The organism is Type-A symbiont of Plautia stali, from assembly GCF_059731155.1.
Genome location: NZ_AP035891.1, coordinates 1,543,623 through 1,601,293, shown reverse-complemented (window position 1 = coordinate 1,601,293; position 57,671 = coordinate 1,543,623). Strand labels below are relative to the sequence as shown.

The 57,671-nt window shown below is 57.3% G+C and carries 39 protein-coding genes, 1 tRNA gene, 1 other RNA gene, 17 pseudogenes and 1 other annotated feature (2 of these 59 cut by a window edge); of the genes and pseudogenes, 41 read left to right on the top strand and 17 right to left on the bottom strand.

Translation table 11 applies throughout. The annotated features are described in order from the left end of the window. The 10 genes and pseudogenes from flhC to AC6I8M_RS08595 all read left to right on the top strand — a co-directional run. A protein-coding gene (flhC, locus tag AC6I8M_RS08640; protein WP_010618591.1) for a flagellar transcriptional regulator FlhC crosses the window boundary here: on the top strand, nt 1-20 show its 3' end. 559 nt of this gene lie to the left of the window's left edge; only the last 20 of its 579 coding nucleotides appear in the window; its start codon lies beyond the left edge, outside the window; the stop codon is at nt 18-20. Between the two features lie 233 nt (nt 21-253). Beyond that, a pseudogene (locus AC6I8M_RS08635) lies at nt 254-685 on the top strand (MotA/TolQ/ExbB proton channel family protein); the annotation flags it as partial. Then, nucleotides 682-1,671, top strand: a complete 990-nt coding sequence (gene motB, locus AC6I8M_RS08630) for a flagellar motor protein MotB (RefSeq protein WP_058948813.1) — start codon at nt 682-684, stop codon at nt 1,669-1,671. The pseudogene AC6I8M_RS08635 and the gene motB, both read left to right, overlap by 4 nt. 10 nt (nt 1,672-1,681) lie before the next feature. Beyond that, a pseudogene (gene cheA, locus AC6I8M_RS08625) lies at nt 1,682-3,477 on the top strand (chemotaxis protein CheA). 22 nt (nt 3,478-3,499) lie between these two features. Beyond that, a pseudogene (gene cheW / locus AC6I8M_RS08620) lies at nt 3,500-3,997 on the top strand (chemotaxis protein CheW). A gap of 172 nt (nt 3,998-4,169) precedes the next feature. Beyond that, nucleotides 4,170-5,843, top strand: coding sequence for a methyl-accepting chemotaxis protein (locus AC6I8M_RS08615; protein ID WP_010618594.1), 1,674 nt, complete (start codon nt 4,170-4,172; stop codon nt 5,841-5,843). Then, nucleotides 5,737-6,630, top strand: a pseudogene (locus tag AC6I8M_RS08610) (protein-glutamate methylesterase/protein-glutamine glutaminase); the annotation flags it as partial. The gene AC6I8M_RS08615 and the pseudogene AC6I8M_RS08610, both read left to right, overlap by 107 nt. 39 nt (nt 6,631-6,669) lie before the next feature. Continuing rightward, nucleotides 6,670-7,059, top strand: coding sequence for a chemotaxis response regulator CheY (cheY, locus tag AC6I8M_RS08605; RefSeq protein ID WP_010618596.1), 390 nt, complete (start codon nt 6,670-6,672; stop codon nt 7,057-7,059). 9 nt (nt 7,060-7,068) lie between these two features. After that, nucleotides 7,069-7,710, top strand: a complete 642-nt coding sequence (gene cheZ / locus AC6I8M_RS08600; RefSeq protein WP_010618597.1) for a protein phosphatase CheZ — start codon at nt 7,069-7,071, stop codon at nt 7,708-7,710. A gap of 208 nt (nt 7,711-7,918) precedes the next feature. Next, nucleotides 7,919-9,359: pseudogene (locus tag AC6I8M_RS08595) on the top strand (YchO/YchP family invasin). 91 nt (nt 9,360-9,450) lie between these two features. Here the strand turns inward: AC6I8M_RS08595 and AC6I8M_RS08590 are convergent. After that, a pseudogene (locus AC6I8M_RS08590) lies at nt 9,451-10,546 on the bottom strand (porin). An 872-nt stretch (nt 10,547-11,418) separates the two neighbouring features. Here AC6I8M_RS08590 and AC6I8M_RS08585 point away from each other — a divergent pair. The 6 genes and pseudogenes from AC6I8M_RS08585 (at nt 11,419) to spy (ending at nt 18,332) form a co-directional block, all read left to right on the top strand. Further along, on the top strand, nt 11,419-12,639 hold the full coding sequence (locus AC6I8M_RS08585; protein WP_010616224.1) for an aspartate aminotransferase family protein: 1,221 nt from the start codon (nt 11,419-11,421) through the stop codon (nt 12,637-12,639). Then, entirely contained in the window at nt 12,636-13,667 is a 1,032-nt protein-coding gene (astA, locus tag AC6I8M_RS08580; RefSeq protein ID WP_010616225.1) for an arginine N-succinyltransferase, read from the top strand. The genes AC6I8M_RS08585 and astA overlap by 4 nt, the downstream gene beginning before the upstream one ends. Further along, nucleotides 13,664-15,133 (top strand): succinylglutamate-semialdehyde dehydrogenase, encoded by a 1,470-nt coding sequence (astD, locus tag AC6I8M_RS08575; RefSeq protein WP_058948811.1) that lies wholly within the window; start codon nt 13,664-13,666, stop codon nt 15,131-15,133. Before astA ends, astD begins: the two co-directional genes overlap by 4 nt. Then, nucleotides 15,130-16,458 carry an N-succinylarginine dihydrolase gene (astB, locus tag AC6I8M_RS08570; protein WP_058948810.1) on the top strand — a complete coding sequence of 443 codons (1,329 nt, stop codon included), beginning with the start codon at nt 15,130-15,132 and terminating at the stop codon, nt 16,456-16,458. The genes astD and astB overlap by 4 nt, the downstream gene beginning before the upstream one ends. 45 nt (nt 16,459-16,503) lie before the next feature. Then, nucleotides 16,504-17,499 (top strand): succinylglutamate desuccinylase, encoded by a 996-nt coding sequence (gene astE / locus AC6I8M_RS08565; protein WP_010616228.1) that lies wholly within the window; start codon nt 16,504-16,506, stop codon nt 17,497-17,499. A gap of 336 nt (nt 17,500-17,835) precedes the next feature. After that, a pseudogene (spy, locus tag AC6I8M_RS08560) lies at nt 17,836-18,332 on the top strand (ATP-independent periplasmic protein-refolding chaperone Spy). A gap of 24 nt (nt 18,333-18,356) precedes the next feature. Here spy and cho read toward each other — a convergent pair. From cho to AC6I8M_RS08545, 3 genes and pseudogenes are all read right to left on the bottom strand, one after another. Next, the gene (gene cho, locus AC6I8M_RS08555) at nt 18,357-19,217 is read right to left on the bottom strand and encodes an excinuclease Cho (RefSeq protein WP_010616229.1); all 861 of its coding nucleotides are present in this window, start codon (nt 19,215-19,217) and stop codon (nt 18,357-18,359) included. 112 nt (nt 19,218-19,329) lie between these two features. Continuing rightward, nucleotides 19,330-20,157 carry an NAD(+) synthase gene (nadE, locus tag AC6I8M_RS08550; RefSeq protein ID WP_010616230.1) on the bottom strand — a complete coding sequence of 276 codons (828 nt, stop codon included), beginning with the start codon at nt 20,155-20,157 and terminating at the stop codon, nt 19,330-19,332. A 117-nt stretch (nt 20,158-20,274) separates the two neighbouring features. After that, a pseudogene (locus AC6I8M_RS08545) lies at nt 20,275-21,394 on the bottom strand (multidrug effflux MFS transporter). 192 nt (nt 21,395-21,586) lie between these two features. On the opposite strand from AC6I8M_RS08545, the gene osmE reads away from it, so the two are divergent. Further along, the gene (gene osmE, locus AC6I8M_RS08540) at nt 21,587-21,922 is read left to right on the top strand and encodes an osmotically-inducible lipoprotein OsmE (RefSeq protein WP_010616231.1); all 336 of its coding nucleotides are present in this window, start codon (nt 21,587-21,589) and stop codon (nt 21,920-21,922) included. Nucleotides 21,923-21,976: 54 nt separating this feature from the next. Here the strand turns inward: osmE and AC6I8M_RS08535 are convergent, their stop codons facing one another. The 4 genes and pseudogenes from AC6I8M_RS08535 to hxpB all read right to left on the bottom strand — a co-directional run bounded on the left by AC6I8M_RS08535 (nt 21,977) and on the right by hxpB (nt 25,522). Next, nucleotides 21,977-22,336, bottom strand: coding sequence for a DUF6515 family protein (locus AC6I8M_RS08535; protein ID WP_010616232.1), 360 nt, complete (start codon nt 22,334-22,336; stop codon nt 21,977-21,979). 197 nt (nt 22,337-22,533) lie between these two features. Then, nucleotides 22,534-23,927: pseudogene (locus AC6I8M_RS08530) on the bottom strand (L-cystine transporter). A gap of 186 nt (nt 23,928-24,113) precedes the next feature. Beyond that, nucleotides 24,114-24,652, bottom strand: a pseudogene (locus AC6I8M_RS08525) (metal-dependent hydrolase). A 201-nt stretch (nt 24,653-24,853) separates the two neighbouring features. Then, entirely contained in the window at nt 24,854-25,522 is a 669-nt protein-coding gene (hxpB, locus tag AC6I8M_RS08520) for a hexitol phosphatase HxpB (RefSeq protein ID WP_010616236.1), read from the bottom strand. Nucleotides 25,523-25,666: 144 nt separating this feature from the next. Here hxpB and AC6I8M_RS08515 point away from each other — a divergent pair, with 144 nt between their 5' ends. Next, entirely contained in the window at nt 25,667-26,203 is a 537-nt protein-coding gene (locus AC6I8M_RS08515) for a YniB family protein (protein ID WP_010616237.1), read from the top strand. 4 nt (nt 26,204-26,207) lie between these two features. On the opposite strand, the pseudogene AC6I8M_RS08510 reads toward AC6I8M_RS08515, so the two are convergent. Further along, a pseudogene (locus AC6I8M_RS08510) lies at nt 26,208-27,100 on the bottom strand (fructosamine kinase family protein). Nucleotides 27,101-27,230: 130 nt separating this feature from the next. After that, entirely contained in the window at nt 27,231-27,482 is a 252-nt protein-coding gene (gene ghoS, locus AC6I8M_RS08505) for a type V toxin-antitoxin system endoribonuclease antitoxin GhoS (RefSeq protein WP_010616238.1), read from the bottom strand. A 332-nt stretch (nt 27,483-27,814) separates the two neighbouring features. Between ghoS and AC6I8M_RS08500 the strand changes: the two are divergent. The 15 genes and pseudogenes from AC6I8M_RS08500 to ppsA form a co-directional block, all read left to right on the top strand. Beyond that, nucleotides 27,815-28,553, top strand: a pseudogene (locus tag AC6I8M_RS08500) (DUF481 domain-containing protein). 251 nt (nt 28,554-28,804) lie between these two features. Beyond that, nucleotides 28,805-30,733, top strand: coding sequence for a threonine--tRNA ligase (gene thrS, locus AC6I8M_RS08495; protein ID WP_010616239.1), 1,929 nt, complete (start codon nt 28,805-28,807; stop codon nt 30,731-30,733). Between the two features lie 4 nt (nt 30,734-30,737). After that, complete coding sequence (gene infC / locus AC6I8M_RS08490; RefSeq protein WP_041387101.1) at nt 30,738-31,280, top strand: translation initiation factor IF-3; 543 nt, start codon at nt 30,738-30,740, stop codon at nt 31,278-31,280. 97 nt (nt 31,281-31,377) lie between these two features. Continuing rightward, nucleotides 31,378-31,575, top strand: coding sequence for a 50S ribosomal protein L35 (rpmI, locus tag AC6I8M_RS08485; protein WP_006118955.1), 198 nt, complete (start codon nt 31,378-31,380; stop codon nt 31,573-31,575). Between the two features lie 83 nt (nt 31,576-31,658). Further along, nucleotides 31,659-32,015, top strand: a complete 357-nt coding sequence (gene rplT, locus AC6I8M_RS08480; protein WP_010616241.1) for a 50S ribosomal protein L20 — start codon at nt 31,659-31,661, stop codon at nt 32,013-32,015. Between the two features lie 114 nt (nt 32,016-32,129). After that, nucleotides 32,130-32,255, top strand: a sequence feature (Phe leader region). Beyond that, on the top strand, nt 32,135-32,179 hold the full coding sequence (pheM, locus tag AC6I8M_RS08475; RefSeq protein ID WP_121626058.1) for a pheST operon leader peptide PheM: 45 nt from the start codon (nt 32,135-32,137) through the stop codon (nt 32,177-32,179). Its footprint overlaps the feature before it by 45 nt. A gap of 72 nt (nt 32,256-32,327) precedes the next feature. Continuing rightward, a complete protein-coding gene (gene pheS / locus AC6I8M_RS08470; RefSeq protein ID WP_010616242.1) occupies nt 32,328-33,311 on the top strand; it encodes a phenylalanine--tRNA ligase subunit alpha in 984 nt (327 codons plus the stop codon). A gap of 14 nt (nt 33,312-33,325) precedes the next feature. Then, on the top strand, nt 33,326-35,713 hold the full coding sequence (gene pheT, locus AC6I8M_RS08465; RefSeq protein ID WP_010616243.1) for a phenylalanine--tRNA ligase subunit beta: 2,388 nt from the start codon (nt 33,326-33,328) through the stop codon (nt 35,711-35,713). A gap of 4 nt (nt 35,714-35,717) precedes the next feature. Continuing rightward, nucleotides 35,718-36,020, top strand: coding sequence for an integration host factor subunit alpha (ihfA, locus tag AC6I8M_RS08460; protein ID WP_058948809.1), 303 nt, complete (start codon nt 35,718-35,720; stop codon nt 36,018-36,020). Nucleotides 36,021-36,152: 132 nt separating this feature from the next. Then, nucleotides 36,153-37,085, top strand: a pseudogene (locus tag AC6I8M_RS08455) (vitamin B12 ABC transporter permease BtuC). 39 nt (nt 37,086-37,124) lie between these two features. Beyond that, nucleotides 37,125-37,671: pseudogene (locus tag AC6I8M_RS08450) on the top strand (glutathione peroxidase). A gap of 78 nt (nt 37,672-37,749) precedes the next feature. After that, nucleotides 37,750-38,420, top strand: a pseudogene (gene btuD, locus AC6I8M_RS08445) (vitamin B12 ABC transporter ATP-binding protein BtuD). 64 nt (nt 38,421-38,484) lie between these two features. Further along, a complete protein-coding gene (locus AC6I8M_RS08440) occupies nt 38,485-38,943 on the top strand; it encodes an NlpC/P60 family protein (protein WP_010616246.1) in 459 nt (152 codons plus the stop codon). A 376-nt stretch (nt 38,944-39,319) separates the two neighbouring features. After that, entirely contained in the window at nt 39,320-40,003 is a 684-nt protein-coding gene (locus AC6I8M_RS08435; RefSeq protein WP_318285131.1) for an EAL domain-containing protein, read from the top strand. Between the two features lie 199 nt (nt 40,004-40,202). Then, nucleotides 40,203-42,341: pseudogene (gene ppsA, locus AC6I8M_RS08430) on the top strand (phosphoenolpyruvate synthase); the annotation flags it as partial. Nucleotides 42,342-42,453: 112 nt separating this feature from the next. Here the strand turns inward: ppsA and rprA are convergent. Together rprA and ydiK are read right to left on the bottom strand one after the other, a co-directional pair. Beyond that, an RNA gene (gene rprA / locus AC6I8M_RS08425) (antisense sRNA RprA) lies at nt 42,454-42,560 on the bottom strand. 330 nt (nt 42,561-42,890) lie between these two features. Next, nucleotides 42,891-44,003 carry an AI-2E family transporter YdiK gene (ydiK, locus tag AC6I8M_RS08420; RefSeq protein ID WP_010616248.1) on the bottom strand — a complete coding sequence of 371 codons (1,113 nt, stop codon included), beginning with the start codon at nt 44,001-44,003 and terminating at the stop codon, nt 42,891-42,893. Between the two features lie 205 nt (nt 44,004-44,208). Here ydiK and ydiJ point away from each other — a divergent pair, with 205 nt between their 5' ends. Continuing rightward, nucleotides 44,209-47,262: a D-2-hydroxyglutarate dehydrogenase YdiJ gene (gene ydiJ, locus AC6I8M_RS08415; RefSeq protein WP_010616250.1), complete on the top strand. Its 3,054-nt coding sequence runs from the start codon at nt 44,209-44,211 to the stop codon at nt 47,260-47,262. 30 nt (nt 47,263-47,292) lie between these two features. Here the strand turns inward: ydiJ and AC6I8M_RS08410 are convergent, their stop codons facing one another. After that, nucleotides 47,293-47,697 carry a hypothetical protein gene (locus AC6I8M_RS08410; protein ID WP_010616251.1) on the bottom strand — a complete coding sequence of 135 codons (405 nt, stop codon included), beginning with the start codon at nt 47,695-47,697 and terminating at the stop codon, nt 47,293-47,295. A 389-nt stretch (nt 47,698-48,086) separates the two neighbouring features. On the opposite strand from AC6I8M_RS08410, the gene sufA reads away from it, so the two are divergent. The 7 genes and pseudogenes from sufA to AC6I8M_RS08375 all read left to right on the top strand — a co-directional run bounded on the left by sufA (nt 48,087) and on the right by AC6I8M_RS08375 (nt 54,734). Then, nucleotides 48,087-48,461: a Fe-S cluster assembly scaffold SufA gene (gene sufA / locus AC6I8M_RS08405; protein WP_010616252.1), complete on the top strand. Its 375-nt coding sequence runs from the start codon at nt 48,087-48,089 to the stop codon at nt 48,459-48,461. 7 nt (nt 48,462-48,468) lie between these two features. Next, nucleotides 48,469-49,962 carry a Fe-S cluster assembly protein SufB gene (gene sufB / locus AC6I8M_RS08400; RefSeq protein WP_010616253.1) on the top strand — a complete coding sequence of 498 codons (1,494 nt, stop codon included), beginning with the start codon at nt 48,469-48,471 and terminating at the stop codon, nt 49,960-49,962. Nucleotides 49,963-50,001: 39 nt separating this feature from the next. Continuing rightward, nucleotides 50,002-50,748 (top strand): Fe-S cluster assembly ATPase SufC, encoded by a 747-nt coding sequence (gene sufC, locus AC6I8M_RS08395; RefSeq protein ID WP_010616254.1) that lies wholly within the window; start codon nt 50,002-50,004, stop codon nt 50,746-50,748. Beyond that, a complete protein-coding gene (sufD, locus tag AC6I8M_RS08390; protein WP_010616255.1) occupies nt 50,723-52,000 on the top strand; it encodes a Fe-S cluster assembly protein SufD in 1,278 nt (425 codons plus the stop codon). The genes sufC and sufD overlap by 26 nt, the downstream gene beginning before the upstream one ends. Next, nucleotides 51,997-53,220 carry a cysteine desulfurase SufS gene (gene sufS, locus AC6I8M_RS08385; RefSeq protein WP_010616256.1) on the top strand — a complete coding sequence of 408 codons (1,224 nt, stop codon included), beginning with the start codon at nt 51,997-51,999 and terminating at the stop codon, nt 53,218-53,220. Before sufD ends, sufS begins: the two co-directional genes overlap by 4 nt. A gap of 20 nt (nt 53,221-53,240) precedes the next feature. Then, entirely contained in the window at nt 53,241-53,657 is a 417-nt protein-coding gene (gene sufE, locus AC6I8M_RS08380; RefSeq protein ID WP_498013761.1) for a cysteine desulfuration protein SufE, read from the top strand. Nucleotides 53,658-53,719: 62 nt separating this feature from the next. After that, nucleotides 53,720-54,734 (top strand): annotated as a pseudogene (locus AC6I8M_RS08375) (L,D-transpeptidase family protein). A 99-nt stretch (nt 54,735-54,833) separates the two neighbouring features. Here AC6I8M_RS08375 and AC6I8M_RS08370 read toward each other — a convergent pair. From AC6I8M_RS08370 to AC6I8M_RS08355, 4 genes are all read right to left on the bottom strand, one after another. Continuing rightward, nucleotides 54,834-55,070, bottom strand: coding sequence for a major outer membrane lipoprotein (locus tag AC6I8M_RS08370; protein WP_007374746.1), 237 nt, complete (start codon nt 55,068-55,070; stop codon nt 54,834-54,836). 305 nt (nt 55,071-55,375) lie between these two features. Then, entirely contained in the window at nt 55,376-56,788 is a 1,413-nt protein-coding gene (gene pykF / locus AC6I8M_RS08365) for a pyruvate kinase PykF (protein ID WP_010618398.1), read from the bottom strand. A gap of 344 nt (nt 56,789-57,132) precedes the next feature. Continuing rightward, a tRNA-Val gene (locus tag AC6I8M_RS08360) sits at nt 57,133-57,209 on the bottom strand. Between the two features lie 153 nt (nt 57,210-57,362). Next, on the bottom strand, nt 57,363-57,671 hold the 3' portion of the coding sequence (locus tag AC6I8M_RS08355) for an MATE family efflux transporter (RefSeq protein WP_058948808.1). 1,065 nt of this gene lie beyond the right edge of the window; the window shows 309 of its 1,374 coding nt (coding positions 1,066-1,374); the start codon falls outside the window, past its right edge — the gene reads right to left on this strand; the stop codon is at nt 57,363-57,365.

The following is a 57,671-nucleotide window of genomic DNA, read 5'->3' as shown; positions in this document are numbered from 1 at the left end:
AGGTTAAACGCGCCGTTTAAGTTTGTTCGCATCGTGGAAAACATCCAGCAGCGGTTAATACCGCTGCTTTTTTTTTGCCCACACCCTGCGAATAACACCTACGGCTCTCTGGCTTAACTTCCACCAAACGTTACGGACGTAAGATGTTTTTGTGCTGATTATTGTGGGTTATATCGTAGTCCTCGGTTCCGTGCTGGGCGGTTAAATGATGGTAGGCGGCCATCTGGGCGCGCTTTACCAGCCGTCGGAGTTGCCCTATGAACACGAGTGCGAAGTACCAGCACAAAGCTTAGCGGCAGTTGGTGATGGCCTGCCGGCGTTTGGTATCGTCGCCGCGGTAATGGGCGTGGTGCACGCGCTGGCCTCCGCGGACCGCCCGGCGGCAGAACTGGGCGCGCTGATTGCGCACGCCATGGTGGGAACGTTCCTCGGTATTCTGCTGGCTTACGGCTTCATTTCGCCGCTGGCATCCGTGCTGCGCCAGAAGTGCGCGGAAACTACTAAGATGATGCAGTGCGTCAAAGTCACGCTGCTCTCCAGCCTGAACGGTTATGCGCCGCAGATCGCCGTCGAGTTTGGTCGTAAAACCCTGTATTCCACCGAGCGTCCGTCCTTTACCGAGCTGGAAGAGCACGTGCGTAACGCGAAAAACCCGGCTAAGCAGACTTCGGATACGCCTTCATGAAGCACGGTAATCGCCCGATTGTGCTGGTCAAACGGCGCAAACATAAAAAGCATGAAGGCAGCCATGGCTCATGGAAGATTGCCTATGCCGACTTTATGACGGCGATGGTGGCGTTCTTCATGGTGATGTGGCTGATCTCGATTGCCAATCCGCAGGAGCTGGTGCAGATTGCCGAATATTTTAAAACGCCGCTCAAGGTCGCCCTTACCGGCGGTCAGCGTAGCAGCGACAGCGAAAGTCCGATTCCCGGCGGCGGCGATGATCCGACGCAGAAGAAAGGCGAAGTGCAAAAACAGGTCGATATGGATGCGCAAAAGCGCCAGCTGGATGACATTCGCCTGAACCGGCTGCGTGAAAAGCTCGACCAGCTGATTGAGGCCGATCCGCGCCTGAAAGCGCTGCGTCCGCATCTGATCATCAACATGGTGGAAGAGGGGCTGCGCATTCAGATTATCGATAGCCAGAACCGCCCGATGTTTAAAACCGGCAGCGCTGAAGTGGAGCCGTACATGCGCGATATCCTGCGCGTCATTGCGCCGCTGCTGAATGATATTCCTAACAAAATCAGTTTGTCCGGCCATACCGATGACTTCCAGTACGCCAGCGGCGATCGCGGCTACAGCAACTGGGAACTGTCGGCGGATCGTGCCAATGCCTCACGCCGTGAGCTGGTGGCGGGCGGTCTGGACGGCGGCAAAATGCTGCGCGTGGTCGGCATGGCTGACACCATGAAACTGAAAAACCGCGGCGCCAACGACGCGGTGAACCGTCGTATCAGCCTGCTGGTGTTGAACCATGACACCGAAGCGGCGATTGAAAAAGAGAATGCCGAGAGCGATGCCGTTCAGGTGAGCGACCCGGCGCAGATTTTACCTAGCATTACCGCACCGGCTGGTCCGGCGGCGCCAACTGCCCCCACGGGTTCTACCGCAGCACCGCCCGCCGCCAGCGCGGTGACACCAGACCAACCCTCACAGCCGAGGTGATCCCGTGAGCATGGACATCAGCGATTTTTACCAGACATTTTTTGATGAAGCCGATGAGCTGTTAGCGGATATGGAGCAACACCTGTTGGGACTGGATCCCCAGGAGCCCGATTCCGAGCAGTTGAATGCCATCTTCCGCGCCGCCCACTCCATTAAGGGCGGAGCCGGTACGTTTGGCTTTACGGTTTTACAGGAAACCACCCACATCCTGGAAAACATTCTGGATGGTGCGCGCCGTGGCGAAATGCAGCTCAGCACCGACATCATCAACCTGTTTTTGGAAACCAAAGATATTATGCAAGAACAGCTCGATGCCTATAAAACCGCGCAGGAGCCAAACGCAGAAAGCTTTAACTACATCTGTGAAGCCCTGCGCCAGCTGGCGCTGGAAGCTACCATCGACGGTGTCGGCAAAGACGATATCGTGGCGGTACTGTGTTTCGTGATTGATGAAGCGCAGATTCAGTTCCCGCAGGACGACGCACCCGCCGCCGTTGCCGCCGCGCCAGTTGCTGAGGTCGAAGCCGAAGCGCCGGTGCAGCAAACGGCGACCGTCACCGACATTACCCCGGCGGTGAAGTGTGAGAGCAAGCGTGCCGCCGCGCCCGCCAAAAGCAGCGAATCCAGCAGTATTCGCGTGGCGGTGGAAAAAGTTGACCAGCTGATCAACCTGGTCGGCGAGCTGGTGATTACCCAGTCGATGCTGGCGCAGTGCTCCGGTGCGCTGGATCCGGTGGCACATGGTGACCTGCTCAACAGCATGGGGCAGCTGGAGCGTAACGCCCGCGACCTGCAGGAATCGGTGATGTCGATTCGTATGATGCCGATGGAGTACGTATTCAGCCGCTTCCCGCGTCTGGTGCGCGATCTGGCCAGCAAGCTGGGAAAGAGGTTGAACTGACGCTGCTCGGTAGCTCAACCGAACTGGATAAGAGCCTGATTGAACGCATTATCGATCCGTTAACGCACCTGGTGCGTAACAGCCTCGATCACGGCATCGAAACGCCGGAAAAACGGCTGGCCGCCAACAAAACGGCGGTCGGCAATCTGACGCTGTCAGCGGAACACCAGGGCGGCAACATCTGCATTGAAGTGATCGATGACGGTGCCGGCCTCAACCGCGAACGTATCCTGGCGAAAGCGCTCTCGTCCGGCCTGCCGGTCAGCGACAGCATGAGCGATGAAGAAGTTGGCATGCTGATCTTCGCGCCAGGCTTCTCGACCGCCGAACAGGTGACCGACGTATCAGGCCGCGGCGTCGGCATGGACGTGGTGAAACGTAATATCCAGGAGATGGGCGGTCACGTCGAAATCTCCTCGAAGCAGGGCAAAGGCACCACCATTCGCATTCTGTTGCCGCTGACGCTGGCGATCCTCGACGGGATGTCGGTGCGCGTGGCGGACGAAGTGTTCATTCTGCCGCTGAACGCGGTGATGGAGTCACTGCAGCCCACGGCTGAAGAGCTGAAACCGCTGGCCGGTGGCGAGCGCGTACTGGAAGTGCGCGGCGAGTACCTGTCGCTGGTTGAGCTGTGGAACGTGTTTGACGTGCAGAACGCCAAAACCGACGCCACGCAGGGCATCGTGGTGATCCTGCAGAGCGCAGGTCGTCGCTATGCGCTGCTGGTCGATCAGCTGATTGGTCAGCATCAGGTGGTGGTGAAGAACCTGGAAAGCAACTACCGCAAAGTGCCGGGCATTTCCGCCGCCACCATCCTCGGCGATGGCAGCGTTGCGCTGATTGTCGACGTATCGGCACTGCAATCATTGAACCGTGAGAAGCGTGTGGCCGGTGCCGCAGCGTAACAGATAACGAAAGGATAAAAAAATGACTGACATGGCAACCGTGACGAAAATCGCTGGCGAAACCGTCGGCCAGGAGTTCCTGGTTTTCACCCTCGGTGACGAAGAGTACGGCATCGATATCCTTAAAGTGCAGGAGATTCGTGGTTACGATCAGGTAACGCGTATCGCTAACACGCCGGAGTTCATCAAGGGCGTGACTAACCTGCGAGGTGTGATTGTGCCGATTATCGATCTGCGCGTGAAGTTCTCGCAGCCGGACGTGGAGTAGAATGAAAACACCGTGGTGATCGTGCTGAATCTTGAGCATCGCGTGGTCGGCATCGTGGTGGATGGCGTGTCTGACGTGCTGTCGCTGACGCAGGATCAGATCCGTCCGGCACCGGAATTTGCCGTCACCATGTCGACCGAGTATCTCACCGGTCTCGGTGCGCTGGGCGAGCGTATGCTGATTCTGGTCGACATCGAAAAACTGCTGAGCAGTGAAGAGATGGCGCTGGTGGATACGCTGCGTAGCGCATAATCGTTCGCAGAGAGTCACGGGTCGCTGATGCGGCCCGTGACTATTACATCCTTTATTAAACCTTTATAAATAAATAGCAAAGCCCACAAATATTTCCTGCCCTCGCTCAATATTCCCGCCGCTAGGTCGATAACTGTATTGCACGATTTTTCTTTATTTCCCAAGGCAAACTATGTTTACGAAAATCCGCGTTGTGACCAGCCTGTTGCTGGTGTTGTTGGTGTTTGGCGTACTGCAGCTGGCTTCCGGCTCGCTGTTTTTTAAAGCGCTGAGTGACGACAAAAAAAGTTTCAATACCTCTCAGCTGGCGAGCAAAAACATTGCCGCCATCAATGATGCTTACATGAGCCTTAACCAAAGCCGCGTGATCCTGACGCGCATCCAGCTGCGTATTGCCACCAGTAAACTGACCGGCACCGAAGCTGACATCGGTACGCTGTTCGAGCAGAGCAGGAATTTACAGCAGACGGCGCAGGACAACTTCACGCTGTTTAAAAAGACGCCGGACACGCCGGGCCAGAACCTGCAGCTGAACCAGCTGCTGGAGCAGACCTATAAAGCTTACGCCAGCGCGCTGGCTGAGATGCAACAGGTGCTGCAGCACAACGATACCGCCGCAGCCGGCAAAGTACCGGTGGCACCGACGCAAAGTGCCTTTCTGGAAAACTACACCCAATGGCGCGCCGATCAGGATCGTCTGACGGCGGCCGGCGTGGCGGCGAACAGCGCCGCTTACGAGCACATGATGTGGCTGCTGGGGCTGGTACTGGCGCTGGTGGTGGGCGTGATCGTGCTGTGCTGGTTCGGCCTGCGTAAGGTGTTGATTAAGCCGCTCAACGACAGCATCCAGCACATTGAATACATTGCGCAGGGCGATTTAACCCAGACCATCACCGTCGAAGGACGTAACGAAATGAGCCAGCTGGCGAGCAAGCTGCAGGAGATGCAGCAGGCGCTGGTGCGCACCGTCAGCAACGTGCGCGACGGCTCGGATGCCATTTTTACCGGAGCCAGCGAAATCTCCGCCGGCAATAACGATCTCTCGGCGCGTACCGAACAGCAGGCGGCGTCGCTGGAACAGACTGCGGCCAGCATGGAGCAGCTCACCGCCACGGTGAAGCAGAACGCCGAGAACGCGCGGCAGGCCTCGCAGCTGGCGCTCAGCGCATCGGAAACCGCACAGAAAGGCGGAGAAGTGGTCGAAGGCGTGGTGCGCACCATGCACGATATCACCGGCAGTTCGAAGAAGATTGCCGACATTACCAGCGTGATCGACGGTATCGCTTTCCAGACCAACATCCTCGCGCTCAACGCCGCAGTCGAAGCGGCGCGCGCCGGGGAGCAGGGCCGCGGCTTCGCGGTGGTGGCCGGTGAAGTGTGCAACCTTGCCCTGCGCAGCGCGCAGGCAGCGAAGGAGATCAAAGGGCTGATTGAAGACTCGGTGCGTCGCGTTGACAGCGGTTCACCGCTGGTCGGCACGGCGGGCAATACCATGGGCGAAATCGTCAATGCGGTGACGCGCGTAACCGACATCATGGGCGAGATCGCCTCGGCGTCGGACGAGCAGAGTCGCGGTATCGATCAGCTGGGCCAGGCGGTGACCGAGATGGACCGCGTCACGCAGCAGAACGCCTCGCTGGTGGAAGAGTCGGCGGCGGCCTCGCTGGAGGAGCAGGCCAGCCGTCTCAGCCAGTCGGTGGCGGTGTTTCGCATTCCACGTGGCGCTCAGCCTGCCAGCGCTGACGCTGGATGTCGAAATGCCGCGTATGGATGGCCTCGACTTCCTCGAAAAACTGATGCGCCTGCGGCCGATGCCGGTGGTGATGGTTTCGTCGCTGACCGGTAAAGGATCTGAGGTGACGCAGCGTGCGCTGGAGTTAGGCGCGGTGGATTTCGTCACCAAGCCGCAGCTCGGCATCCGTGAAGGCATGCTGGCCTACAGCCAGATGATCGCCGACAAGATTCGCGCCGCCGCGCGCGCCAAACTGCATGCGCGTGCCGCCACGCCGCAGCCGGTGATGCTGAAAGCGGGGCCGCTGCTGAGCAGTGAAAAGCTGATCGCCATCGGCTCCTCAACCGGCGGCACCGAGGCGATTCGCCATGTGCTGCAGCCGCTGCCGGCCACCAGCCCGGCGCTGCTGATTACGCAGCACATGCCGCCCGGTTTTACCCGCTCGTTTGCCGAGCGGCTGAACAAGTTGTGCCAGATCACCGTAAAAGAGGCGGAAGACGGCGAGCGTATTTTGCCCGGTCACGCCTATATCGCGCCGGGCGCGATGCACATGGAGCTGGCGCGCAGCGGTGCCAACTACGTGGTGAAACTGAACGACGGACCGCCGGTGAACCGCCATAAACCGTCGATGGACGTCCTGTTCCGCTCGGTTGCGGTCAACGCCGGGCGAAATGCAGTGGGGGTCATTCTGACCGGCATGGGCAACGACGGCGCGGCCGGGATGCTGGAAATGCACCGCGCCGGCGCGTGGACCATCGCCCAGGATGAAGCCAGCTGTGTGGGATTTGGTATGCCGCGCGAAGCGATAGCGATGGGCGGCACCAGTGAAGTGGTCGATCTGGGCCACATCAGCCAGCATATGCTGGCCAAAATTAGCGCCGGACAGGCATTGCGAATTTAACGAGCCGGTCCTGCCGGACAAGACAACACAGGAGTAGATATGGCTGATAAAAACATGCGCTTTTTGGTAGTGGACGACTTTAACACGATGCGTCGTATCGTCCATAACCTGCTGAAAGAGCTGGGATTCAATAATGTGGAAGAGGCCGAGGATGGCGTCGACGCCCTGACTAAACTGCGTGCAGGCGGCTTCGATTTCGTTATCTCTGACTGGAACATGCCGAACATGGACGGTCTGGAACTGCTGCAGACCATTCGCGCGGACGCCACGCTGGGCAAACTGCCGGTGCTGATGGTAACTGCCGAAGCCAAGAAAGAGAACATCATCGCCGCCGCGCAGGCCGGTGCCAGCGGTTACGTGGTGAAGCCTTTCACCGCCGCCACGCTGGAAGAGAAGTTGGGCAAAATCTTCGAAAAACTGGGTATGTAAGGAGATGTGATGAGCGACCTTCCGAAACCAACTGAAGAAGCTTCGGCACACGAGATTATTGCCCGGATTGGCTCTCTGACACGTATGCTGCTTGACAGCCTGCGCGAACTGGTGCTGGATCAGGCGATTGCCGAAGCGGCAGAAGCGATTCCGGATGCGCGTGACCGTCTGGATTATGTGGTGCAGATGACCGCACAGGCAGCGGAACGTGCGCTGAACTGTGTGGAAGCGGCGCAGCCACATCAGGACCAGATGGAAGCCAGCGCCAGCCAGCTGAAAGGCCGCTGGGATGCCTGGTTTGAAAACCCGATCGAGCTGGCGGATGCACGCGAGTTGGTTTCGGATACGCGCCAGTTCCTTGACGACGTTCCGTCTCACACGGCGTACACCAACAAGCAGCTGCTGGAAATCATGATGGCGCAGGATTTCAAGGACCTGACCGGTCAGGTGATCAAGCGCATGATGGATGTGATCCAGGAGATCGAACGCCTGCTGCTGATGGTACTGCTGGATAACATGCCGGAAGCCAATGCGGCGGCACGTAAAGAGGGCAACAGCCTGCTGAACGGTCCGCAGATCCATGCTAACGCGCTAGGTCTGGTATCCAGCCAGGACCAGGTTGACGACCTGCTGGACAGTTTAGGTTTTTAATTCTGATCGGGTGTTGAACCCTCTCCCGCCCGGGAGAGGGGACCGCACGACGCGGTTTCCCGTTTGATCGCCTTTCATGCCCGTAGATGGCGTAAAATCTGAAACATAGCAAGACAAGTCCTACGTTGGCGCGAGGATATGTTAAGGTAACGTCGTACATTTTTGTGAGCTACTTCAAGTTTTAAACTGAAACGACTACTCTTTTGCTATGCTGCCATTGGTTCTGACCCGCAAAATTTTCGCTGCTGTAACCTTAGGGGCCCCTGTACTGGTGGCCGTTGCGCCTGCGCAGGCCTTTACCGACAACAGCGACGTCTCCGCAACACCGTTTGCCGATCCGGCACGTTTCCAGAAAATGGCTGATGAATTACCGGCGCTGGGCTATCAGGACGATACTTCGGCGTTCAGTAAAAAGCTGGCGGGCATTGCCAAAAGCATCGGCGAGGCCAGCCAGAACAGCGACAGCGATACCACGCTGGGTCAGCAGGCCGGTATCTGGGCGTTTAACCATTTTCGTGATGAGGTTGCCACCCGGGTGGCGGATGAAGGGCAATCGCTGCTGTCGCCTTATGGCCAAAGACAGATCGATCTCAACGTCGATATGGAGGGCAACTTCAGCGGCAGCGGGGCTTCGCTGCTGACGCCGTGGGCCGATCGCTACAATTACCTCACGTTCAGCCAGCTGGGCGTGCACCAGACCGATGACGGGCTTGGTGGGCAATGCCGGGCTGGGACAGCGCTGGGTGGCCGGCAGCTGGCTGCTGGGCTATAACGGCTTCGTTGATCGGCTGTTTGACCGCGGCTTGCAGCGCGCTTCGCTGGGCACCGAGGCCTGGAGCGACTTCCTGCGCTTATCCGCCAACTACTACACGCCGCTGTCCGGCTGGCGCAACCGTAATCCGTTCCAGCAGCAGCGGCTGGCGCGCGGGTATGATGTCACCACTCAGGGCTATCTGCCGTTTTACCGCCAGCTGGGCGTGTCGGTCAGCTGGCAGCAGTATCTCGGCAACAATGTTGATCTGTTTAATTCCGGCAACAGCTATCACAATCCTTCAGCGCTAACGCTGGGCGTCTCCTATACGCCGGTGCCGCTGGTCACCGTATCGGCCAGCCACAAAACCAGTAATGAAGGTGAGAGCCAGGATCCGCTCGGCTTACGTCTCAATTACCGCTTTGGCGTGGCGCTCAGTCAGCAGCTCAATCCGGATAACGTCGCCGCCGCGCGTTCGCTGCGCGGTAGCCGCTATGATTTGGTCACGCGCAGCAATACGCCGGTGATGGAGTTCCGCCAGCATAAAACCCTGTCGGTATTCCTCGCCACGCCGCCGTGGCAGCTCAATGCGGGCGAGAGTTTGCCGCTGAAACTGCAGATCCGCAGTGCTCATCCGATCAGTAAAGTAAGCTGGCAGGGCGATACACAGGCGCTGAGCCTGACGCCGGGTGCCGATCCCAACGACCCACAGGGCTGGAGTATTATTATGCCGGCCTGGGATGCGTCGCCTGAGGCGAACAACAGTTATCGCCTGTCAGTGACGCTGGAGGAGAGCAAGCAAAATCGCGTGACTTTCAACTGGATTACGCTGCAGGTGCAGCCGCCGGTGATGCTGGAGCAGGGACGCGAAAACCGCTTCGACCTGCTGGCGCCGTGAGCAGCGCGAGGTAACAAAAAGGGCAGCCGGAGCTGCCCTTTGCTGCATCCTCAGCCGACACTTGCCGGGATGCCATGAGGGTAAATCACCATCAGAACTGGTACACCAGACCTACCGCGGTAATATCGTCGGTTTTCAGGCGCAGTGCGTTGTCATCTTTCAGCAAGTTGATGCGGTATTCGCTGTAGACCGACATGTTCTTGTTGAAGTAGTAGGTGGCACCCACGGACGCATATTTGAACAGCCAGGCGTCGCCCACGTTTTCAATATTCTTGCCCTTTGAGCTCACGTACCCCAGCGACGGACGGAAACCGTTCAGGAACTGATACTGCGCCACGGCGGCTTCAAAGTTCACCGCTTTGTTGGCGAAACCGATGTTACCGATTGGCGTGGCGTTATGGGATTCACCATAGATGGTCGCCAGATAGAGCTGGTTAGCATCATATTTAACCCCGGTTTCCCAGTGTTCGGCTTTCTCACCTCTGCCGTAGGTGGCAAGGTTTTGCGCGCTGACGCGATTGAGGCTGGCATAGGCAGGCGGCAACCGCGCTCAGGCCAAAGTCAGTGTCATACGAGGTGGAAAGGGCGAAACCGTCACCATTGGAGCGGCGTACCGCTAGGTTTGGCGTTGCCGCGCTGTCGCTGCGCTCGTTTTTCCCTTCGTACTGCGCTGCGACGTTCCAGCCTTTGACCAGACCGAAGAAATCTTTGTTACGCCACGTCAGCACGCCGGTGGAGCGACCAGATAGGAAAGCATCGACATAACCGGAATCACCGCCGAAGAAAGGCAGCATATCAGTATAGCCCAGCACGTCATAAATCAGACCATAATTACGGCCATAGTCGATCGAACCAAACTGTGCAAACTTCAGCCCCGCATAGCCGAGGCGGGTTTTGTTACCGGCCTGCGCATCGGCGCCTTCCGTGTTACGCAGACTGAACTGCGATTGCCAGAAACCGTAGCCGGTCAGCTGATCGGTAATTTTGGTTTCGCCCTTAAAACCGATACGGACATACGATGAGGTATCACCATCATTGGTGGTGTCATCGGAGAACAGGTGCGACACGTTAATTTTGCCGACCAGATCCAGCTTGTTACCATCCTTATTATAGATTTCAGCGGCCTGAGCCGTAGAAAGTCCCAGCAGTAATGGCATGACTACTGCCAGTAAAGTGCGCTTCATCATTTATATTTTTACCCTGTGTTATTTTTTAATTTTTTAAGCCCCTAGTGGGATGTCAATAAAATGACACAAAAAGATAAATAACAGTAATGCAATAGTTGTAACAAAAAAATTCTTGTTGGCTATTTGTGCGATTTTTATGCGCCAATTCCATTATTCGGGGATGTGAATCGCTTTTACTTATCATGATAAAGTGAGCGATTAATCGACGATTAATATCTATATTATTTGATAAATAATGATTAAAATAAGAGGTGTATTACTTGATAAAAATAGCGTTTTATTGCCTTAAATCGCACAAGCCTATGCCTTAAAGTTCAATGCTTATGAATCAAAGCAGGCTGATAGTCACCCCATAAATTATCCGGATTGACGCACTGTGTCGGTTTATTTCAGGCTGGATAATATCCAGGTCATCAACACGTTTAATTACCGGCCAGCCTGGCGAATAGTACCGAAAATAAGTTAATCAGTTGTTACTAATAAGCGACTGACATGCACCACACCGATGCCTGACCCCCGGCTGTCACTTGCACCCGCAGAGCGCAGTACGCCCCAAAATGGCGCAGCAGACGCCTCATTTTGGCAAAATATCTGCTGTGCGATCACAAAAGCAATATTTCATTTTGCGAATGCATAAATCCGCTAAACAAATTACTGCGGTGCCGCTGTCATCGGATGGTTATTCACTTTTTATGCATTAACTGTGCATGGCGAAAGGGTGTAAATTATTGATATTTCGTTGCTGGACCTGATTTATGCATTTTTTTTTCTGGCTGGCACGTTAACTGCACTCTACAGTCGAGCTGCAACTCAGCAACTTTTAACAATTTTAAAACAAAAGCTTCACCCGAAGTGAGGCAGGAGAAATGGCTATGTCACTGCAGGTTTCACGTCACGATTTCGATCAATGGATGATGCCGGTTTATGCCCCTGCGGCTTTTGTGCCAGTGCGTGCCGAAGGTTCTACGCTGTGGGATCAGCAGGGCAAAGAGTACATCGATTTTGCCGGTGGCATCGCGGTGAACGCGCTTGGCCATGCTCATCCCGCGCTGCAGCAGGCACTGACCGAGCAGGCCGGTAAACTGTGGCACACCGGCAACGGCTACACCAACGAACCGATTCTGCGCCTAGCGAAGCAGCTGATTGATGCCACGTTTGCCGACCGCGTGTTCTTCTGTAACTCCGGGGCGGAAGCTAACGAGGCCGCGCTGAAGCTGGCGCGTAAAGTAGCGCACGACCGTTTCGGTGCCGAAAAAAACGGTATCGTCGCCTTCACCAATGCCTTCCACGGCCGCACCTTGTTCACCGTTTCAGCCGGTGGACAGCCCGCCTATTCGCGCGATTTCGCCCCGTTACCGCCAGCCATTCAGCATGCCACCTTTAACGATCTGGCCTCGGCGGCGGCCTTAATTAATGACTATAACTGCGCGGTAATCGTCGAGCCGATTCAGGGCGAGGGCGGTGTATTACCGGCCGATCCGGCGTTCCTGCGCGGACTGCGCGAACTGTGCGACCGCCACCAGGCGCTGCTGATTTTTGATGAGGTGCAGAGCGGCGTCGGCCGTACCGGCTCGCTGTATGCCTATATGTATTACGGCGTTACGCCTGATGTGCTGAGCACCGCCAAGGCGCTGGGCGGCGGCTTCCCCATCGGTGCGATGCTGACGCGTGAAGATCTAGCGCAGGTGATGGGCGTCGGCACGCACGGCACCACCTACGGCGGCAACCCGCTGGCCGGTGCGGTGGCCGGTAAAGTGATGGAATTGATCAATCAGCCTGAGTTTATGGCTGGCGTCGCCGAGCGGCATCAGTGGTTTGTCACGGCGCTGCAGGAGATAAACCAGCGGCTGCCGGTGTTTAAAGAGATTCGCGGCCTGGGACTGCTGATTGGCGCGGTGCTGAATGACGATTTTGCCGGTAAAGCCAAACAGTTCAACCTGACGGCGGCGGAAGAGGGCGTGATGGTACTGATCGCCGGTGCCAGCGTGGTGCGCTTTGCGCCGGCGCTGAACATCAGTGAGCGTGAAGTAAAAGAAGGGCTGGCGCGCTTCGAACGCGCCTGCGCACGCGTGCTCAAAGGAGCCACATCATGATGGTGATCCGCCCCGTCGAACGTGACGATCTGCCTCAGCTGCTGGCGCTGGCGGGGAAAACCGGCGGCGGTCTGACCTCGCTGCCCGCCGACAGCGAGACGCTGAAGGCGCGCATTGAGCGCTCGCTGCAGACATGGCAGGACGCGCTGCCGCGCGCTGAACAGGGCTACGTGTTTGTGCTGGCGGATAGTAATGACAATCGCGCCGTCGGCATCTGCGCCATTGAAGTGGCAGTAGGTTTGCAGGATCCCTGGTACAACTTCCGCGTCGGTACCCAAGTGCACGCCTCGAAAGAGCTGAACGTCTACGCCAGTTTGCCTACCCTGTCGCTGAGTAACGATCACACCGGCAGCAGCGAACTGTGCACGCTGTTCCTCGATCCTGACTACCGCGACGGTAAAAATGGCCATCTTTTGTCCAAGTCGCGCTTTCTGTTTATGGCGAATTTCCGCGAGCACTTCATGAAGCACGTGGTTGCGGAGATGCGCGGCGTCAGCGACGAGCAGGGACATTCGCCGTTCTGGGACAGCGTGGGCAGCCGTTTCTTCTCCATGGAGTTTCGCCAGGCCGATTTTCTCAGCGGCACCGGGCAAAAAGCCTTTATAGCAGAACTGATGCCCAAGCACTCGCTGTATATCCACTATCTGTCGGAAGCGGCACAACAGGTGATTGGTGAAGTCCACCCGAAAACCGCGCCGGCGCGCGCGGTGCTGGAAGCCGAGGGTTTCCGCTATCTCAACTATATCGACATCTTTGACGGCGGCCCGACGCTGGAGTGTGAGATCGACCGCATCCGCGCCATCCGCAAGAGCAAAGTGCTGACCGCCAGCGAAGGCGAAGCCGAGGCGCACTGGCCGCTGTGTCTGGTAGCGAACTGCGACTATCACCAGTTCCGCGTGGCGCTGCTGCCGGTCGATGTCGCATCCGGTCAGGTTCTGATTAATCAGCAGCAGCGCACCGCGCTGCGCTGCGACTATGGCGATTCGCTGCGGGTGGTTACCCTGGGTCGCGAGGAGAATAACGCATGACGCATTTTATCAACGGTGAATGGCAGCCGGGCAGCGCGGAGATGCTGAGTAAACACAATCCGGTGAGCGGCGAGATCTTATGGCAGGGCAACGCCGCTTCTGCCGCGCAGGTGGCGGCGGCCTGTGAGGCGGCTCGCGCGGCGTTCCCGGCATGGGCACGTCTGCCGTTTGCTGCCCGCCAGGCGCGGGTAGAGGATTTTGCCCGTCTGCTGGAGCGGGATAAAACCGAGCTGGCGGCGATCATCGCACGTGAGACCGGCAAACCGCGCTGGGAAACGCTGACCGAAGTGCAGGCGATGATCAATAAAGTGGCCATTTCGATTAAGGCTTATCACACCCGCACCGGCGAGCAGGCCGAGGGTGAGAGTTCACTGCGCCATCGGCCGCACGGCGTGCTGGCGGTGTTTGGGCCGTATAACTTTCCCGGTCATCTGCCGAACGGACATATCGTGCCGGCGCTGCTGGCGGGCAACTGCGTGTTGTTTAAACCGAGCGAACTGACCCCCGCCACCGCAGAGAAAACCGTGCAGCTGTGGCAGGAAGCGGGCCTGCCGGCGGGTACGCTGGCGCTGTTACAGGGCGGACGTGATACCGGCCAGGCGCTGGCGCAGGCGGAGCTGATTGACGGCCTGCTGTTTACCGGTAGCGCGGCCACCGGCTATCACCTGCATCGCCAGTTCGCCGGACAGCCGGAGAAAATGCTGGCGCTGGAGATGGGCGGCAACAATGCGCTGATTGTGGAAGATCCGGCCGACATTGATGGCGCGGTGCATATCGCTATTCAGTCGGCGTTCATTACCGCCGGCCAGCGCTGCACCTGCGCGCGTCGTTTGCTGGTGAAACGCGGTGCGGCGGGCGATGCCTTCCTGCAGCGCCTGGTCGAGGTGAGTGCGCGCCTCAAGCCGGCAGCGTGGGATGCCGAACCGCAGCCGTTTATGGGCAGCGTGATTTCGCCCGCCGCCGCCGGGCAGATCTTCGCAGCCTGGCAGCAGCGGATTGCGCTGGGTGGCAAGGTGCTGCTGACGATGCGCTGGCCGGATCGCGACAGCGCCATTATTACGCCGGGTATCATCGACATGACCGGCGTCGCCGGACTGCCTGACGAAGAGGTGTTCGGACCGCTGCTGCAGGTCATCCGTTACGACCATTACGCGCAGGCGATTCGCCTCGCCAACGACACGCGCTACGGATTGTCGTGCGGGCTGGTGTCACCGCAGCGTGACCAGTTTGATCAGCTGCTGCTGGAAGCGCGCGCCGGCATCGTGAACTGGAATAAACCGCTGACCGGCGCTGCCAGTTCGGCACCGTTTGGCGGCGTAGGCGCCTCCGGTAATCACCGTGCCAGCGCCTGGTACGCGGCGGATTACTGCGCCTGGCCGATGGCCTCGCTGGAGAGCAGCAGCTTAGCGCTGCCGGGCAGCCTGTCGCCGGGGCTCGATTTCGCTGCTTCAGGAGCGACATCATGAAGGCGTTTGAAGCGAACTTTGATGGCCTGGTAGGCCTGACGCACCACTACGCCGGCCTGTCGTTTGGCAACGAAGCCTCCACGCGCAATCAGCTGCAGCCCTCCAATCCGCGGCTGGCGGCCAAACAGGGGCTGCTGAAAATGAAGGCGCTGGCCGACATGGGCTATGTGCAGGGGGTTATCCCTCCGCACGAGCGGCCTAATCTGCCGCTGCTGCGCCAGCTGGGATTCAGCGGCAGCGATGCGCAGGTGCTGGCCAAAGCAGCACAGCAGGCACCGCAACTGCTGTCAGCGGCCAGTTCGGCGTCGGCGATGTGGGTGGCGAATGCGGCCACGGTTTCGCCATCGGCCGATAGCGCCGACGGCAAAGTGTATTTTACCGTTGCTAACCTCAACAATAAGTTCCACCGGGCGATTGAAGCGCCGGAAACCGCCGACCTGCTGCGCGCCATCTTCCGCGATGGCCGCCACTTCAGCGTGCACGACGCGCTGCCGCAGGTGGCGCTGTTTGGTGACGAAGGCGCAGCGAACCATAACCGCTTCGGCGCTGACTATGGCGCGCCCGGCGTTCAGTTGTTTGTCTACGGTCGCGACGGCCAGCAGCAGGGCAGCGCACCGGCGCGCTATCCGGCGCGTCAGACGCGTGAAGCCAGCGCGGCAGTGGCAAGATTGCATCAGCTGGATGACGCGCGCACGCTGTTTGCTCAGCAAAATCCGGCGGTGATCGATCAGGGGGTGTTCCACAACGACGTAATCGCCGTCAGCAATCAGCAGGTCTTTTTCTGCCACGAAGAGGCGTTTGTCGACCAGCCACAGCTGCTGCAACAGCTGGCGGCTCAGGTGCCGGGCTTCCAGCCGATTGTGGTGCCGCGCGATCGCGTGTCAGTGGCCGATGCGGTGAACACCTATCTGTTTAACAGCCAGCTACTGCAGCATCCGGACGGCGGCATGCGGCTGGTGCTGCCAGAAGAGTCGCGCCAGCATCCCGGCGTGTGGCGCTACCTGAGCGAGCTGGTGGAGAGCGGCGGCCCGATTCGCGCGCTGGAGGTGTTCGATCTGCGTGAGAGCATGTGCAACGGCGGCGGACCGGCCTGTCTGCGTCTGCGCGTGGTGTTAACCGAGGCGGAGCGTCAGGCCGTCAATCCAGCCGTGCTGATGAACGATCGACTGTTTACGCGTCTGAATGACTGGGTGGATCGTCACTATCGCGACCGCCTGACGCAGGCCGACCTGGCCGATCCGCAGCTGCTGAGCGAAGGGCGAAGCGCGCTGGACGAGCTGACACAGCTGCTAGACTTAGGCAGTGTCTACGCGTTTCAGCGTTAACGCCGGGGGCAAATGTGTTGTCCCCTGTGTCAGAAAGGTGTGAACATGCAGGACTTTTTACAGCAAACCCTATCAGGCAGGCCGCCCGCGCAGCGGCAGGGCAGTAACGCCCACCTGCACTGGCAGTGGCACGATGAGGGCATACTATCCCTGACACCGCATACGCCCACGCAGCAGGCGCTGGTTCTCTCCGCCGGGATTCACGGCAACGAGACCGCCCCGGTGGAAATCCTCAATCTGTTGCTGACGCCGCTGCTGCAGGGGGAAAAACCGCTGGCCGTGCGCTTGCTGGTGATCCTTGGCAACCCGGCGGCACTGCGCAGCGGCAAACGCTACCAGCATTATGATATCAACCGGCTGTTCGGTGGCCGCTGGCAACAGGTGGCCGACGTGCCGGAGGCGCAGCGCGCGCTCCAGCTGGAGCAGGCGCTGGAGAACTTCTGGTGCGAGTGCCTCGATCACGAAATTCGCTGGCATCTCGATTTGCACACCGCGATTCGCGGTTCGTGGCATACGCGCTTTGGCGTGATGCCGCTCAACAGCCAGCCGTGGCCAGCAGATTTTTTACACTGGCTGGCAGCGGCCGAGCTGGAGGCGCTGGTGTTTCACCGTGCGCCGGGCGGGACCTTTACCCACTTCAGCTGTGAACACTACGCCGCAGCCAGCTCTACGCTGGAGCTGGGGAAGGCGCTGCCGTTTGGCGAGAACGATCTCAGCCAGTTCAGCGGCGTGCAGCGTGCGCTGGCGGCGCTGCTGTACGGTGAGTCGCTGCCGGCGGTGCGCGAGACGCCGCGTCATTACCGCGTGGCGCAGCAAATCACCCGGCACGGCGAGCAGTTTGTTCTGCATATGGGCCCGGAAACCCTCAACTTCACGGCTTTCCCGCAGGGTACGCTGCTGGCAGAAGAGGGTGAGCGGCGCTATTACGTACAGCAGGCGCGTGAATATGTGCTGTTCCCCAATCCCAACGTGGCACCGGGCCTGCGCGCCGGGCTGATGCTGGTGGAGGAGAGCGAGCAGACCCAGGCGCTGGAATTATAATCGTGAGGCTTTATCCGGCAATCAATCCTCTCCCTGTCATGGGAGAGGTCACGGGTGAGCAGAGAACGTGAGCAAATTAACGACATTTTCCCTTCCGCAAAACCGACAAAGCCATTACACTCCTCCTTAATTCCTGCGCTTTCCCCCTTGATCGTCATACTCTTTTGCAATTCCTCACGCATTTCTTCGCAATCTCTCCATGATTGCCCGATATCTGTCTTTTATGCTTGCAGGGCTTTACTCAGCCTCTGAGTAGTTGACGTTCAGCGTCGTATACTTGTTTCCGAAGACGCGACACAGGCTGTCGTCATTAAACTGAAAAGTAAGGACAATATTATGCGTAAACTGACCTCCCTGTTTCTGGCTACCGCAATGGCTTTCGGCGCCGCCAATATCGTCCATGCTGCGGCTGACAACCTGACGCCGCCGCCAGCGGGCAGTGAAAAACCGATGCACAAGCCGATGCGCCACCGCGGCATGGACATGATGTTCAAAGACCTCAACCTGACCGACGCGCAGAAAACCCAGATTCGCGACATCCTGCGTGACAGCCATCATAAAGACATGAAGCGTCCATCGCTGGAAGAGCGTCGTGCTAACCATAGCATCATCGCATCCGACACTTTTGACCGTGCCAAAGCAGAAGCGCAGGCAGACAAAATGAGCGCCAATGCGAAAGAGCATGCGCTGAAGATGCTGGAAACCCAGACAAGATCTATAACGTGCTGACGCCAGACCAGAAGAAGCAGTACAACGCCAACTTTGAGAAACGTCTGACAGAAAAAGGCACGCACGACGGTAAAATGCCGCCACCGCCGGCTGATGGTGAATAAGCCGTTTAGCTCACCGGTTTTGCGTTACAGCTCAATCAGCGGATAAACGCCGGACAGCAGCGGGCGGCAGATAATTTTGTAGCCGTCATGGTCGAAGCCGTGACGCGCACGCTGCAGCTGACGCGCTTCCTGCTCACTGCTGACCGATCCCAGCCAGAACCAGTGAGCGATGACGTGAATCTGCGTCATCTCCGTACCGCGCTCCACCATACCAACCGGGCCCTGCCACGGCCAGCATACCACGCGCAGCTGCTCCAGCCTTGCCAGCAGGCGTTGCTGATACGCCGCCAGCGGTTCCGCCCCGCAGCAGGCACCGGCACAGCGTTTAAGCGCCGCTCGGAAACAGCCGCGCCCCGGCTGCAGGCGCTCTAATCCCAGCAGGCCGTGACACAGGCGCAGCTCATCGGCGAGGCTTTTCAGCTTCTCTAACGCGGCAAAGTGGCTGCGGAATAACCCGTACAGGTCAGTCGAGGAGGAGAAATCGAGATCGCGCGCGTAAACCACCTGCGGTGCGCCGTCGCCCAGCTGCAGCGAGCAGAGCTGGCGGTTTTTGCGCAGGCGCTTATTGAACAGCGGCTGCTGAGTTTTGATCATCTGCGCTTCGAGCAGCTGTGCGCCCACGTCCCCGGCGGTGGGGATCCAGCTGACGCGCCGCGCCTGACGCAGCATGCTGGCTTCATCCGCCGTGCGAAAATGGGCCATCACCCGGCTGCGCAGGTTGATGCTCTTGCCGATGTACAGCGGCAGGTTGTCGTTATCACCGTGGAAGGTGTAAGCGCCCGGCTGATTAGGCAAGCCTTCCAGCCACTGACGCAGATGTTCGGGATATTGATAGATAGCCGTCGCATCAAATTCGAGGCGATGGCGGTTTGCTCGTCTGACCAAAGAACGCTCCGCTTACTGGTTGTGCATACAGTATATCAGCGTGCGCGTTTTCTCGCTAGCGGTGACGTGAAGAGGCAGGCTTCCCGCTGGGGGAGCGGGAAGCCGCAGAGGATTACTTCTTCCAGAAATCGTCGAACACGGTGATCGGCGGACGACGTTTATGCTCAGTTTTGGTGTACCAGCCTTCAATTATTTTCGCCGCGTCGGCGTCGATGGTTTTACCTTCGAGGAAATCATCAATCTGCTGATAGGTCACGCCCAGCGCCACTTCATCCTGCAGACCGGGACGATCGTCCTCCAGATCGGCGGTGGGGTGCTTGAGATAGAGGTGTTCCGGGCAGCCAAGCGCTTTCAGCAGCTGTTTGCCCTGGCCCTTGTTGAGGCGGAAAATCGGGTTGATGTCGCTGCCGCCGTCGCCGTACTTGGTAAAGAAGCCGGTCACCGCTTCTGCGGCGTGATCGGTGCCGACCACGACGCCTTTGGTCATGCCGGCAATGCTGTACTGGGCTTTCATGCGCTCGCGCGCTTTCTCGTTACCGCGCACAAAATCCGACAGGGCAATGCCCGCCTCCTGCAGCGCGCGCTTGCTGGCCAGTACCGCTTCTTTGATGTTGACCACCAGCGTGCGATCCGGCTGGATAAATGCCAGCGCATCCTGACAATCCTGCTCGTCAGCCTGCACGCCATACGGCAAGCGCACGGCGATAAAGCTGTAGTCGTGATCGCCGGTCTCTTCACGCAGTTCAGTAATGGCAGTCTGCGCCAGCTTGCCGGTCAGCGTTGAGTCCTGACCGCCGCTGATGCCGAGCACCAGGGTTTTAATAAACGGATGGGCTTTCAGATAGGACTTCAGAAAATCGACGCTGACGCGGATCTCCTGCTGCGGGTCAATAACCGGCTTAACACCCAGGGCCTGAATGATTTCCTGCTGCAGTGACATGAACCTCTCCTCAAGTCGGTAGCCTGACGGCACAATGCGAATCATGTGCTAAAGCTAACGCCTCCGCAGAAAAACAACAAGCCGAACGGCTTGTTGTCCGGTGTTTCTGCTGGCAATTCAGGCGCTTTTTGGTTTCTGCGCCAGCAGCATGAACATCACGATGGCCAGCATAAAGCAGCCAAAGATGGTGGCCGTCATGCTGATTACCGAGGCACTGCCGGCGCAGTGGCCCTGGCTCTGCATCGCCAGCGATGACGCGGTGGTGGCGATCACGCCGTTACTAGCGATGGTGAAGAACAGCGCCACCAGTACTAGCGGCAGCGGCGCGCCGCTCACGCCGGCCAGCAGCAGGCAGCTGGAGGCGACAAACGCCAGCGTCAGGCCGCCCTTCAGCACGTGATATTCGCCCCACAGCGGACAGAGCCGGGCGCTGGTTTGGGAGGCAATCACCAGGCCAATACCGGTTCGCCGCAAAGCACAAGCTGAACGCCTGCGGTGACAGGCCGTAAATCTGCTGCAGCACAAACGGCGAGGCGCCGATATAAGCAAACATGCCGGACATCATGAAGCCCTGCGTCAGGCAGAAGCCCATAAACGGCCGGTGGGTGATGACCTGGCCGAGCGCCGCCCAAGCGGAGAAGATCGAGCCCTGGCTACGGCGTTCGGCCGGCAGGGTTTCGCGCAGCTTCCAGCGCGCCAGCAGAATCAGCAGCACGGCAATCGCGCCCAGCACCACAAAGATGCCGCGCCAGTTCAGCACCGTCATCAGCGCACCGCCCAGCACCGGCGCACCAATCGGCGCCAGGCCATTTACCAGCATCAGCAGGGCAAAAAAGCGCGTCAGCTCATGGCCGCTATACATATCGCGGGCAATGGCACGCGACAGCACCGCGCCGCCGGCACCGGCCAGCCCTTCAAACAGGTGTGCCACCAGTAGAGCGTGAATATCCTTCGCCAGCGCACAGCCAATCGAGGCGATGAACAGCAGTGCCAGCGACAGCAGCAGCGGACGAATACGGCCAAACTTATCGCTCATCGGACCAAACAGCAGCTGTCCGGCGCCCAGCCCCAGCAGACCGGCGGTCAGACTAAGCTGGGCGGTGGCGGTTTCGGTACCAAGGTCGCGCGCCAGTTCAGGCAGGGCAGGCAGATAGAGATCGATACAAAGCGGCCCGAGCGCGGCGAGCAGGCCGAGCGTGATGGCATAAACCAGCCGGTTAGGGTGTGCAGGTGTCATTGATCCTCTGTGTTATTTTTGGCTTTAAGATGTATCTTGCGCCGCGATTATACGGAGCCGGTGACGGCAACACAGCATCTTTACGTAATCCTGACGCTTCAGAACCGACCGAAAGCACCGCCATTGAGTTGATAAATCTGGAATTATGTTCCAAGCTTAGTGGGACATGGACAAAGTATGAGGAACAACAAGATGAATAAAGTGCTGGGATGTATCGTTGCCGCTATGACGCTGGCAACCCTGTCTGGTTGTACAACTTACGATCGTGCGGAAAGCTACGTGACTAAGCCTGTGGTGAACGATGTGAAAAAAGGCATGACGCGTGAACAGGTGCGCCAGATTGCCGGACCGGCGTCGACCGAAATCACCATGGTTCACGCACGGGGTACCTGCCAGACCTACGTGATTGGTGAGCGTGATGGCAAACAGCAGACTTACTTTGTGAGCTATAACGACACCGGCCGCGTAATGAACTACGGCTTCCAGAGCTGTAAGGATTACGATACCGATCCGCAAGCCGCGCAGTAACGGCAGCAGAATAACAAACGGCCCGTCTCAGACGGGCCGTTTTTCTTTGTGCGCTTACAAGCCATAGGGCCGCGGCACCTCAATATAGCTGCCGCTGATCTCGCGCTGATAGTAGTGACCATCCTGTACGTAATAGCGTTTGCCATTGTAATCCAGTACGTGCATGGCGCTGGCCGGTGGGCCATCGGGTGGCTGGACCACCACATAGGTGTCGCCCTGCCGCTGGTAGTAGCTACCGTTCAGCAGGTAGTAGGTCAGTCCGCCAATCAGCACGGCGGTCGCGGCCTCCGGCAGAAAACGCAGCGGTCCGGGATGGCCCCAGCGTGGTCCCGGACCCCAGCCATACGGATGAGCAAAACTTACAGTTGACGCTATCAGGGTTAACGCCAGCATTGAGGCGATAACGTTTCTCATGGGGGTTCTCCTGCGGTAACTCCCCGCAGCATTCGCCTTTCAGCGCGCAAACTCAAGCAAAAAAACCGTCGATTTTGCCTCCGTTTACCATGCTTAACGCTTTCCTGACGTTAGCGCCATGATTGCGGAAAAAAGTGTAGAAAACGGCAAAAAAAACGGCAGGCTTTGCGGCCTGCCGTCACGGGAAAACGCGTAAATTAGCGGTGCGCCAGTTCCGCGTGTTCGTCGCTCTCCAGCACTTTTTTGTCGGTCATACCCAGCCAGCGGCTGGTCAGTGAACCGGCGGTCATCGAGCCATTAACGTTGAGCGCGGTACGGCCCATATCAATCAGCGGTTCGATGGAGATCAGCAATGCCACCAGCGTGACCGGCAGCCCCATCGCCGGCAGGACGATCAGCGCGGCAAAGGTAGCGCCGCCACCGACGCCCGCCACACCGGCTGAGCTCAGCGTGACAATACCGACCAGCGTAGCGATCCATACCGGGTCAAACGGGTTGATGCCCACGGTAGGCGCTACCATCACCGCCAGCATGGTGGGATAGAGGCCCGCACAGCCGTTCTGGCCGATGGTCGCGCCAAACGAGGCCGAGAAGCTGGCGATGGATTCCGGTACGCCCAGACGACGCGTCTGTGTCTCCACGTTCAGCGGAATACTGGCAGCGCTGGAACGGCTGGTGAAGGCAAAGGTAATCACCGGCCAGACTTTACGGAAAGAAGCGCAGCGGGTTGATACCGTTGATCGACAGCAGCAGCGCGTGAACGCCAAACATAGTCGCGAGGCCGAGATACAAGGCCACCACAAAGCCGCCCAGCTTGATGATGTCCTGCAGGTTGGAACCGGCAACCACTTTGGTCATCAGCGCCAGCACGCCGTACGGCGTCAGCTTCATGATCGGACGGACCAGCTTCATCACCCAGGATTGCAGGGTATCAATCGCCACCAGCACACGCTCGCCTTTGGCTTTGTCATCTTTCAGCAGCTGCAGCGCCGCCACGCCGAGGAAAGCAGCGAAAATCACTACGCTGATGATCGACGTTGGATTGGCACCGGCCAGATCGGCAAACGGGTTTTTCGGGATAAAGGAGAGCAGCAGCTGCGGCGTACTCAGATCCGCGACTTTACCGACGTAGTTGCTCTGGATGGCGCTCAGACGCGCGGTTTCCTGCGCGCCCTGTACCAGTCCCTCGGCGCTGAGGTGGAACAGGCCGGTCACCAGCACGCCCACCAGCGCGGAAATGGCGGTGGTAAACAGCAGCACACCGATGGTCAGCACGCTGATTTTGCCCAGCGACAAGGCATTATGCAGCCGCGCCACCGCACTGAGGATCGAGGCAAACACCAGTGGCATGACAATCATCTGCAGCAGCTGGACATAGCCGTTGCCGACGATGTTAAACCAGCCAATCGACTCTTTCACCACCGGGCTGTTTTCGCCATAAATGGCCTGCAGTGCCAGGCCAAAGATCACCCCCAGCACCAAGCCGGTCAGCACGCGCTTCGACAGGCTCCAGCTCTGGTTGCCGACGCGGTTTAACGCAATCAGCAGCGCGACAAATGCCACGATAATTGATGATCAGAGGAATATTCATTGTTAACTCCTGAAGGTCGCCACGCGATCGCGCCGCGTAACCGAAAATAGCAGAGGGATCCTCTGTAACTGTCGCGGCATGGTACCAGTTGGCCCTACGGGAACAATATATCTAAATCGTCTGGGTTATAACTAAATGGAATTTAAGGCGATTATTTTAGCAATCGCTGGCAGAAAGAAAAACACATCAGCGCGTACTGCCGTTCACCAGCCGGCCAATACCGTTCTGCAAATTGTTGAACAGCTGCTCCGGCCAGCCGTTAGCGCCAAACGACGGCATGCCGGGCGGAAACCACAGCGCGCGCTCCAGCTGATTGCCTTGCTGGCTGTTGAGGATAGGCAGGACAGCAGCGGCACGCCGGCGGGCGTCAGCATATCGGCGACAATATGGCTCAGATAGCCGAGCGTCATGCCCTGCAGGACATCCGCTGGCAGGAACCTGTCGGCCGGCACGTTAATCTGAAACAGCCACAGGCTGACCGCTACAGCCAGCAGGCTATGGGTAAAGCCGCGATGGCCAAAAGCGCGGGCTATCGGCTGTGACAGCCACTTTAGCCGCTGGCCTAGCACCGATTTAGGGTGATCGATATCCGGCAGCAGGCAGGTCAGCAGCGCAGCCGGCACCAGATGCCACCAGTCGGCACTGGCCATCACCGGCGTCAGTTCGGCGCGTTTGGCAAATATCGCACTGGCAATGGCAAAAATGATATGGCCTTCGGCCGTAATGATGGAACCTGGCTGCAAAAACTGTCGATGCATCCAGTATAGGGATTTATGCAGTAAATGAGAACGGTAACACTGTAACGAAGAGTGAATTTTTTGCTGACCCGCGCCTGAAAAAAACGCGGGAAATTAACGGTCTGGCTTACTTTTGCGCTTGACAACCGGGCGAAACATCAGCCTGGCGTAACGCGCGATGCACACTGATCAGTTAAACAGATGTTCCGCCTGCAGCTGCGTCAGGTTTTCCAGTTGCACATTGGCCAGTGCCCAGCGCGCATCGTGGCGATGTTCGGCGGCAGGCACCACAATGGAACGCATGCGCGCGGCTTTGCTGGCAATCATGCCATTGAACGAGTCTTCCAGCGCCACGCAGTTGAGGGGATCAACCCCCAGCTTTGCCGCAGCATCCAGATACACCTGCGGATGCGGTTTGCTGTAAGGGAGCGCTTCAGTCGAGGCAAGGGCGCTAAAGTAGTGACGCAGATTGAACATCTCCAGCACGCGTTCCAGCATAGCCAGCGGGGACGCCGAGGTCAGCGCAATCGCCAGGCCCTGTTGCTGACACAGCTGCAGCGCCTGCTCTACGCCGGGCAACAGCGGCCGCGTCTCTTCGACCAGCGCCAGGGCGCGGGCAATAATGCGCTGAGTGACTTCGGCCTGATCTGGTCCGTTCCACGTCAGCGCTTCGTACCACATGCGTACGGTTTGATCGATGCGCAGGCCGAGCGTATCCGGCAACTCGTGGCGGCGGCTAATATCCACATTCAGGCTGGCAAACACCTCCAGCTCGGCGCGATCCCATAGCGGTTCAGAATCAATCAGTAAGCCATCCATATCAAAAATAGCGGCCAGCACAGGGCGACGATAGGTCATACAACAGCTCCATTGACAGTTTGCCCTACCTTAACATGGGCGGCGGCGAAAACCGACTTACGGCAGGTTACGCATTTTTAAGGAAAATTTGCTGTAGTGCAGGTAGACTTAGGGCAAAACTACTGTTTGTGAAGGGAAGACACCATGACTTATCAACAGGCTGGCCGCATCGCCATCCTCAAGCGAGTGGCTGGCTGGGTGATTTTTATTCCGGCGCTGTTATCCACCCTTATCTCCATCTTAGGCTTCATGTTTAAACACAGCGAAAAGCAGCCCGGCATTGACGCCGTGATGCTCGACTTCGTGCATGTGATGGTGGATATGATTAAGTTCAACACGCCGTTTCTCAATGTGTTCTGGAACAATTCACCGGTGCCGGAGTTCAACGGCGGGGCCAATATTGGCTTCTGGCTGATCTATATCCTGATATTCGTGGGCATCGCTTTGCAGGCCTCGGGCGCACGCATGTGGCGTCAGGCGCGCCATATCAAAGAAGGCATTGAAGACCAGATGATCATGGAACAGGCGAAGGGCAGTGAAGGGCGCACGCGGGCGCAGCTGGAAGAGAAAATCCATGTGCCGCGCCACACCATTTTGCTGCAGATTTTTCCGCTGTATATTCTGCCGGTGATCATCGCCGTGGCCGGTTACTTTGTGTTGAAACTGCTCGGCATGCTGTAAGGCGTCAGGCCGGTCTGACCTGGCGCTGGCCCAGCGCATCCTCATCCAGCAACTGGCCGATAGCGAACTGCGCTTCGCCGGCCCAGTTGCCGCCAAAGACGTTGGCGCGGTTTAGCAGTAGTAGAGCTGATACACCGGCTGACGCTGTGAGAACCCTTCAGGCAGCGGCCAGACTGCATGATACCCTTCGTAAATCTGGCGCGGCAGATCGGCGTAATAGTTGAGCATCGCCAGGTCGCATTCGCGATCGCCCCAGTAGCAGGCGGGATCGAACAGCCACGGGCCGCTGGCGCTGCCGGCGCAGTTGGCTGGCCACAAATCACCATGCAGTAACGACGGTTGCGGATGGTGGTTGGCGAGGCTGCGCTGCACGCAATCCACGATCAACTCCATGTAACCATAGTGCACGCCTTTCTCCGCCGCCAGCTGCAGCTGCCAGCCGATGCGCTGTTCGGCGAAAAATACCGACCATTTGCGTAACCAGCTGTTGGGTTGGGGCGTGGTGGTAATATTGTTGTCGAAGTCGAGACCAAACTGCGGTTGCTCGCTCCACTGGTGCAGATGGGCCAGCTGCTGGCCGAGCTGGAATGCGCTTTGGGCGTCGAGTGGCTGCGGGGGAATGTATTCCAGCAGCAGAAAGCTGGTGTCACGATCGTTACCGACGCCGTAGACCTTCGGCACGCGCACCGTGTGGGTGCGCGCCAGCAGATCAAGCTGGTCGGCTTCCCAGCTGAACAGCGTCAGCATGTCGCGCGTGTTGCATTTGACGAACACTTCCAGCTCACCGTAGCGCAGGCGCCACGCCGGATGAATATTGCCACCGGGCAACTCATGACGTTCCGTGATTTCGGCATCGTCGGCGTACTCGCTTAACAGACGACTAATGGCTGACCACATCGGGTAATCCTCTTTATTCGCTGCGTAAGGTCGATTGTAACGCGCAAAACTTGCACAACTCCAGCGGCAATGCGCAATTTGCGGATTGCGTCAGGCTTGCGCTTTGAGAAACGCTTCCAGCGTGGTGACGTCAGCGTCTGGCTGCTGATTCAAGCGCCACTGCTGCCAGCCCGGCGGCGTGTTCAGCCAGCGCCTGCTCCTCTAACGCACTGACAATGCCAAAGCTGTTGGTACCCAGCTCGTGCGGATGGCCGTCCGCATCGTGTAACGTGGTGCTGTAACCGCCGTTAACCATCGTGCTATTCAGTGCCTGCAGATCGCCGAGGCCCCTTTCCTGATAACGGAAGGTGACAACGTAACTCTTCAGATCATGATCGCTCATCTTTTCACCTCATTGTTATCGAACAGATTTCAGCGTAGACCAGCGCCTGCAATAGAGCGAATTCTGCACAATTACCCGGCGGCGCACAGCGTAAAGTCCTGTCAGGGGCGGCAGAAAATTCTTGTAGCATTTAAGCTGTTATTTGGTTATTTGCCGCCTATAATGCGCGCCGGAAATGGGAAGATTCCCAATCCACACGCGGTGCCAGCGCAAAACCTGGCGATTCTGGTGCTTTCATACTTTTTTACAAAACTTACCGTAAATTGCATTGATTCCCCGGGAAAATTCTCCAGACTCATCTTTTTTTCAACTGTCGTACGGGTTACCTTTTAATGAAAGCCTTCAATAAGCTGTCCGCTGTTTTGTTGCTCTCCGCCGGAGCATTTTGTCACCAGGCCTTTGCAGATAACGCTGTCTTCACCTCAATGGATGACCCTTCTACGGCAAAAAAACCGTTTGAAGGCACCGCGTCAGCCGGTTACCTGGCGCAGACCGGTAATACCAACCAGCATGACCTGGTATCAGACCTCAACGGCGTACAGCCTGTGGGGTAACGCCGCGAATACCTCATCCAACGATGAGCGCTCGTCGGAAACCTATAACATCGGTGGCCGTAGCCGTTACAACCTCAACAGCGCTGACTACCTGTTCGGTCAGGCTAGCTGGCTGAGCGATCGCCTGAACGGTTATGATTCACGCGATGTCCTGACCGCCGGTTACGGTCGTCAGATCCTCAACGGTCCGGTGCACTCGCTGCGTGCTGAATTCGGTCCGGGTGTACGTTACGATGACTTCCACGATGGCGGCCACGAAACCAAAGCACTGGGCTACGGCGCGCTGAGCTATCAGTAGCAGCTGACTGACACCACCAAATTCATTCAGGGTGTGTCGGTGCTGAGCAGCTTTGGTGAAGACACCACGCTGAACTCCGAAACCGCACTGCAGGTAGCGATCAACGACCACTTCGCGCTGAAACTGGGCTACAACGTCACCTAGAATAACAATCCGCCAGAATCTGCGCCGGACCGTACCGACACCAAAACCACGGTCCAGCTCTCTTACTCGATGTAAACGAGAGCGGCTTGTTACACGTCGCCCGGCCTGTGCCGCGCGGCGGTTTTTTTGATCTCTCTTTGGCTTAGCGCATTTCTTCGCGGGTTTTGCTCACTGCGGAAAGCTGTTATCATCGTTGCCGCTTTACGCGCCTAGCGTCATTCGTCATTCCGACAGTGTGGGTCTGACATCGCGCTAGGTAAACCAAACAAAACTCAGTGTTGCATGTAGGCTTTCGTGTGGCTTACCACTGCAATTAAGGATATGAAATGCCAGTAATTACTTTTCCTGATGGCAGTCAGCGCGTATTTGACTGTCCGGTCAGCGTGATGGACATTGCGCTGGATATCGGTCCGGGTCTGGCGAAAGCCGGCATTGCCGGTCGCGTCAATGGCGAACTGGTGGATGCGGTTGATCCGATCACCCGCGATGCGCAGGTCGCCATTATCACCGCGAAAGATGAAGCCGGTCTGGAAATCATTCGTCACTCCTGTGCGCACCTGTTAGGGCATGCGATCAAACAGCTGTGGCCGAATACCAAAATGGCCATCGGTCCGGTCATCGATAACGGCTTCTATTATGATGTCGACCTCGACCATACGCTGACGCAGGAAGATCTTGAGCTGCTGGAAAAGCGCATGCACCAGCTTGCTGAGACCAATTACGACGTCGTGAAGAAGAAGGTGAGCTGGCAGGAAGCGCGTGACGTGTTCGCCGCGCGGGGCGAAAGCTACAAAACCACTATTCTCGACGAAAACATCAGCCATGACGATCGTCCTGGCCTGTATCACCATGAAGAATACATCGACATGTGCCGCGGTCCGCACGTGCCGAATATGCGTTTCTGCCATCATTTTAAACTGCAGAAAATCTCCGGAGCCTACTGGCGTGGCAACAGCGACAACAAAATGCTGCAGCGTATTTACGGTACGGCCTGGGCGGACAATAAACAGCTGGCGGCGTATCTGCAGCGCCTGGAAGAGGCCGCGAAGCGCGATCACCGTAAAATCGGTAAGCCGCTCGATCTCTACCATATGCAGGAAGAAGCACCGGGTATGGTATTCTGGCACAATGACGGCTGGACCATCTTCCGCGAGCTGGAAGTGTTTGTGCGGACCAAGCTGAAAGAGTACGACTACCAGGAAGTGAAGGGTCCGTTCATGATGGACCGCGTGCTGTGGGAAAAAACCGGGCACTGGGACAACTACAAAGAAGTGATGTTCACCACCTCTTCAGAGAACCGTGAATACTGCATCAAACCGATGAACTGTCCGGGTCACGTGCAGATCTTTAACCAGGGTCTGAAATCTTACCGCGACCTGCCGCTGCGTATGGCGGAGTTCGGTAGCTGTCACCGTAACGAACCGTCAGGTGCGCTGCACGGTCTGATGCGCGTGCGCGGCTTTACCCAGGATGACGCCCACATCTTCTGTACTGAAGATCAGGTGCGTGATGAAGTGAACAGCTGCATTCGCATGGTCTATGACATGTACAGCACCTTCGGTTTTGAAAAAATCGTGGTGAAATTGTCGACGCGCCCTGAGAAGCGCATTGGCAGCGATGAGATGTGGGATCGTGCCGAAGTGGACCTCGCCGAAGCGCTGAAAGAGAACAACATTCCGTTCGAATATCAGCCGGGTGAAGGCGCCTTCTACGGCCCAAAAATTGAGTTTACGCTGCACGATTGTCTCGACCGCGCCTGGCAGTGCGGCACCGTTCAGCTAGACTTCTCCCTGCCGAAACGTCTGGACGCCACCTACGTGGGCGAAACCAACGATCGTCAGACGCCAGTGATGATTCACCGTGCGATTCTGGGGTCGATGGAGCGCTTTATCGGGATTCTGACCGAAGAGTTCGCCGGTTTCTTCCCGAGCTGGCTGGCGCCGGTACAGGCAGTGGTGATGAATATCACCGACGGCCAGGCAGAATATGTCAGTGAATTGACGAAGAAATTGCAGAATGCTGGCATTCGTGTCAAAGCAGACTTGAGAAACGAGAAGATTGGCTTTAAAATCCGCGAGCACACATTACGTCGTGTCCCTTACATGCTGGTCTGCGGTGAGAAAGAGGTGGAAGCAGGCAAGGTTGCCGTGCGCACCCGCCGTGGTAAAGACCTCGGGAGCATGGACGTAGATGTGTTTGTTGAGAAACTGCAACAAGAGATTCGCAGCCGACATCTTCACCAATTAGAGGAATAAGGTTATTAAAGGCGGAAAACGAGTACAACCGACGCGTCCGAACCGTATCAATGGCGAAATCCGTGCCACCGAAGTGCGCTTAACTGGCGTAGACGGCGAGCAACTTGGCATTGTCTTACTGCGCGAAGCGATTGAGAAAGCAGAAGAAGCTGGCGTAGATTTAGTTGAAATTAGCCCGAACGCCGAACCGCCGGTTTGCCGCATTATGGATTACGGCAAGTTCCTTTATGAAAAGAGCAAATCTTCTAAGGAACAGAAGAAGAAGCAAAAAGTTATCCAGGTCAAGGAAATCAAATTCCGTCCTAGTACCGATGAAGGCGACTATCAGGTAAAACTCCGCAGCCTGATTCGTTTTCTGGAAGAGGGCGATAAAGCCAAAATCACGCTGCGTTTCCGTGGTCGTGAGATGGCGCACCAACAGATCGGTATGGAAGTGCTTAACCGCGTGAAAGAAGATCTGAATGAACTGGCAGTGGTCGAATCCTTCCCTACGAAGATCGAAGGCCGCCAGATGATTATGGTGTTCGCACCTAAGAAGAAACAGTAGGCTTTCAAGTAATAATGCCGCGTAGCGTTCGCGCTGCGCGGATTTTTATTCGCCTGTCTGGTTCATTTTATTAACAATGCGGTGGATATTTGTAAAAATGCCAAAGATTAAAACTGTACGTGGCGCCGCAAAGCGCTTCAAGAAGACCGCTTCTGGCGGCTTCAAGCGTAAGCACGCAAACCTGCGTCATATTCTGACTAAAAAGTCTACTAAGCGTAAACGTCACCTGCGTCCAAAAGGCATGGTGTCTAAAGGCGATCTGGGTCTGGTTGTTGCCTGCCTGCCGTACGCATAAGTAAATTTTTTATAAATCTGCCTGAAAACTTTGCGTACTGCAGGGATATAGGGCATCACAGAATATGATATAGGAGAGCTCACATGGCTCGCGTAAAACGTGGTGTAATTGCTCGCGCACGTCACAAGAAAATCTTAAAACAAGCTAAAGGCTACTATGGTGCACGTTCACGTGTTTACCGCGTTGCCTTCCAGGCTGTTATCAAAGCTGGTCAGTATGCTTACCGCGACCGTCGTCAGCGTAAGCGTCAGTTCCGTCAGCTGTGGATCGCACGTATCAACGCTGCGGCGCGTCAGAACGGTATCTCTTACAGCCGTTTCATCAATGGTCTGAAAAAAGCGTCCATTGAAATCGACCGTAAAATCCTCGCTGACATCGCTGTATTCGACAAAGTGGCATTCACTGCACTGGTTGAAAAAGCAAAATCAGCTCTGGCGTAAGTCAGGTAAAAAAGGGAGCTTGCTCCCTTTTTATTGCCTGCAACCCACGCAAATGATTGACATTTTAGCCGCAGGGCATTTCAATAGTGCGGTTTCTATCAAGACAAGGTAACGCAAGCATGCACGCTGCTATTTTCCGTTTCTTTTTTTACTTTAGCGCCTGATCGTCAGGGGCTTTTGCGCATAAGAAAAGAAACGAAAAATCGCGCTGAAAGCCTCCCTCGTAGAGGCTTTTTTGTTTCCGGCGACACTTAATCGGATCGCACGATCCCAACGAGAACTGACCAGCCCGGCTGGAAATAAGAGGAAATCATGTCCCAACTCGCACACCTGGTGGCCCGTGCCACGGCCGCCATCGACGAGGCGTCGGATATCGCCGACCTGGACGCCGTGCGCGTCGAATTTCTGGGTAAAAAAGGGCACCTGACGCTGCAAATGACCACCTTGCGTGAACTGCCAGCGGAAGAGCGCCCGGCGGCCGGTGCGGTCATCAACGAGGCCAAACAGCAGGTACAGGACCGTCTCAATGCGCGTAAAGATACGCTGGAAAGCGCGGCGCTGAATGCCCGCCTGGCGGCAGAGACTATCGACGTGTCGCTGCCGGGACGCCGTACCGAGAACGGCGGTCTGCATCCGGTGACCCGCACCATCGATCGTATCGAAACCTTTTTCGGCGAGTTGGGTTTCGCGGTGGCTACCGGTCCGGAAATTGAAGACGATTATCACAACTTTGATGCGCTGAATATTCCGGGGCATCACCCGGCGCGCGCCGATCACGACACCTTCTGGTTCGACGCCACGCGCCTGCTGCGCACCCAGACCTCCGGCGTGCAGATCCGCACCATGAAAAATCAGCAGCCGCCGATTCGTATCATCGCGCCGGGCCGCGTTTACCGTAACGATTACGATCAAACGCACACTCCGATGTTCCATCAGATGGAAGGTCTGATTGTCGATAAAGACATCAGCTTCACCAATCTGAAAGGCACGCTGCATGACTTCCTGAACAACTTCTTCGAAGAGAACCTGCAGATTCGCTTCCGCCCGTCCTATTTCCCGTTCACCGAACCGTCAGCGGAAGTGGACGTGATGGGTAAAAACGGCAAATGGCTGGAAGTGCTGGGCTGCGGCATGGTGCATCCGAACGTACTGCGCAACGTGGGCATCGATCCGGAAATCTACTCCGGCTTCGCCTTTGGTATGGGCATGGAGCGTCTGACCATGCTGCGCTACGGTGTGACCGATCTGCGCGCCTTCTTCGAAAACGATTTACGTTTCCTCAAACAATTTAAATAAGGGCAGGTTATCCAATGAAATTCAGTGAACTCGGGTTACGCGAATGGGTAAATCCAGCCCTGGACAGCGCCGCGCTGTCTGAGCAAATCACCATGGCCGGACTGGAAGTCGACGGCGTCGACCCGGTGGCAGGCGCGTTTTACGGCGTCGTGGTGGGTGAAGTGGTGGAGTGCGGCCAGCACCCGAACGCCGACAAACTGCGTGTCACCAAAATTAACGTTGGTGGCGATCGCCTGCTGGATATCGTCTGCGGCGCGCCAAACTGCCGTCAGGGCCTGAAAGTGGTGGTGGCGACCGTTGGCGCGGTACTGCCGGGTGATTTTAAAATCAAAGCGGCAAAACTGCGTGGTGAGCCGTCAGAAGGCATGCTGTGCTCGTTCTCCGAGCTGGGTATTTCTGTCGATCACAACGGTATTATCGAGCTGCCAGCGGATGCGCCGGTGGGCACCGATATTCGCCAGTATCTGCAGCTGGATGACAACACCATCGAAATCAGCGTGACGCCGAACCGTGCCGACTGCCTAGGTATCATCGGTATCGCGCGTGACATGGCCGTGATTAATGGCCTGCCGCTGCAGGCGCTGGTGATTGAACCGGTCAGCGCGACGATCAGCGACACCTTCCCGATTCGCGTTGACGCCACCGATGCCTGCCCGCGCTACCTGGGCCGCGTGGTAAAAGGCGTAAACGTGAAAGCTGAAACGCCGCTGTGGATGCGCGAAAAACTGCGCCGCTGCGGTATCTGCTCGATCGATCCGGTGGTGGATATCACTAACTACGTGCTGCTGGAGCTCGGCCAGCCGATGCACGCCTTCGATCTCGACCGCATTGACGGCGGTATCGTGGTGCGCATGGCGAAAGAGGGGGAAACCCTGACGCTGCTCGACGGCAGCGAAGCGACCCTCCACAGCGATACGCTGGTGATTGCTGATCACCACAAAGCGCTGGCGATGGGGGGCATCTTCGGCGGTGAGCACTCCGGCGTCAACGAAGCGACGCAGAACGTACTGTTTGAGTGCGCGTTCTTCGATCCGCTGGCGATCACCGGTCGTGCGCGTCGTCATGGTCTGCATACCGATGCTTCCCACCGCTACGAGCGCGGTGTCGATCCGGCCCTGCAGCATAAGGCGATGGAGCGCGCCACTCAGCTGCTGCTGGCGATTTGCGGCGGCGAAGCCGGCCCGGTTATCGATCAGACCGATGCCAGCAAACTGCCGGCGCGTGCCACCATTACGCTGCGCCGTGAGAAGCTGGACCGCCTGATTGGCCACGTTATTGCGGATGAGCAGGTGACCGATATCCTGACCCGTCTCGGCTGTGACGTCACCGTCGGCAACGGCGAATGGCAGACCGTCGCCCCGAGCTGGCGCTTCGATATGGCCATCGAGGAAGATCTGGTCGAAGAAGTGGCGCGCGTATACGGCTACAACAACATTCCGGATGTGCCGGTGAAAGCCAGCCTGCTGATGACCCAGCACCGTGAAGCCGATCTGTCGCTGAAGCGTGCCAAAAACCTGCTGGTGGATAAAGGCTATCAGGAAGCGATTACCTACAGCTTTGTCGATCCGAAAGTGCAGCAGCTGCTGCATCCGGGCGAAGAAGCGCTGATTCTGCCCAGCCCTATTTCCAGCGATATGTCGGCGATGCGCCTGTCGCTGTGGACCGGTTTGCTCGGCGCCGTGGTGTATAACCAGAACCGTCAGCAGAGCCGCGTGCGCCTGTTTGAGAGCGGTTTACGCTTTGTGCCTGATACGCAGGCCGATCTCGGCATCCGTCAGGATCTTATGCTGGCGGGCGTGCTGAGCGGTAACTGCTACGAAGAGCACTGGGATCTGGCGCGCCAGACGGTTGACTTCTATGATTTGAAAGGCGATTTAGAGTCGCTGCTGGATTTGACCGGTAAACTCGACGCGATTTCGTTCCGTGCAGAAGCCAATCCGGCGCTGCATCCGGGACAGAGTGCAGGCATTTATTTAGCCGGCGAACGAATCGGATTTATCGGGGTGGTTCATCCGGAGCTGGAACGTAAGCTGGATCTTAACGGCCGCACCTTAGTGTTTGAACTGCTTTGGAATAAGGTCGCAGACCGCGTCCTGCCTGACGCGCGCGAGATCTCACGCTTCCCGGCAAACCGCCGTGACATCGCTGTGGTAGTGGCTGAAAATGTGCCCGCAGCAGATATCATCGCGGAGTGTAAGAAAGTTGGCGTAAATCAGGTAGTTGGCGTAAACTTGTTTGACGTGTACCGTGGTAAGGGCGTAAACGAGGGTGAAAAGAGCCTCGCGATTAGCCTGATTTTGCAGGATACCAGCCGGACACTCGAAGAAGAGGAGATTGCTGCGACCGTTGCCAAATGCGTTGCAGCATTAAAAGAGCGATTCCAGGCAACCTTGAGGGATTGAACCTATGGCGCTTACAAAAGCTGAAATGTCAGAGTACCTGTTTGAAAAACTCGGGTTGAGCAAACGCGATGCCAAAGAGTTGGTAGAGTTTTTTTTCGAAGAAGTTCGCCGCGCGTTGGAAAACGGAGAACAGGTAAAACTGTCCGGATTTGGTAATTTTGATCTGCGTGACAAAAACCAGCGTCCGGGCCGTAACCCGAAGACGGGGGAAGATATTCCAATCACCGCCCGCCGCGTAGTGACATTCCGTCCAGGGCAGAAGTTGAAAAGTCGCGTGGAGAACGCGTCACCCAAGGATGCTGACTGATTTCAGTATGACAAAAAGGCCGCTCAGCGGCCTTTTTATGCGCGCAATCCCGGCACCAAGCCGCAGGCGCGGCTTTCTTTTTAGCGTAATCTCTCTACAATCAAATCTCTGTTTTCTCAGCCAATCTTACTTATGACTCTGCTGGATCAGCTGGCCCAACAGGCCGACCGTCGCAGCCGGCGCTGGCTCGGCGCGCTTACTGCCGCAGTGCTGCTGCTGCTGGTGCTCAGTCTGTGCACTGGCGACAGCTGGATATCTCCGCTGCAATGGTTTTCTGCCAGCGGCGATCTGTTTGTCTGGCAGCTTCGCCTGCCGCGCACCCTGGCGGTGCTGTTGGTTGGCGCGGCGCTGGCAGTCTGCGGCGTGGTGATGCAGGCGCTGTTCAACAATCCGCTGGCGTAGCCAGGACTGCTGGGCGTATCGAACGGTGCCGGCATTGGCCTGGTACTGGCGGTGCTGCTGGGTAACGGCGCACTGTGGAGCCTGGCGCTGGCAGCGATGGCGGGCGCGCTGCTGATCACGCTGATCCTGCTGCATTTTGCCCATCGTCAGTTGTCGGCCAGTCGGCTGCTGCTGACCGGCGTGGCGCTCGGCATTATCTGTAGCGCCATTATGACGTGGGCGGTGTACTTTTAGCACCAGCCTCGATCTGCACCAGCTGATGTACTGGATGATGGGCGGGTTTAGCGGTATCGACTGGCGCTACGGCTGGATGATGCTGGCCCTGCTGCCGGGGAGGTGTCGGCGCGGCAACTCGGCCTGCCACTGCTGCTGTGGCGCAATCTACTGGTGCTGGCGATGGGCTGGCTGGTGGGCGTCAGCGTGGCGATGGCCGGTGCGATTGGATTTGTCGGACTGGTTATCCCCCATCTGCTGCGCCTCTGCGGCCTGAGCGATCATCGCCACCTGCTGCCGGCCGCGGCGCTGGCGGGAGCGGCGGTACTGCTGGCGGCGGACATTCTGGCACGGCTGGTGCTCACCTCGGCCGAGGTGCCGATTGGGGTGGTCACTGCCACGCTCGGCGCGCCGTTGTTTATCATGTTATTAGTGAAGTCTTCGCCCTAGCTGCGGCTGGCACAGTGCAATCAACAACGGGAATCTACGATGAGCCTTTATCAGACAGAACTGGTTACGCTGGACGGTGAAAAAACCACGCTAGCACAGTATCAGGGCAAGGTGCTGCTGGTGGTTAACGTAGCATCAAAGTGTGGCCTGACGCCGCAGTATGAACAGCTGGAGTCGCTGCAGAAAGCTTGGCAGGACAAAGATTTCAGCGTGCTGGGCTTCCCCCCTGCAATCAGTTTCTCGAGCAGGAACCGGGCAGCAACGAAGAGATCAAAACATTCTGCAGCACGACTTACGGCGTAACCTTCCCGCTGTTTGACAAAACGGACGTTAACGGCGAGCAGCGTCATCCGCTGTACCGTCAGCTGGTCGCCGCGCAGCCGGAGCCGAACGCCCGGCAGGCAGCGGTTTCCTGGAGCGGATGGAGAGCAAAGGCCGCGCGCCGAAAGCGCCGGGCGATATCCTGTGGAATTTCGAAAAGTTCCTCATCAACAAACAGGGTGACGTGATCGCGCGCTTCTCGCCGGACATGACGCCGGACGATCCAATCATTCTGAAGCGCATTGAGCTGGCGCTGGCGGCGTAATGCTGCTGCAGTGCCACGACCTGCGCGTGCCCGGACGGCTGAGCGCGGGGGGACCTGACGCTCTGCCGCGGTGAGCGCGTGCACGTTGTCGGCCCTAACGGCGCCGGGAAGAGCACGCTGCTGACCGCGCTCGCTGGCCTGTGCTCGACGCCGAAGGGCAACTGACGCTGGCCGGCCAGCCGTTGCGTTGCTGGTCGGGTGCCGCACTGGCGCAGCAGCGCGCTTGGCTCCCCCAGCAGCAACCGGCGCCTGCGGCGCTGCCGGTGTGGCACTATCTGCGGCTGCACAGTCCGCCGGGCGGCGACAACGCGCAGGCGACGCTCACTGACCTGCTGCAGCAGCTTGGCTTGCAAGATAAGCTGACGCGTCCGCTGGCGCAGCTCTCCGGCGGTGAGTGGCAGCGGGTGCGCTTAGCGGCGGTGGTTCTGCAGATCCATCCGGCAATTAACCCGCGCGGTGCGTTACTGATTCTGGATGAGCCGCTCACCGCGCTCGACATCGCACAGCAGCGCGCGGTGGATAAGCTGCTGATGCAGCTCAGCGAGGCCGGCATCGCCGTTGTGGCCAGCGGACACGATCTCAACCACAGTCTGCGCCATGCCGATCGCGTCTGGCTGATGCATCAGGGCCGTGTAGTCAGTCAGGGCGGGGCGCGCGAGGTGCTGACCGCCGAGCGACTGGCGCCGCTCTATCAGGCTGATTTTGCGCAGCTGGATACGCCACAGGGGCCGCTGCTTTATCTTCCCTGACTTGCGCGCCGCGCCGCTTTGTCGCTACAGTGTCAGCCGGACGACGTTTTTAAGGACTATTCTGATGCGGCTGACCCTGTTTCTCCTCGTGTTGCTGCTGGCGGGCTGTAGCCATCATGCGCCGCCGCCCAATGGCCGTCTGTCTGACTCCATCACCGTGATTGCGCAACTTAACGATCAGCTCAGCCGCTGGCGCGGTACGCCTTATCGCTATGGCGGGTTAAGCCGCGGTGGCGTGGATTGCTCTGGCTTTGTCTACCTGACCTTTCGTTACCGCTTTGACCTGCAGCTGCCGCGTTCAACTATCGATCAAACCGATATCGGCACGCGCATCGATAAAAGCGATCTGCTGCCCGGCGACTTGGTATTTTTCAAAACCGGCAGCGGCGAAAATGGCCTGCACGTGGGCATCTATGACACCGACAATACCTTCATTCACGCCTCCACCAGCCAGGGCGTGATCCGCTCCTCGCTGGATAATGTTTACTGGCGCAAAGTATTCTGGCAGGCGCGTCGCATCTAATCCACTTAACCCATTAGTGTTAAAAAAAGGCGTAATAATCAGGTGGTTTTTGATCCGATTTATTTGTTTTTTTCCGCTAGATATAACTCTCATTTAAAATGGCACTTTACCGCAATCGAGTTTGCGACTAAAAATAGACGTCAGTGAATTTAATCAGTATGGACATTAACCTAGATCATTTAGCTTAAGTATTATTTGATGCAGAAAAGTCGGTAATTAGACAGAAAACGGCGTCTCTTCTAACGTTTGGTCCTATTGCCTGACCGTTTTCATTGATATACGATGCGCGAATTGCCACTGCATCTGGCTGTAAAAAATGAAAGTCCATTTATCTGCCGACTATCAGTCGGAAACCTAGTTTTATACTGCCTATTCTCTGGCGGGCCAGCTGACTGCGGTTGAGCTGGTCACCCAGTTTGTTCACGACAGTGCGCCGATTACGCTGTCGCAGGACTTGCTGTTGCCGCAGCTTGACGATGCCCAGCAATTACGTTTGCTGCAGAGCCAGTTAGTGCTACTGGAAAAGTACCGTGACTTTTTTGAGTTACATCAAATTATCGCGTTGGTTCGTATTGATGAATCTATGGCCACAACGCTATTGACCAGAGAGTTTCTCTTAAGGAAACTTAAACAACTTCCCTTTATTGTTTTGGATATCAGTGAAACGTTTCCGCAATTATCGGCTGGCAAAAAGCAGCCGCTGTTAGCACGCCTGCAACAGGAATTTCGCTTATCCCTTTCTCAATTTGGGGCAGGAAAAGCACCGGCTACGGCAGTATACGAAAATCTGTTTAGCGTGTTAAAAATGGACAAAGCGTTTATTCATGCGCTGGCGAAACGTGCCTCATTTACGCCTTTTATTCAGACTGTTATCGATAATTTTTCCGCTTACGCCCCGCAAATAATTATTTGTGGCGTTGACGATAATGCACTGCTGGAGAAAGTCAGTTCCCTTAGTGGCGCACAGCTGCAGGGCAGCCTGTTCCCGGTGGTTAAAGCGGAACGGTTAAGCGATCTCATCTATCCGCACGTCACGCTCACCACGCCTTCACAGCAGTAACCTTTCATCTGTCTTCTCCGTCACCCCGACGGTAGACTACGCTTTATCTTTAAACGCAATGCGGGTCGCGCACCGTTGCGCACCTTCCGGAGTGTCGATGCAATTTATTAATAGCTGGCAGCAGACGTTGCCGGGATTCTACACCGCGCTGGACCCAACGCCGCTTGCCGGCGGGCGACTGTGTTATCACAATGCCCCGCTGGCGCAGGCCGGCAAACAGATTCGTCAATGGGTGGTGGATACGCCTTTCCAGCCAGAGCTGGAAGCGGCGATCCGCAGCGCCTATAAACAACTTTCTGCTGATGACGCCGAAGCCTCCTTTGCGGTGCGCTCTTCGGCCACCGCCGAGGATATGCCCGATGCCTCGTTTGCCGGCCAGCAGGAAACTTTCCTTAACGTGCAGGGCTTCGACGCGGTGCTGGTGGCCGTGAAGCACGTATTCGCCTCGCTGTTTAACGATCGCGCCATTTCATACCGCGTGCATCAGGGCTACGACCACCGTGGCGTGGCGCTCTCGGCCGGTGTGCAGCGCATGGTACGTTCCGATCTCGCCTCCTCCGGCGTGATGTTCACCATTGATACCGAATCCGGCTTCGACCAGGTGGTGTTTATCACCTCGGCGTTCGGTCTTGGCGAAATGGTGGTACAGGGCGCGGTCAACCCGGATGAGTTTTACGTGCACAAACCGACGCTGGCCGCTAATCGCCCGGCGATTGTGCGCTGTACCCTGGGCTCGAAGAAGATCCGCATGGTGTATGCCGATTCGCAGGAGCACGGCGAACAGGTGCGCATCGAGGATGTGGAACAGGAACAGCGAGACCGCTTTAGCCTGACCGATGAGGAAGTGCAGGCGCTGGCGCGCCAAGCGGTGCTGATTGAGCAGCACTATAAGCGCCCGATGGATATTGAGTGGGCCAAAGATGGCCACACCGGCAAGCTGTTCATCGTGCAGGCGCGGCCGGAAACGGTGCGTTCCAACGGACAGGTGATGGAACGCTACAGCCTGCAGGGCAAAGGCAGCCTGCTGGTGGAAGGCCGGGCCATCGGACATCGCATCGGTGCGGGTGAAGTGAAGGTCATTCACGACATCAGCGAGATGCACCGCATCGAAAAAGGCGATGTGCTGGTCACCGACATGACCGACCCGGACTGGGAACCGATCATGAAGAAGGCGTCGGCGATCGTCACCAACCGCGGCGGCCGGACCTGTCACGCGGCAATCATTGCGCGTGAGCTGGGCATTCCGGCGGTGGTGGGTTGTGGTGACGCCACCGAGCACCTGAAGGACGGTCATAAGGTCACGGTATCATGCACCGAAGGCGATACCGGCTATGTGTATAACGATCTGCTGGACTTTGAAGTCACCAGCTTGCAGGTTGATACCATGCCTGAGCTGCCGCTGAAAATTATGATGAACGTCGGTAACCCGGATCGCGCGTTTGACTTTGCCTGCCTGCCCAACGAGGGCGTCGGTCTGGCGCGTCTGGAGTTCATCATCAACCGCATGATTGGCGTGCACCCGAAAGCCCTGCTGGAGTTTGATCAGCAGACGCCGGAACTGCAGGCGTAGATTGGTCAGATGATGAAAGGCTTTGATGATCCGTTGGAGTTCTACATCGCGCGGCTGACCGAAGGTATCGCCACGCTGGGTGCGGCATTTGCGCCGAAGCGGGTGATTGTGCGGTTGTCGGATTTCAAAACCAACGAGTATGCCAACCTGGTCGGCGGCGAGCGTTACGAGCCGGAAGAGGAAAACCCGATGCTGGGCTTCCGCGGTGCCGGACGCTACGTGGCGGACAGCTTCCGCGACTGCTTTGCGCTGGAGTGCGAAGCCGTGAAGCGTGTGCGCAACGACATGGGGCTGACCAACGTTGAGATCATGGTGCCGTTTGTACGCACCGTCGATCAGGCCGAGGCCGTGGTGGCCGAGCTGGCGAAGCAAGGCCTGAAACGCGGCGAGAATGGACTGAAGGTGATCATGATGTGCGAGATCCCGTCCAACGCGCTGCTGGCAGAGCAGTTCCTGAAGCATTTTGACGGCTTCTCCATCGGCTCCAACGACATGACGCAGCTGGCGCTGGGGCTGGATCGCGACTCCGGCGTGGTGTCGGCGCTGTTTGATGAGCGCAACGATGCGGTGAAGACGCTGCTGTCGATGTCGATTCAGGCGGCGAAGAAGCAGGGCAAATACGTCGGCATCTGCGGCCAGGGGCCTTCCGATCATCAGGACTTTGCTGCCTGGCTGATGCAGCAGGGCATCGACAGCCTGTCGCTCAACCCGGATACCGTGGTGGAAACCTGGCTGAGCCTCGCTGAGCTGGACGCGGCCAAAGCGTAATCTGTTACACCTGTCGGTTATCCCATCCCACTTTTCATAACATAAGATTGCCATAAACCCAGCGCTGACGGCGTTCGCCGCCGGGCGGCTCTGTTTATCGCTGAATTACAGGCAAAAAAAAAGCCCATCACAGGGGATGGGCAAAGACTACACACAGCAATTCTTCACTTTACTCAGGGGAAAAGGTTGTTTAAAAATCAGTAGCTTGATTTAAAACATAGTGAACATGTTATTTATCGCCGCCGCTGGCGTCTTTAAGAATCCTCTTATTAGTTTAAAGCTGATAATCTTTCATTACGTTTTTTGAACCATCCGGCGCAGGAATCCGTGCGAAAAATAATCATTTTATCGGTGCGATCGGGCTTAAACGCTGAAAAGTGCGTTTTTTCTTAAAAATCACTAATGGAAAAAATTATTATACCGCGAAATTAAGTGGTACGGATTAATGAGTGTTAACCACGGCTGACTAATGCAAATCGCGTTGGGTGCGGAGAGGGAAACGCGGATAAGCAAACCGGGCTGGGCGCCCGGTTATCCGCCGGAAGCGCGTTACGGCTGCGGCTCTTCGTGTTCGGCCAGCGCTTCGATGGCCGTTTCCGGATCGTCATCCGGCGCCGGCGCTTCATGCATCCACACCGAAACCAGCCGGTAAGAGACCGCCAAAACGACCGGACCGATAAACAGTCCAATCATACCGAAGGCGATCAGCCCGCCAATGACGCCGGAAAGTATCAGAATCATCGGTAAATCGGCGCCCATGCGAATCAGCATCGGACGCAACACGTTATCCAGCGTGCCGACTACGCAGCTCCACACCAGCAGCACAGTGCCCCAAGTGGTGTCGCCGCTCCAGTAGAGCCAGATAATCGCCGGCACCAGCACAATCAACGGTCCAAGCTGCACTAGGCAGGTAAGAATCATTAATACGGTCAGCAGCGTGGCATACGGAATGCCGGAAATCGCCAGGCCGATGCCGCCCAGCACGCCCTGCACCAGCGCGGTAACCACCACGCCGAGCGCCACGGCCCGGATCGCCTGACCGGCCAGCAGCACGGCGGCGTCACCGCGCCGTCCGCCCATGCGGTAGGCAAAGTGACGGATGCCGAGACCGACCTGCTCACCGCGCCAGTACAGCAGCACGCTGAACAGCAGCATCAGGGCAAGGTGCAGCATGAAACGGCCAAAGTGTCCGGCTTGGGCGACAAAGAAGCCGGTGGTGCGGCCAATATAAGGCTGGACCTGGCTCATGATCGCCGCGCCACCGCCGTCGATCAGTTTATGGTAGCTGGAATAGAGTTTGCGTCCGGCATAGGGAATATCGCGCAGCCAAGCGAGATCCGGCAGCACCAGATGGCGCTGGGTCGCCCAAGCGATGACCGGCGCGCTGTTATCAATCAGGCTGCTGACCAGTAGCGCGATAGGAATAATAAATAGCAGCAACAGCAGAATCGTCATGGCAATCACCGCCAGCGAACGGCGACCCCACAGCAGTTGCTGCAGACGAATCATCAGTGGCCAGGTGGCAATCACCACCATGCTGGCCCAGGCGAAGCCGAGAATGAACGGCTGCACCACCCACAGACAGGCAATGATCATCAGTAAAATGAACATCAGCGAGAACAACATTTGCGGTAGATCCATACCGCGTTGCAGGCTTTTCATCACAACACAGACCTCAGGTAATCCTTCAGGAGGGCGCTCCGCGGCGCCTTCACAATGATGATCTATTTCCTGAAAATTAAACAGAAAAAGCAGCGCGACGCGGCCGTTTTCCTGAAAAAACAGCGGGCGGCAAAAAAATGTGATACAACCAAGAGCTGAAAAAAATTAACCACGCAAACGTTTACAACATCCCGGTCACGAAATAATGATCCCACACATTTCTCAGGCGCCAGGCCTCGTTCAACTGGTGCTGACATTCCTGCAGTCGCTGAAAGAACAAGGATTTACCGGCGACACCGCGACCAGCTATGCCGACCTCCTCACGCTCTCCACCGATAACAGCATCTATCAGCTCCTGCCCGATGCGGCGCTGTTTCCGCGTTCAACGGCGGACGTGGCGCTGATCGCCCGACTGGCCGGTGAGCCACGTTTCAACAGCCTGGTGTTCACCCCGCGCGGCGGCGGTACCGGCACTAACGGTCAGTCGCTCAATCAGGGCATTGTGGTCGACATGTCGCGCTACATGAACCGCATCCTGGAGATCAACACCGAGCAGGGCTGGGTGCGGGTAGAAGCAGGCGTGGTGAAGGACCAGCTCAACGCTTGGCTCAGGCCGTACGGCTTTTTCTTCTCTCCGGAGCTGTCGACCAGTAACCGCGCCACGCTGGGCGGCATGATCAATACCGATGCCTCCGGTCAGGGCTCGCTGGTGTATGGCAAAACCTCCGATCACGTCGAAGGCTTGCGTGCCGTGCTGCTGGGCGGCGAAATTCTTGATACGCGCGCCATGCCCACCGCGCTGGCAGAACAGCTGGCCACGACGCCGACCGCTGAAGGGCGCATCTATAAAGAAGTGCTTAACCGCTGCCGCGAGCAGCGTGAACTGATTCTGACAAAATTCCCCAAACTGAACCGCTTCCTCACCGGTTATGACCTGCGCCATGTGTTCAGTGATGATTTGCAAACTTTCGACCTGACGCGCCTGTTGTGCGGCGCCGAAGGCACGTTGGCCTTTATCACCGAAGCCCGACTGGATATCACACCAATCCCCAAAGTGCGCCGGCTGGTGAACATTAAGTACGATTCGTTCGATTCCGCGCTGCGCAATGCGCCTTTTATGGTCGAGGCGCAGGCCCTGTCGGTGGAGACGGTGGATTCGAAAGTGCTGAACCTGGCGCGCGAGGATATCGTCTGGCATTCAGTCAGCGAGCTGATCACCGATGTGCCAGGCAAAGAGATGCTCGGCCTGAATATTGTCGAGTTTGCCGGCGACGATGCAGCGCTGATTGCGCAGCAGGTGACGACGCTGTGCGCGCGGCTGGATGAGCTGATGGCGCAGCAGCAGGGCGGCGTGATGGGCTATCAGCTGTGTGATGATCTGGCGGGTATTGAGCGCATCTATAACATGCGTAAAAAAGCGGTTGGCCTGCTCGGCAACGCCAAAGGGCGCGCCAAACCGATTCCGTTCGTGGAGGACACCGCCGTGCCGCCGGAGCATCTGGCGGATTACATTGTGGATTTTCGTGCGCTGCTCGACAGCCACGGCCTGAGCTACGGCATGTTTGGTCACGTGGATGCCGGCGTGCTGCACGTGCGTCCGGCGCTGGACATGTGCGATCCGCAGCAGGAGATGCTGATGAAGCAGATCTCGAACGAAGTGGTGGCGCTTACCGCGCGCTACGGCGGTCTGCTGTGGGGCGAGCACGGCAAAGGCTTCCGCGCCCAGTACAGCCCAGCGTTCTTTGGCGAAACATTATTCAATGAGCTGCGTCGCATCAAAGCGGCGTTCGATCCGGATAACCGCCTCAATTCCGGCAAAATATGTACGCCGCTGGGTAACGAAGAGCCCATGATGCAGGTCGATGCGGCAACGCGCGGCAGCTGGGATCGCCAGATTCCGCTGACGGTACGCAATGACTGGCGCGGCGCGATGGAGTGTAACGGCAACGGACTGTGCTTCAACTTTGACGTGCGCAGCCCGATGTGCCCGTCGATGAAAATCACCCGCAACCGTATCCACTCGCCAAAAGGACGCGCCACGCTAACGCGTGAGTGGCTGCGCCTGCTGGCGGAGCAGGGCGTTGACCCGCTTAAGCTGGAGCAGGCCTTGCCAGCACAGGGCGCTAGCCTGCGCAGTCTGATTCAGCGCACGCGCAATTCGTGGCATGCGAAGCAGGGCGAATATGACTTCTCGCATGAAGTGAAAGAGGCGATGTCCGGCTGCCTGGCGTGTAAAGCCTGCTCGACGCAGTGTCCGATTAAAATCGATGTGCCGAACTTCCGATCGCGCTTCCTGCAGCTTTATCACACCCGCTATCTGCGCCCGGTCAGCGACCATCTGGTGGCGTCGGTCGAAAGCTATGCGTCGCTGATGGCTAAAGCACCGCGGGTGTTCAACTTCTTCCTGAAACAGCCGTGGATGCGCGACCTCAGCCAGCGCCACATCGGCATGGTGGATCTGCCGCTGCTCTCGTCGCCCAGCCTGAAGCAGCAGCTGAGCGGCCACCCGGCGATGCGGGTCACGCTGGAGCAGCTGGAGGCGATGGATGCGACCCAGCGCGAACAGCACGTGCTGGTGGTGCAGGATCCGTTTACCAGCTATTACGAAGCGCAGCTGGTGACCGATTTCATCCGGCTGATTGAAAAACTCGGCTACCGGCCGGTGCTGCTGCCGTTCTCACCCAATGGGAAAGCGCAGCACGTGAAAGGTTTTCTGCAGCGCTTTGCCCGCACCGCCGGCAAAACCGCTGAATTCCTCAACCGGGTGGCGCAGCTCGGTGTGCCGATGGTCGGTGTCGATCCGGCCACGGTATTGTGCTATCGCGACGAGTATCAGCAGGTGCTGGGCGAGCAGCGCGGCACGTTCCGCGTGCAGCTGGTGCATGAATGGCTGCACGGCGCGCTGGCCGGGCGCGAGGTGCAGATCGCCAGCGGCGAAGCCTGGTATCTGTTTGCCCACTGCACCGAGGTCACGGCGCTGCCGTCAACGCCCAATCAGTGGCAGGATATTTTTGCCCGTTTTGGCGCGAAGCTGGAGAACATCAACGTGGGCTGCTGTGGCATGGCCGGCACTTATGGTCACGAGAGTAAAAATCTGGCGAACTCGCTGGGCATTTATGAACTGTCGTGGCATCCGCAACTGCAGAAGCTGCCGCGTCAGCGCTGTCTGGCGACCGGCTTCTCCTGCCGCAGCCAGGTGAAACGCGCCGAGGGCAACGGTATGCGCCATCCGCTACAGGCTTTGCTGGAATTGATGTAAACAAATTGTAGGAGCCGTCACAAAGCTGGATTAGAATATCCAGCCTGCGTGGCGGACAAAATCACTTTGCAGGCGGGTAGCCTGGTCCCAGTCGCCGCTGAGCGCCAGTTGATGACACAAACGGGTCAGCGACAGGCGCGCCAGCTGGTAAGCCTGAATACGGAACAGGCGATCGCGATCGTCATTGCCCATCTCCTGCACTAAGCGGTGGTGCAGCTTGCCCATCGCGTGCAGGTAGCTGTGATCGTCGCCGTTCAGCTGGCAGATTTCGGCCATGTCGAGACAGGTATCGTTAAAACGACGCAGCTGTTCAATTGAACAATTGGTGCGGTTGAGCTTTGCCTGAGCCAGATAGAAGTCGACGGTGATATCGCGGACCGAAAACTTATATTCGTCGATTTTGTGTTGTAACCAGGCTGAGACGGAAAGCGTCATGTCGCCACCCAAAGTAGGTTAGTGATAATCATTATCATATTAAACCGCGCCAGGAATGCAATTCCCGCCGTGAAATTTTATTGATTTCCTTTGCCTGTTACAAAAATCGGCAATAACAATCTCTTACCTTCAGCAAAGGCGTAACCTATCAATCAGAGCATAAACTTAAAAAGCGAACTGGAAAATTTACGGCTTATGAAGAGGTTACGTTCTGACGGCGCGCGCGGGAATGGCGCGCACAAGCTGGTGGGAAGGGACTATGCTTAATAAAGCAGCAGTAAAAAACAGCACGAGATGATTATCCCTGCAAAACAAGAGGTTGAAGTGATATCTGATATCACTACTATAGGGGGAAAGTCTGAAAAGACCCAGACTTACGAGGTAGCATTATGTCATCAGTAAATGCAGCGTCTTTTTCACCTGACGAATTCGTCTGGAAAGGGCTCACGCTGACCGAGTCGGCAGCGAAACAGATTCTCAGCCTGGTGGAACAGGACCCGGAAGTTAAGGGCCTGAAACTGGGTGTGAAACAGTCCGGCTGTGCCGGTTTTGGGTACGTTATGGACCTGGTGAAAGCGCCTGCCGATGACGACCTGCAGTTCGAGCAATATGGCGCAAAACTGTTTGTGCCGCTTCAGGCGATGCCGTTTGTTGACGGTACCGAGCTAGATTATGTCCGCGAAGGCCTGAACCAGATTTTTAAATTCAACAACCCTAAAGCTCAGCACGCCTGCGGGTGCGGTGAAAGCTTTGGCGTCGAGTAAGTGAAATATGTCACGACACAGCGAAGCATCTGACGATGTACAAACCTGGGAAGGCAGCCTGAACTACAAAGAAGGCTTCTTCACCCAGCTGCAAACCGACGAACTGGCACACGGCATCAATGAAGATGTGGTGCGTGCCATTTCGGCCAAACGTAACGAACCCGAGTGGATGCTGGAGTTCCGTCTCAAGGCGTTTCGCGCCTGGCTGGAGATGGAAGAGCCACACTGGCTGAAAGCGCACTACGACAAACTCGATTATCAGGATTACAGCTACTATTCCGCGCCGTCCTGCGGCAATTGCGATGACAGCTGTGCATCTGAACCGGGTGCCACCCAGACGTCCGGCAGCGTCGCCTCCAGCGATTACCTGACCAAAGAAGTGGAAGACGCGTTTAACCAGCTGGGCGTGCCGGTGCGTGAAGGCAGAGAAGTGGCGGTGGACGCCATTTTTGACTCGGTGTCCGTGTCGACCACTTATCGCGACAAGCTGGCTGAGCAGGGCATTATTTTCTGCTCCTTCGGTGAAGCGATCCTCGATCATCCGGAGCTGGTACAGAAGTATCTTGGCACTGTGGTGCCGCACAACGATAACTTCTTTGCCGCGCTCAACTCGGCGGTGGCGTCCGACGGCACCTTCGTCTACATCCCGAAAGGCGTGCGTTGCCCGATGGAACTGTCGACCTATTTCCGCATCAACGCGGCGAAAACCGGCCAGTTCGAACGTACCATTCTGATTGCCGATGAAGATAGCTACGTCAGCTACATCGAAGGCTGTTCAGCGCCGGTGCGCGACACCTACCAGCTGCACGCAGCGGTCGTCGAAGTGATCATCCACAAAAACGCCGAAGTGAAATACTCCACGGTGCAGAACTGGTTCCCGGGCGGAGAAGGCGAGGGCGGTATCCTCAACTTCGTGACCAAGCGTGCGCTGTGTGAAGGCGAGCACAGCAAGATGTCGTGGACGCAGTCCGAAACCGGCTCAGCCATCACTTGGAAATACCCAAGCTGCATCCTGCGCGGTGATTACTCGGTGGGCGAATTCTACTCCGTCGCGCTGACCAGCGGTCGCCAGCAGGCCGATACCGGTACCAAGATGATTCACATTGGTAAAAACACCAAATCGACTATCATCTCGAAAGGTATCTCGGCCGGTAAGAGCCAGAACACCTACCGCGGTCTGGTGAAAATCATGCCGACCGCGACTAACGCGCGTAACTTCACCCAGTGTGACTCGATGCTGATTGGACCGGACTGCGGTGCGCACACCTTCCCGTACGTGGAAACGCGCAATAACAGCGCGCAGCTTGAGCACGAAGCCACGACGTCGCGCATCGGTGAAGATCAGATGTTCTACTGCCTGCAGCGCGGCATTAGCGAAGAAGATGCGATCTCGATGATCATCAACGGCTTCTGTAAAGACGTTTTCTCCGAGCTGCCACTGGAATTCGCCGTGGAAGCGCAAAAACTGTTAGCGATCAGCCTTGAGCACAGTGTCGGCTGATGCCACACGCGTTGCCGGAAGCAATGTGAAGGAAAGAGTATGTTAAGCATTAAAGATTTACAGGTTAGCGTTGAAGACAAAGAGATTTTGCGCGGTCTGAACCTCGAGGTTAAGCCGGGCGAAGTGCATGCCATCATGGGCCCGAACGGTTCCGGCAAGAGCACCCTGTCTGCCACGCTGGCCGGTCGTGAAGATTATGAAATCACCGGCGGTTCCGTGACCTTTAAAGGCAAAGATCTGCTGGAGCTGGAGCCGGAAGAGCGTGCCGGTGAAGGCATCTTCATGGCGTTTCAGTACCCGGTCGAGATCCCGGGCGTCAGCAACCAGTTCTTCCTGCAGACTTCGGTCAATGCAGTGCGTAAATACCGTGAGCAGGAAGAGCTGGACCGTTTTGACTTCCAGGACTTCATCGAAGACAAGATCAAGCTGCTGAAGATGCCGGAAGATCTGCTGACCCGTTCCGTCAACGTCGGTTTCTCCGGCGGTGAGAAAAAGCGTAATGACATCCTGCAGATGACGGCGCTGGATCCTGAGCTGTGCATCCTCGATGAAACCGACTCCGGTCTGGATATCGATGCGCTGAAAATTGTTGCAGAGGGCGTGAACAGCCTGCGCGACGGCAAGCGCTCATTCATCATCGTGACGCACTACCAGCGCATCCTGGATTACATCAAGCCAGATCACGTGCACGTGCTGTATCAGGGCAAAATCGTGAAGTCTGGTGACTTTACGCTGGTGAAACAGCTGGAGGAGCAAGGCTATGGCTGGCTTACCGACCAAGAGTGATAACGCGCTGCAGCAGTGGCACCATCTGTTTGAGTCACGCGGCGAGCAGCGTTCGCTGCAGGCACAGCAGCACTGGCAGCAGCTGATGCGTGTCGGCCCGCCGACGCGCAAGCATGAGAACTGGAAATACACTGCGCTGGACAACCTGCTCACACAGCAGTTCGTGCAGGCGGAAGCGCCAGGCGTGAGCGCTGAGCAGGTGGCTGCGCTGGCGCTGCCGCTGGACGCGATTTGCCTAGTGTTTGTCGATGGCCGCTTCCAGCCTGAGCTGAGCTCGCGTGACACCGGTCTGTTTGACGTGCAGCACAGCCGTGCCGCCGGGCGCCGTCCGTTACCGGCCGCGGTACAGCCGGAGGTGTTCCTGCACCTGACGGAAAGTCTGGCAGAAGAGGTGACCTCGATTCGTCTGCCGCGCGGCAAAGCTGCGGCGCAGCCGCTCTATCTGCTGCACATTACCAGCGGCCAGGCGGATGCGCTCAACACGGTGCATCATCGTCACCATCTGGAGCTGGAATCCGGCGCGGAAGCGCAGGTGATCGAGCATTACGTGACGCTGAATGGCCGCGCCCACTTCACCGGCGCGCGCTTTACCTTTGCGGTGGGCGACAATGCGCAGCTGAAGCATACCAAGCTGGCGTTTGAAGAGAGCAGCAGCTACCACTTTGCGCACAACGACATCGTGATTGGCCGTGACGCGCAGGTGAGCAGCACCAGCTTCCTGCTGGGTGCCGGTTTGTCGCGTCACAACACCAGCTTGCAGCTGAACGGTGAGAACACCCAGCTTTCGCTGAACAGCTTGGTGCTGCCAGTGGGCAGCGAAGTGGCGGATACGCGCAGCTATCTGGAGCACAACAAAGGCCACTGCCTGAGTCGCCAGCTGCACAAAACCATTTCGCGTGACAAAGGGCGCTCGGTGTTTAACGGCCACATCAAAGTGGCGCAGCACGCGCTGAAAACTGACGGCCAGATGACCAACAACAACCTGTTGCTCGGCCGCTTGGCGGAAGTGGACACCAAGCCGCAGCTGGAAATCTACGCCGATGACGTTAAGTGCAGCCACGGCGCGACTATCGGTCGCATCGACGATGAGCAGATGTTCTACCTGCGTTCGCGCGGCATCGCCGAAGACGCGGCGCAGCAGATGCTCATCCATGCTTTCGCCGCTGAACTGACGGAAGCGCTGGAAGATGACGCGCTGCGTCAGGTGGTACTGCAACGTATTACCGACCGTTTCCCGGGAGTTGAGTCATGAGTTTCGATCTCGAACGAGTCAGAGCGGAGTTTCCGATTCTGAGTCGTGAGGTCAACGGACATCCGCTGGCCTACCTTGATAGCGCGGCCAGCGCACAGCGCCCGCTCGCGGTGATCAACGCGGAGAGTCACTTCTATCAGCACGGCTATGCGGCCGTGCACCGTGGCATTCACTCGCTGAGCGTGCAGGCGACCAGCGATATGGAAAACGTGCGCGCCCAGGCGGCGCGTTTTCTGCATGCCGCCGCGCCGGAAGAGATCATCTTCGTTAAAGGCACCACCGAAGGCATCAATCTGGTGGCCAACAGCTGGAGCGGCAGTCAGCTGCAGCCGGGCGATAACCTGATCGTCACCGAGATGGAACACCACGCCAATATCGTGCCGTGGCAGATGGTGGCCCAGCGCACCGGCGCGGAAATCCGTGTTCTGCCGCTTAACGACAACGGTGAGCTGGCGCTGGAACAGCTGGCGGGGCTGATCGACAGCCGTACGCGCCTGCTGGCAGTGACGCATGTTTCCAACGTGCTCGGCACGGTTAACCCGGTGAAAGCCATCGTGGCGCAGGCGAAAGCCGCGGGCGTGGTAACGCTGGTGGACGGCGCCCAGGCTGTGATGCACCACCCCGTTGACGTGCAGGATATCGGCTGCGATTTCTACGTGTTCTCCGGCCATAAAATCTATGGGCCGACCGGGATTGGCGTGCTGTACGCGCGTAAGGTGCTGCAGGAGATCATGCCCCCGTGGGAAGGCGGCGGTTCCATGATCGATCAGGTAATGCTGCCCATCGGGACCACTTGGAATGGCGCACCGTGGCGCTTTGAGGCCGGCACGCCGAATACCGGCGGCATCATTGGTCTCGGCGCGGCGCTGACGTGGATCAGCGAACTCGGTCTGGAGACGATCCATCAGCGCGAAAGTCAGCTGATGCGTTACGCGCTGGACAAGCTGGCGTCGGTGCCGGACTTGGTTATTTACGGCCCGGCCGAGCGCAGCGGCGTGGTGGCGTTTAACCTCGGTAAGCACCACGCGTTTGACGTTGGCAGCTTCCTCGATCAGTACGGCATTGCCATCCGCACCGGCCACCATTGCGCCATGCCGCTGATGCGTCATTATGCGGTGCCCGCGATGTGTCGCGCCTCTTTCGCGCTCTACAACAGCGAAGAGGAAGCCGATCGCCTGGCGGCTGGCCTGACGCGCATTCATCGTCTGCTGGGCGGTTGAGCAGATTTCAGGAGTTATGCATGGCAAACCTGCCAGAAAAAGAGAAACTGGTGCGCAACTTCAATCGTTGCGCCAACTGGGAAGATAAGTACCTCTACGTCATTGAACTCGGGGCAAAATTACCAGAATCCTCTGAAAGCTTGCACCAGCCGCAGTACGTCATTTCCGGCTGTCAGAGTCAGGTATGGATTCGGATGACCCCACAGGCAGACGGCACCATTGCTTTTGAAGGTGACAGCGATGCCGCCATCGTTAAGGGCTTGATTGCCGTCGTATTTAGCCTGTATCAGGGCCTGAAAGCGCCAGAGATTCTGGCACTGGATGTCGCCCACTGGTTTGGCGAACTGGCCCTGACGCAACACCTCACCCCTTCGCGTTCACAGGGGCTGGAAGCGATGATTCGCGCGATCCGGCATAACGCACAGTCTCTCAGCTAAGTTACACTCTCCAGACCCCGGCCATGACCGGGGTCTGTTCCATCCGACAAAGGGAAAATTGCATGAAACCTGCGCTTCGTTTAGCCGGTGCATTGCTGTTGTCCTGTTTCGGACTGTCTGCACCTGCGTTTGCTACGGAATACCCCCTGCCAGCCGCTGATAGCCGCTTGATTGGCGAAAACACACTGACCACCGTCCCGGATGACAAACGGCCGCTGGAGAGCATTGCCGCGCGTTATAAGATAGGCATGCTTGGCATGCTGGAAGCCAACCCGGGCGTCGACCCTTGGCTGCCAAAAGCCGGAACGCAGCTTACCGTGCCGCTGCAGATGCTGCTGCCGGATGCGCCGCGTGAAGGCATCGTGATCAACCTGGCCGAACTGCGTCTCTACTACTATTCCAAAGGGGAAGGTCGCGTAGTGGTTTATCCGATCGGCATCGGTCAATTGGGTGCCGCCACACCCAATATGGTGACGAGTATCAGCCAGAAAATCCCTAACCCCACCTGGACGCCCACCGTCAATATCCGCAAACGCTACGCCAAAGAGGGCATCACGCTGCCCGCGATGGTGCCTGCCGGGCCGGGATAACCCGATGGGGCTGTTTGCGCTGCGTCTGGCGCGCGGCAGCGGCCAGTATCTGATTCATGGCACCAACGCCGACTTCGGCATCGGGATGCGCGTCAGTTCCGGCTGTATTCGTTTGCGCCCGGACGATATCGAAGCGCTGTTCAACAGCGTGCCGCAGGGTACACGCGTACAGGTGATTAACCAGCCGATCAAATATGCGATCGAACCGGACGGCAAACGCTACATCGAGGTACACCAGCCGCTGTCGCGTAATGAGCAGGACGATCCGCAGACCATGCCGATTGCGCTGAGCGCGCCGCTGAAAGCCTTTATGAAGAGTGCGAAGAGCTACAGTGCGCTGATTAAGGCGGCGATTGAACGTCGTTCAGGCATGCCGGTGCTGGTGAGCAGTGGAGAACCGGTGAGTGAGGTGACGCCGCTGCCGGCAGTGCTGCAGACGCAGCAGGGGGCAACAGGCGGTGCGCAAGCCACCATCAGTCAGGCGTAGGGCGAAGTCGCTGCGACACCGTGATTCAGGGCCAGCGGACGGCAGAATTCGGACAAAAAAAATGGTGCCACAAGGGCACCATTTTTCAAACCAGAACTCTTACTTACGGTAAGAGTGAGCCTGGTTGTCCAGACGCTGGTTAGCGCGAGCTGCGTCGTCTTTAGCAGCCTGGACGTCAGAACGGATTGCGTTCACGTCGTTGCTCAGCTGGTCAACTTTAGCGTTCAGAGTCTGAACGTCTGAAGACAGCTGGTCGATTTTAGCGTTGCTTGAGCAACCAGCCAGCAGAGTTGAACCTAGGATTACCGCGCCCAGTACCAGTTTAGTACGATTCATTATTTATACCCTCTAGATTGAGTTAATCTCCATGTAGCGTTACAAGTATTACACAAAGCTTTTTAAGTTGAGAATAAATTTTTGATGAGAACATGCTTAAATTTGATCGTTCGCTCAAAGAAGCAGCGTTTCGCAGAACATGATGAAAATATTTAGCGAAAACAGAGAGATTTAATCGGATTAACCTTAATTCTGCGGGATATTGAATAGTTATTATCGATTGGAATTTTCCGCTTTTTGTCTAAGGGGCGGAATAAAAAAAGCGCCCCGAAAGGCGCTCTTTTAAATAAACATCACCGGCTCGATCAGAGTACGTGCACCGACGCGGTATTGGTGGTTCCGCTCGGTACCAGCGCACCCGAAACCATCACCACGACATCGCCTTTCTGCGCGTAGCCGCTCTGCAGCGCCATCTTTTTGCCGATGCGGTAAAAATCATCGGTCGAGGCGATTTCGCTCACCAGACGCGTTTCAATCCCTTTGCTGAGGATCAGCTGACGCGCGGTGGTCTGGTTAGTGGTCAGGGCCAGAATGGTGGCATCCGGGAAGTATTTACGCACGGATTTAGCCGACTTACCGCCTTCGGTCGCCACCACAATCACCGGCGCTTCCAGTTTCTCAGCGGTCTCAACGGCGCCACGGCACACCGCTTCAGTGATACGCAGCTTGCGCGAATCCTGAAGGGAATCGATGCGCGATTTCATCACGCGATCGGTACGCTCGCAGATCGTCGCCATGATGGTGACCGACTCCAGCGGGTATTTACCCTTGGCGCTCTCACCGGACAGCATCACCGCGTCGGTACCGTCGAGGATGGCGTTGGCCACGTCGCCGGCTTCAGCACGGGTAGGGCGCGGGTTCTTGATCATGGAATCCAGCATCTGCGTCGCGGTGATCACCACTTTGCGTGCTTTATTACATTTCTTGATCATCATCTTCTGCGCGAAGATCACTTCTTCAACCGGGATTTCCACACCGAGGTCACCACGCGCGACCATGATGCCGTCAGAGGCTTCCAGGATCTCGTCGAAGTTGTTCAGGCCTTCCTGGTTTTCGATCTTGGAGATGATCTGAATGTGTTCGCCGCCATAGGCTTTCAGGTGCTCACGGATTTCCAGCACGTCTGAACGTTTACGGATGAAGGAAGCCGCAACGAAATCCACGCCTTGTTCGCAGCCGAAGATCAGATCACGCTTGTCTTTTTCCACCAGCGCCGGCAGCTGAATGGACACGCCCGGCAGGTTGACGCCTTTGTTTTCGCCAAGGTCGCCATTGTTCAGCACTTTACACACCACGGTGTTTTCCGTGACTTCGGTGACTTCCATCCCGATCAGACCATCGTCGACCAGCACGGTGTTACCAATTTTCAGGTCTTCGGTGAAATCGGCGTAAGTAACGGCAACGCGCTCGCTGTTACCAATCACTGACTGATCGGTGGTGAAGGTGAAGGTCTGGCCAGCTTTCAGGGACACATCATTGCCACCGTCCAGTTTCATGGTACGGATTTCCGGGCCTTTGGTGTCCAGCAGAATCGCGGCCTGGCGACCGGTTTTTTCCATGACGGCACGCATGTTGGTGATGCGCTGACCATGTTCGGCATAATCCCCGTGAGAGAAGTTCAGGCGCATGACGTTCATGCCCGCTTCCAGCAGTTGAGTAAGCATCTCTTCGGATTCGGTTTTCGGACCGATAGTACAAACGATCTTGGTCTTTTTCATGTCAGATTTCTGTAAGTTGTGATGGATGATAAAGGTCGGGGTTCGATGCGCTTGGCACCGAAGTAAAAATCGGTTTGGTGTTGGTACGTTTGACACAGAAGTAAGAATAGGTGACGACGGCTAAGCGTGCAGAGAAGTTATGCGCCGGGCGGAGAGACCGTAGCGACGGCGTTGCGCAAATGATGTAAGTGGCTGGCATAGGCACGTTAGCGCTGAAATCTTTCAGGTGGAACAACGCGGCATAGTATACTCGCTAAGTATGCGAAAACCAATATAAAAGCAGAGGGATAAAACCGACTCAGATCAAGGAAAGGCGAGTTGCGCAAGGGAGATAACAGCAAAAGTGGTGCGCTCTAATGGACTCGAACCATCGACCCCCACCATGTCAAGGTGGTGCTCTAACCAACTGAGCTAAGAGCGCAACACGCTGTCAGGGCGACAGCGGGGACGAATATTAACGGCAGGCCGTGATGCTGGCAAGCGGAAAAATGATTTTTCCTGACGACTGACCAGCAACTGTGCTATGCGTCGTTTTTTTCGCCATCGCGGGCCAAATAAACGCCCGCTCAGCCACTTAGCGCGCGGCGCGCGCCAGAATCACCTGCGCCGGTAAACGCTGCAGACGGCGGATGCGCCAGATCATCATCACCGCCGCCGACGTCAGACCGACGATAAATCCGCACCAGAAACCGGCTGGCCCCAGCGGTGCCACCACCCAGTCGGTCAGCGCCAGCACGTAACCCACCGGCAGCCCCAGCACCCAGTAGGCGATCAGGGTAATAAAGAAGATCGAGCGCGTGTCCTTATAACCGCGCAGGATACCGCTGCCGATCACCTGAATCGAATCCGAGAACTGGTAGATGGCCGCCAGCAGCATCAGCTG

What these genes read in the sequence shown, in the direction of transcription:
- motB (WP_058948813.1), top strand. Translation starts at nt 682, where the DNA reads ATGAAGCACGGTAATCGCCCGATTGTGCTGGTCAAACGGCGCAAACAT.
- AC6I8M_RS08615 (WP_010618594.1), top strand. Translation starts at nt 4,170, where the DNA reads ATGTTTACGAAAATCCGCGTTGTGACCAGCCTGTTGCTGGTGTTGTTG.
- cheY (WP_010618596.1), top strand. Translation starts at nt 6,670, where the DNA reads ATGGCTGATAAAAACATGCGCTTTTTGGTAGTGGACGACTTTAACACG.
- cheZ (WP_010618597.1), top strand. Translation starts at nt 7,069, where the DNA reads ATGAGCGACCTTCCGAAACCAACTGAAGAAGCTTCGGCACACGAGATT.
- AC6I8M_RS08585 (WP_010616224.1), top strand. Translation starts at nt 11,419, where the DNA reads ATGTCACTGCAGGTTTCACGTCACGATTTCGATCAATGGATGATGCCG.
- astA (WP_010616225.1), top strand. Translation starts at nt 12,636, where the DNA reads ATGATGGTGATCCGCCCCGTCGAACGTGACGATCTGCCTCAGCTGCTG.
- astD (WP_058948811.1), top strand. Translation starts at nt 13,664, where the DNA reads ATGACGCATTTTATCAACGGTGAATGGCAGCCGGGCAGCGCGGAGATG.
- astB (WP_058948810.1), top strand. Translation starts at nt 15,130, where the DNA reads ATGAAGGCGTTTGAAGCGAACTTTGATGGCCTGGTAGGCCTGACGCAC.
- astE (WP_010616228.1), top strand. Translation starts at nt 16,504, where the DNA reads ATGCAGGACTTTTTACAGCAAACCCTATCAGGCAGGCCGCCCGCGCAG.
- nadE (WP_010616230.1), bottom strand. Translation starts at nt 20,157, where the DNA reads ATGTCACTGCAGCAGGAAATCATTCAGGCCCTGGGTGTTAAGCCGGTT.
- osmE (WP_010616231.1), top strand. Translation starts at nt 21,587, where the DNA reads ATGAATAAAGTGCTGGGATGTATCGTTGCCGCTATGACGCTGGCAACC.
- AC6I8M_RS08535 (WP_010616232.1), bottom strand. Translation starts at nt 22,336, where the DNA reads ATGAGAAACGTTATCGCCTCAATGCTGGCGTTAACCCTGATAGCGTCA.
- hxpB (WP_010616236.1), bottom strand. Translation starts at nt 25,522, where the DNA reads ATGACCTATCGTCGCCCTGTGCTGGCCGCTATTTTTGATATGGATGGC.
- AC6I8M_RS08515 (WP_010616237.1), top strand. Translation starts at nt 25,667, where the DNA reads ATGACTTATCAACAGGCTGGCCGCATCGCCATCCTCAAGCGAGTGGCT.
- ghoS (WP_010616238.1), bottom strand. Translation starts at nt 27,482, where the DNA reads ATGAGCGATCATGATCTGAAGAGTTACGTTGTCACCTTCCGTTATCAG.
- thrS (WP_010616239.1), top strand. Translation starts at nt 28,805, where the DNA reads ATGCCAGTAATTACTTTTCCTGATGGCAGTCAGCGCGTATTTGACTGT.
- rpmI (WP_006118955.1), top strand. Translation starts at nt 31,378, where the DNA reads ATGCCAAAGATTAAAACTGTACGTGGCGCCGCAAAGCGCTTCAAGAAG.
- rplT (WP_010616241.1), top strand. Translation starts at nt 31,659, where the DNA reads ATGGCTCGCGTAAAACGTGGTGTAATTGCTCGCGCACGTCACAAGAAA.
- pheS (WP_010616242.1), top strand. Translation starts at nt 32,328, where the DNA reads ATGTCCCAACTCGCACACCTGGTGGCCCGTGCCACGGCCGCCATCGAC.
- pheT (WP_010616243.1), top strand. Translation starts at nt 33,326, where the DNA reads ATGAAATTCAGTGAACTCGGGTTACGCGAATGGGTAAATCCAGCCCTG.
- ihfA (WP_058948809.1), top strand. Translation starts at nt 35,718, where the DNA reads ATGGCGCTTACAAAAGCTGAAATGTCAGAGTACCTGTTTGAAAAACTC.
- AC6I8M_RS08440 (WP_010616246.1), top strand. Translation starts at nt 38,485, where the DNA reads ATGCGGCTGACCCTGTTTCTCCTCGTGTTGCTGCTGGCGGGCTGTAGC.
- ydiK (WP_010616248.1), bottom strand. Translation starts at nt 44,003, where the DNA reads ATGAAAAGCCTGCAACGCGGTATGGATCTACCGCAAATGTTGTTCTCG.
- ydiJ (WP_010616250.1), top strand. Translation starts at nt 44,209, where the DNA reads ATGATCCCACACATTTCTCAGGCGCCAGGCCTCGTTCAACTGGTGCTG.
- AC6I8M_RS08410 (WP_010616251.1), bottom strand. Translation starts at nt 47,697, where the DNA reads ATGACGCTTTCCGTCTCAGCCTGGTTACAACACAAAATCGACGAATAT.
- sufA (WP_010616252.1), top strand. Translation starts at nt 48,087, where the DNA reads ATGTCATCAGTAAATGCAGCGTCTTTTTCACCTGACGAATTCGTCTGG.
- sufB (WP_010616253.1), top strand. Translation starts at nt 48,469, where the DNA reads ATGTCACGACACAGCGAAGCATCTGACGATGTACAAACCTGGGAAGGC.
- sufC (WP_010616254.1), top strand. Translation starts at nt 50,002, where the DNA reads ATGTTAAGCATTAAAGATTTACAGGTTAGCGTTGAAGACAAAGAGATT.
- sufD (WP_010616255.1), top strand. Translation starts at nt 50,723, where the DNA reads ATGGCTGGCTTACCGACCAAGAGTGATAACGCGCTGCAGCAGTGGCAC.
- sufS (WP_010616256.1), top strand. Translation starts at nt 51,997, where the DNA reads ATGAGTTTCGATCTCGAACGAGTCAGAGCGGAGTTTCCGATTCTGAGT.
- sufE (WP_498013761.1), top strand. Translation starts at nt 53,241, where the DNA reads ATGGCAAACCTGCCAGAAAAAGAGAAACTGGTGCGCAACTTCAATCGT.
- AC6I8M_RS08370 (WP_007374746.1), bottom strand. Translation starts at nt 55,070, where the DNA reads ATGAATCGTACTAAACTGGTACTGGGCGCGGTAATCCTAGGTTCAACT.
- pykF (WP_010618398.1), bottom strand. Translation starts at nt 56,788, where the DNA reads ATGAAAAAGACCAAGATCGTTTGTACTATCGGTCCGAAAACCGAATCC.